This is a genomic window from Klebsiella sp. CN_Kp104 (assembly GCF_040064515.1).
In the GTDB taxonomy this organism is placed as follows: domain Bacteria; phylum Pseudomonadota; class Gammaproteobacteria; order Enterobacterales; family Enterobacteriaceae; genus Klebsiella; species Klebsiella aerogenes.
The window spans coordinates 679,685-737,355 of the sequence record NZ_JBEAII010000002.1 but is presented as its reverse complement, the minus strand read 5'-3'; the positions used below and the strand labels follow the sequence as shown (position 1 = coordinate 737,355).

Below are 57,671 nucleotides of genomic sequence, written 5' to 3'. Positions count from 1 at the left end.
CATGAAATATATTCTGGCATTAAAAGATCAGCCAGAAGCAGCGCAACTGGCCGTGCGAGTAGGCATTGCGGTGGGGAAAAGCGATGGCAACTTCGATCCGGACGAACAGGCGGCTGCCAGAGAGATTATCGCCGCGCTCGGTTTTAGCGCCGAAGAGTTTGGTCTTTAACCCCCTGTATCTGAAGGTATTTCATGGTCTCCACTCATTTGGGTTTTCCTGTTGAAACGGTGAGCGTTTTTATTGTGCTCGCCGTCGGCGCTATTATTATCGACCTCGTGATGCATCGTAACGATAGCGTTATATCGCTGAAAAGCGCGGCGCTATGGTCGCTATTCTGGGTTGTGGTGGCAATGGCTTTTGCTGGTTTTCTGTTGGTGCACCACGGCGCGGAAGTGGCTAGTTTGTTTGTCACCGGTTATGCCTTAGAAAAGGTGCTTTCGGTCGACAACCTTTTTGTCATGATGGCGATTTTTTCCTGGTTTGGCATTCCGGAGCGCTATCGTCACCGTGTCCTTTACTGGGGCGTCATTGGGGCAATTATTTTCCGCGGCATTTTTGTCGCCATTGGCACAGGACTGTTAGCGCTGGGGCCTTACGTTGAAATTGTCTTCGCTTTAATTGTTCTCTGGACTGCGGTCATGATGTTAAAGAGCGGAGAAGAAAGCGATGAAATTGAAGATTACTCGCAGCATCTCGCTTATCGTCTGGTAAAACGTCTGTTTCCTATCTGGCCAAAGTTAGTGGGCCATGCTTTTTTACTTACCAGTAAAGAGGTCGAGCGTGAACGGGCGAAACCGGAGAATAAAGATATCGTAATGAGTGCCGGTAAGCGTCTGGCGTTATATGCAACGCCGCTGATGTTATGCGTGGCGGTCGTGGAACTCTCTGATGTGATGTTCGCGTTTGATTCCGTGCCGGCCATTATTGCAATAAGCCAGGAGCCGCTGATTGTCTACAGCGCGATGATGTTTGCCATCCTTGGTTTACGTACGCTTTATTTCGTACTGGAGGCGCTTAAACATTATTTAGTGCATCTTGAAAAAGCTGTCATCGTATTACTTTTCTTTATTGCCTTTAAGCTTGGTCTGAATGCTACCGATCATATCTGGCATCATGGTTATAGTATTTCGGCTACTGCCAGCCTGTATGTCGTTCTGGTGGTGCTTATTCTTGGGATCGTCGCTAGCTTGCTATTTCAGGAAAAAAACGAGGAACAGGCTGAGGATAATTAACGCCTTGCTCTGTCCTTATTCATGTTCAATTTAAAAAGGATTTAATATGAGCGTATCACTGTCAAAGGGCGGTAACGTTTCTCTTAGTAAAAGCGATCCGTCGATGAAAAATGTGCTGGTTGGACTGGGGTGGGACGTGCGTACTACCGACGGCCAGGATTTTGACCTCGATGCGTCTGCCTTCCTGTTATCAGAGACGGGAAAGGTGCGCAGCGATAGCGACTTCATCTTCTACAACAACTTAAAATCGGCAGACGGTTCGGTTACCCACACCGGCGACAACCGCACCGGCGAAGGCGATGGCGATGATGAATCGCTAATCATCAAACTGGATATGATCCCGGCCAACGTCGCCAAAATCGTCTTCGTGGTTACCATTCACGATGCACAAATGCGTCGCCAGAGTTTTGGTCAGGTGTCAGGCGCTTTTATTCGCCTGGTTAACAACGATTCACAACTTGAAGTGGCTCGCTACGATTTGACGGAAGACGCTTCCAGCGAGACGGCAATGCTATTTGGTGAACTTTATCGCCATAACGGCGAGTGGAAATTCCGCGCCGTTGGGCAGGGATACACTGGCGGATTATCCAGCGTCTGCGCCCAGTATGGCATCAATGCATCTTAAAAACCGAGCAGTCCGACTGTCTGTCGGGCCATACAGTAGTTTATAACAGGAGGTTTAAAATGGCTGTTTCCCTCGTTAAAGGCGGTAACGTATCACTCACTAAAGAAGCGCCGTCGATGAATATTGCGATGGTGGGATTAGGTTGGGATGCGCGAGTCACGGATGGGCAAGATTTCGATCTCGATGCATCGGTCTTTATGGTTGGTGAAGATGGCAAGGTGCTATCGGATGCGAATTTTATCTTCTTCAATAATAAGAAGAGTCCTTGCGGCGGCGTAGAACACCAGGGTGACAACCGCACGGGTGAAGGTGATGGCGATGACGAGCAGGTCAAAATCACGCTTTCTCAGGTTGCCGCTGAGGTCAAGAAGCTGGTTTTCGCCGTCACCATTTATGACGCCGAAACACGGAAACAAAACTTTGGCATGGTGCAAAACAGCTATATGCGGGTGTATAACCACGATAATGGCCAGGAAATTGCGCGCTTTGATCTGTCCGAAGATGCATCAACGGAAACGGCGATGATTTTTGGCGAGCTGTATCGTCACGGTGCGGAATGGAAATTTAAAGCGGTCGGTCAGGGATTTGCTGGCGGTCTTGCCGCGCTGGCTTCAGCACACGGCGTTAGCGTTTAATTATCGACAAGTAGAACACCTCCCGCTGATGCGGGAGGTGGGTATTATCAGGCAGCAACCACGCTGTCGATAGCCGCTTTGGCATCGGACTGCGCTTTGGCCGCAACTTCTGGACCATAAGCAATACCCTCTGCAAACACGAAGTTCACGTCGGTGATGCCGATAAAGCCAAGGAAGGTGGTCAGATACGGCGTAACCAGATCGGTCGGCGTATCTTTATGAATACCGCCGCGGCTGGTCAGTACTACCGCACGTTTACCGGTGACCAGGCCTTCCGGACCTTTCTCGGTGTAACGGAAGGTGACGCCTGCGCGGGCAACCAGGTCGAAATAGTTTTTCAGCTGAGTCGGGATGTTGAAGTTGTACATCGGCGCGGCGATAACAATCACATCGTTAGCTTTCAGTTCAGCGATCAGTTCATCGGACAGCGCCAGCGCTTCCTGTTGACGTGCGGTCAACTGTGCATCACTCGGACGCAGCGCGCCAACCAGTTCACCATCCAGTACCGGAATCGGGTTTGCCGCCAGATCGCGCACGGTAATGACGTCGCCTGCGTGTTTTTCACGCCATTGTTCAACAAAATAGTCGGACAGTTGGCCGGATTGCGAGTACCCTGCAAGAATACTGGACTTCAGAACTAATACTTTGCTCATGGGTGTTTCCTTTTAATGTGATTGACGGGTCAATGCCCTGGTGCTTGATGACACTGTATTCACAATCATGCCGCAGAGATAGCGCAATATATCGAATCCTATGTTCAATTTTTTTGAACAAGGCATGCGTTCAACAGATGTGGTAATCTACAGCAATATTTCATGAGAGATTTTTCCGGCAGAGCGCTGCCCGATAACGTTATGACAGAACAACAAAAATTCACTTTCTCGCAGCTCTATGAACGGCTCGATGGCCTGATGCTGCGCGATAAATCGCGCTATAGCCGCCGCCTGCATGGCGCAAAGAAGGTTAAAAATCCTGATGCCCAGCAGGCCATTCTGCACGAGATGGCGCGGGAGATAGAGCAGGCAGCAGGGAAAGTCCTGCTACGCGAAGCCGCGCGTCCGGCAATCACCTATCCGGAAAACCTGCCGGTTAGCCAGAAAAAACAAGAGATTCTCGAAGCGGTGCGCGATCACCAGGTGGTGATCGTCGCCGGTGAGACCGGTTCTGGTAAAACCACTCAGCTACCCAAAATCTGCATGGAGCTGGGGCGCGGCCTGAAAGGGCTGATTGGCCACACCCAGCCGCGTCGACTGGCGGCGCGCACCGTCGCTAACCGTATTGCCGAAGAGCTGCAGAGCGAGCCGGGTGGCTGTATCGGTTATAAAGTCCGCTTCAGCGACCACGTCAGCGAAAACACCATGGTTAAGCTGATGACCGACGGTATCCTGCTGGCGGAAATCCAGCAGGATCGCCTGCTGATGCAGTATGACACCATCATTATTGATGAGGCGCACGAGCGCAGTCTGAACATTGATTTTCTGCTGGGCTATCTGAAAGAGCTCCTGCCGCGCCGCCCGGACCTGAAAATTATCATTACCTCGGCGACCATCGACCCGGAACGTTTCTCAAAGCATTTCAATAATGCGCCGATTATCGAAGTCTCCGGGCGGACTTACCCGGTGGAAGTGCGCTATCGGCCGATAGTGGAAGAGGCGGACGATAGCGAACGCGATCAGCTACAGGCGATTTTTGATGCGGTTGACGAACTGGGGCGCGAAGGGCCCGGCGATATCCTGATCTTTATGAGCGGCGAGCGGGAAATCCGCGATACCGCCGATGCGCTGAATAAGCTGGATCTGCGCCATACCGAAGTGCTGCCGCTGTACGCCCGCCTGTCCAACAGCGAGCAGAACCGGGTCTTCCAGTCCCATAGCGGGCGGCGTATTGTCCTGGCAACCAACGTTGCCGAAACCTCGTTGACGGTTCCGGGCATCAAATACGTTATCGATCCGGGTACCGCTCGCATCAGTCGCTACAGCTACCGTACAAAAGTGCAGCGCCTGCCTATCGAGCCGGTATCACAGGCCTCCGCTAATCAGCGTAAAGGCCGTTGCGGACGTGTGTCTGAAGGCATCTGTATTCGTCTTTACTCGGAAGACGATTTCCTGTCGCGGCCGGAATTTACCGACCCGGAAATTCTGCGTACCAACCTGGCCTCGGTCATTCTGCAAATGACCGCTCTGGGGCTGGGCGATATCGCCGCGTTTCCGTTTGTCGAAGCGCCGGATAAGCGCAACATCCAGGATGGCGTTCGTCTGCTGGAAGAGCTCGGCGCTATCACCACCGATGAGCAGGCAACGGCCTATAAGCTGACCCCGCTGGGCCGCCAGCTCAGCCAGCTACCGGTGGATCCGCGTCTGGCGCGGATGGTGCTGGAAGCGCAGAAACATGGCTGCGTGCGTGAAGCGATGATCATCACTTCCGCGCTGTCGATTCAGGATCCGCGCGAGCGCCCCATGGACAAGCAGCAGGCATCCGATGAAAAGCATCGTCGCTTCCACGATAAAGAGTCTGATTTCCTTGCGTTTGTCAATTTGTGGAACTATCTCGGCGAACAACAAAAGGCGCTCTCCTCGAATCAGTTCCGCCGCCAGTGCCGGGTGGATTTCCTCAACTATTTACGCGTGCGTGAATGGCAGGATATTTACACCCAACTGCGCCAGGTAGTGAAAGAACTCGGCCTGCCGATCAACAGCGAGCCAGCGGAGTACCGTGAAATTCATACCGCGCTGCTGACCGGTTTATTGTCGCATATCGGGATGAAGGACTCCGATAAACAGGAGTATACCGGCGCCCGTAATGCCCGGTTCTCTATCTTCCCCGGCTCTGGTCTATTCAAGAAGCCGCCGAAGTGGACGATGGTTGCGGAACTGGTGGAGACCAGCCGCCTGTGGGGGCGCATTGCCGCCCGCATTGAGCCGGAGTGGGTCGAGCCGGTGGCCCAGCATCTGATTAAACGTTCATATAGTGAACCGCACTGGGAGCGGTCGCAGGGCGCGGTAATGGCGACAGAAAAGGTCACCGTCTACGGTCTGCCAATCGTCGCCGCGCGTAAGGTCAACTATAGCCAGATTGACCCGGCGCTGTGTCGTGAGCTGTTCATCCGCCACGCGCTGGTAGAGGGCGACTGGCAGACGCGGCATGCCTTCTTCCGCGATAACCTCAAGCTGCGCGCTGAAATCGAAGAGCTGGAGCATAAGTCGCGCCGTCGCGACATCCTGGTGGATGACGAGACGATGTTCGAGTTTTACGACCAGCGCATTAGCCACGATGTCATCTCCGCTCGCCACTTTGATAAGTGGTGGAAGCAGGCCAGCCGTGAAACGCCAGACTTGCTCAATTTTGAAAAGAGCATGCTGATTAAAGAGGGGGCGGAGCAGGTCAGTAAACTGGACTACCCGAATTTCTGGCATCAGGGCAATCTTAAACTGCGTCTTAGCTATCAGTTTGAACCCGGTGCGGATGCCGATGGCGTAACGGTTCATATTCCGCTGCCGCTGCTCAACCAGGTAGAGGAAGCCGGGTTTGAATGGCAGATCCCTGGCCTGCGTCGCGAGCTGGTCATCGCATTAATCAAATCGTTGCCGAAACCCGTTCGGCGTAATTTCGTCCCGGCGCCTAATTACGCCGAGGCGTTTTTAGGCCGCGCGACGCCGCTGGCGTTGCCGCTACTGGATTCGCTGGAGCGTGAGCTGCGTAAAATGACCGGCGTGACCATCGACCGCGAATCCTGGCAGTGGGATCAGGTGCCCGATCACCTGAAAATCACTTTCCGGGTGGTGGATGACAAAAATAAGAAACTGCTGGAAGGACGCTCTCTGCAGGTCTTAAAAGACGCGCTTAAAGGTAAAGTTCAGGAGACGTTATCGGCGGTGGCCGACGATGGTATTGAACAGAGCGGGCTGCATATCTGGAGTTTCGGCACCCTGGCGGAGAGTTACGAACAGAAGCGCGGTAATTATAAGGTGAAAGCCTGGCCGGCGCTGGTGGACGAGCGTGACAGCGTCGCCATCAAACTGTTTGATAATCCACAGGAACAGCAGCAGGCGATGTGGCGTGGTCTGCGCCGTTTACTGTTGCTCAATATTCCGTCGCCGATTAAGTATCTGCACGAGAAACTGCCCAACAAAGCCAAACTGGGACTCTATTTCAACCCTTATGGCAAGGTGCTGGATTTGATTGACGACTGCATCTCCTGTGGTGTTGACAAGCTTATTGATGAAGCCGGCGGCCCGGTGTGGACCGAAGAGGGCTTTAGTAAACTGCACGATAAAGTGCGCGCCGAACTGAACGACACGGTGGTCGATATCGCGAAGCAGGTCGAGCAGATCCTGACGGCGGTATTTAACATCAATAAGCGTCTGAAAGGGCGGGTAGATATGACGATGGCCCTGGGGCTGTCGGATATTAAAGCGCAGATGGCGGGTCTGGTTTATCGCGGCTTTGTTACCGGCAACGGTTTCCGCCGCCTCGGCGATACGCTGCGTTATCTGCAGGCAATTGAAAAACGTCTTGAGAAGCTGGCAATCGACCCGCATCGTGACCGCGCGCAGATGCTAAAAGTCGAGAGCGTGCAACAGGCGTGGCAGCAGTGGTTGAATAAGCTGCCGCCGAATCGCCGCGATGACGACGACGTACAGGAGATCCGCTGGATGATCGAAGAGCTGCGCGTCAGCTTCTTTGCTCAGCAGTTGGGTACCCCGTATCCCATCTCGGACAAACGCGTGTTGCAGGCGATGGAGCAAATTACGCCGTAGCCTGGCGGGTTGTCCCCGGTGGCATCAAAAGAAGCCCGGTAGGTAATAATCTGCCGGGCTTCTTTATGTATTCTTAAAAAGAGACCGTGGGCTGGTCATACTAGATAGTTAAAGTATGTTATGCAGGGAGCAACGATATTTTCAATATTAACAAGGAACTCCAGGGATGATGTTAATTTCACAACGATACAAACGCGTTATGCAATTTGTTTTTTGCGCAACACTCATTTGTTTAACGATGGGTTGTGCTACAAGAGCGCTTAATAATCATATTCAAAGCAAAGAATCGGGGCGAACGGAGTATAACTCAGACAAAATTGTCGGCCTCGCATTAGGGAAAGACAGTTCTCATCAACAGGGATGGGTCTTTATTGGCGAACATTTTGATTATCTGCTGACCAGTGGCGGAGAAGGGATCGTTGCGATGTTGAAATCAAAAGATATTGATCGCCAACTGATAGAAATTAGAAATGTTGGTCAATTTTATATTAGCAAAGATCATTTAAACTTCAGCGGAAATATTCACCTTAATTATAATAAGCGTGATATAAACGCAAAGACACAGCAGGTCCTTGAGGATAATGGTTTTACGTGTTATGGGGATAATCCAAGTCATGGTCCCTGTTATGCCTACATGGGCAATCTGAAAGGAAGTATTCATAAAAAAAATAAAGTACAAAACAATGCCGATATCTTGTTCTTTCATAAACCATTTACCGTCACCTTTTACGCAGATAACGGGCTTTCCGGCGCACGCGCTTTGTATCCTGTAACGATTGCCATTGATGTGGTGACTTCACCTCTACAGTTATTAGGCACCGCTATTGGGCTGGGTATCTATGTTTTCGGTAGCCAACCCAGTTACCATTAGCGCTATCACCAAATCTATGACCTGGAATGGCGCGATATGCGTTATTCCAGGGTTGTGAGTTATATCAGTAGTTTACCCACGCCAGAGTAAAGCCGTCCCAGCCTTTAGTGCCCACGGTCTGCAGCGCCGTTGCCGTCAACCGTGGCTCGGCGCCCATCATCTCAATGAATTGACGCACGCCCTGAACGCGCTCGTCGGCGCTCTGTGGGTTGACCACTTCGCCGTCGCGTACCACGTTATCGCCAATAATTAAGGTTCCTGGGCGGGAATAACGTAGCGCCCAGCGCAGATAATGGGGATTATTCGGCTTATCGGCATCGATGAAGATCAGGTCGAAAGCGGGACATTCGCCAAGCGCCTCCAGTGACTGTAGCGCCGGCCCCTCTCGCAGCGTGACCCGCTGGTCAACGCCCGCCAGCTGCAGATTCTCCCGCGCCACCTGGGCATGATGCGCGTCGGCCTCCAGCGTGAGTAGTTGGCCGTCGGCAGGAAGCTCACGCGCCATCCAGATGGTGCTATAGCCGCCGAGAGTACCGATCTCCAGTATCCGCTTAGCCTGGGTAAGCCTTACCAGCAGGGCGAGAAACTGCCCCTGATTGGCGGCGACATCGTGTGCCGGCAGCCCGGCTCGATGGTTGTTTTCCAGTACCCGATCGAGCACAGGATCGCCGGGGATTAAGGCCTCAATCAAATAATTGTCTACTGCCGACCACTGTTGTTGCATATGACGCTTCCCCATTTAGCTCCCTGATGAGTCAGACCAGCCGCCTCCCAGCGCCCGGTACAAATCAATCTGCGCCAGCAGCAGGTTATTTTTCACCTGCACCACGCTCAACTGAGTGGAGAATAACGTACGTTGCGCATCCAACACGTCCAGATAGGAAGAGTAGCCGTTACGATAGCGGTTCTGCGCGATACGCAACGTCTCTGCGGCGACCGCTTCCTGCTCCTGGAGCTCGCTTAACTGTTCGCCGTAGCGGCTGATGGCATCCAGGCTATCGTTCACCTCTTTGAACGCGCCGCGTACGGTTTTCTCATATCCGTATAGCGCCTGATTGCGCTGGGCCATCGAGACATCAACCTGCGCATTTAGCGCCTGACGGTTGAGTAACGGCGCCAGAATACTGCCGCCAAGGCTCCATAACCGCAGCGGGTTGTCGAGCAGATCCGGCAGCGTTCTGTCCTGCAGGCTGCCAGTGGCGGTCAGGTTGATGGAAGGCAGCAACTGCGCCTGCGACGACGCGAGGGTGGCATCAGCGGCCACCAGTTGGCGTTGAGCCTGCACAATGTCCGGACGGCGGCTCATTAGCGTCGAGGGTAACTGTGAGGGCAGGCGTAGCGGGCTAAGTTGTGCGAACTCGTTACGTTTTACCGCACCGGGATTGTCGCCCAAGAGAACGCTCAGGGCGTTCTCTTGTTGCGCGATTTGATGCTGCAATGGCGGGATCTGCGCCCGCGTCGAGCGCAGTTCGGAATCCGCCTGCATGAGCTCCAGGCGCGAGGTATAGCCGGTTTCATACTGCCGTTTAGCCAGATTCCACGCATCTTCTCGCGATTTCAGCGTTTGGCGGGTGACCCGCAACTGCTCGTCTAATGACAACAAGGTGACGTAGCCGACGGCGACCGATGTCGCCACGGTCAGATTAGCGGCGGCGGCAGCGGCTTTCTGCGCTTCAAGGCTGGCTTCGGCTGCGCTGGCGGCGCTGCGGTTGGCCCCCCAAATATCGACGTCATAGCTGGCGGTCAGGCCCCCTTTGTACAGCGTGCTGTGGATGGGCAGACCGGTCGCGGCGGACTGTGCGCGAGCGCGGGTACCGGTCAGGCTGGCATCAAGCGAGGGGAATAAGCTGCTATCAGCAGCGTAGGCACGCGCCTGAAACTCGTTAACCCGCTCACGGGCGATCAGGACGTCGCTGTTGTAGCGCAACGCCCGATCGACATACTGATTAAGCGCGCTATCGTGAAAATTGCGCCACCACACGCCTTCCACCGGGCTGGAGGGACCCACATCGGCACGCCAGGCGGCGGGGATCGCCAGCGTAGGCTCCGCACGTGGGACATCGGCAGACTGACAACCGACCAGCGCCAGCGCCACGGCAAGGGTTAACGGGCGGATCATGGTTTATTCTCCGCGCGGGTATCAATCGTCACCTGCACCGACATCCCCGGACGCAGACGATAGCTGTTTTTCTGCCCCTCATCGACCGCGATACGGACAGGGATCCGCTGGGCGATTTTGACAAAGTTGCCGGTCGCGTTATCCGGCGAGATCGCGCTGAATTCGACGCCGGTCGCTGGCGAAATACTTTGTACTTTGCCGTGGAAGGTTTCGCTGTTCAACGCATCGACCGAGAAGGTGACCGGCTGGCCGACGCGCACCTCGGCGAGCTGCGTCTCTTTCAGGTTGGCGATAACCCAGTGCTGAGGCGGTACCAGCGAGGTCAAATGCGTACCCGCGCTGACATAGGCGCCGAGGCGTACGGAGATTTGCCCCAGTTGCCCGGCCGTCGGGGCGATAATCCGCGTATTCTGCAGGTCGATTTCGGCAAGCTCCAGCGCCGCTTTGGCGCTGGCCACATCGGCCTCCAGCGAATCGCGATTGACGATAGTGGACTGCAGATCCTGGCGCGACATCTCCAGGGTGGCTTTCGCCTGTTCGATATCGGCTGCGCCTTGAGCCGCGCTGGCCCGCGCAGAGTCGCGTTCGCGAATGGATAACGAACCGTCCGCGGTGAGTTCCTGTACGCGTTTTAAATCGGCTTGGTTTTTCTGATTCTGCGCGCGGGCGTTTTGCAAGGCGGCCTCGTTTTTGACGATCGTCGCTTCGGCGCTTTTCCGCTGCTGCTGGTTGTTTTTCAGCGCCGCCTGTTTCATCGCCAACGTTGCTTGCGCCTGGTGCACCCGCTGTTTATAGATGCGATCGTCAATCTGGAACAGCACCTGTCCCGGCTGAACGGTATCGAAATCTTTGACGTTCACCGCGGTGATATACCCGTTAACCTGCGGGCTGATAAACGTCGTCTGACCACGCACGTAAGCGTTATCGGTAAACTGACTATGCCGGGTGAAAGGGGGCAACTGCCAGGCGTAAAGAATAACCAATACGCCGACGATGCCGATCGCCGCGGCGGTAAAAATAGACACCACGCGGATGTTGTTTCGGGTATTGGCCTGTTGCCTGGCCGCGTCCTGCTGACTCATAACCACTCCAGAGTAAAAATTATCTTATTATTTGTTGCCGGTTGCGCGTTTTAACGCGATACGGGCGGTGATTCGCAATCTGATTAAGCGCCAGAAAATCCACACCAGCGTGGCGGCAGAGATCGCCGCCGTCAGGAGATAAGTGTCATTGTAGGCGAGAATATTGGCCTGTAGCGTCGAGGCGTTTTGCAGCAGCGTGTTAGCCTGCACGTTCAATAGCGTGATGTCGCCAATCTGGCTTTGGTACATCTGGCTATACTGCTGCAGTCGCTCGGCGATCAACGGGTTCAACGTGGTTATCTGATCGGCCAACTGGCTGGAATGAAATTTTTCGCGCCAGGTCTGAAAAGTACCGAGGATAGCTGAGCCGAGCAGGCCGCCGATATTTTGGCTCATGCCAAACAGAACCGAGAAGCTGACCAGATTCCGCTGGTCGGCAATCACACCGCCAATTCCCGCCAGCATGGCCGGCGCCAGGAAGAAGGCGCTGCCGAAGCCTAGTAAAAACTGGCTGAACATCAACTGTTCCGGACGGGTCAGGGCAGTGGACTGACTATCAAGCAAGGAGGCAATCATAATCAACGCCAGCGCGGTCGCGGTGGGCCAGTAGAGGCGCTGTGGGTTAAGCGTCAGGCAACTGGCGACGATACCGCAGACGATACCGGCGAAAATCGACCATGCCAGGTTGGTCATCTGCTCGTTTTGCAAGCCGACGTACTGCAGCCAACCGATGACCCCGGTATTCTGTTCCGCCAGCACGATGCGAATCAGCAACATAATCAGTCCCAGACGAAGGATACTGCCGCTGGAAAGCCATTTGGTGTTAAGCAGCGGGTTAGTACGATTATGCTCGAAGGCGATAGCCGAAACGATCAGCACCACCGCTCCCGCCAGCGACCAGCCAAGCCACGGCGCCTCAAACCACCAGTCCAGACGGCCCAGCGACAGGACCGCGCAGACTAAAGCCATACCGGGAGCCAGCAGGAAGAAGGTAATAAAGTCCTTCTTCTCAAACACCTTTTTGCGGTCGCTTGGCGGCAGTTTCAGCGCGATGACGCAGGCCAGCGACACCAGCGCCAGGCCGAGCTCAAAGAAGTAGAGCCCGCGCCATTCGTCAATCTGCAGCAGTTCGGTCGAGAACAGACGCGCCAGCGGGATTGCCAGCGACGATCCGGTGATACCGATGGTCAACGCCTTCAGGCGGTGGCGCGCCGGCCAGGCCTGCACCTGATAGTAAATTCCCAGTGAACTCAACGCCGCTGCCACCATGCCGTGCGCCGCGCGCACCATCATTGCCGAGCTGAGGTCGTTGACGAACAGGTGGAAGAAAGTGACCAGTACATACAGTACCAGGAAGCCTTCGGTAAAGGCGCGCAGGCCAAACTGTTGGCGAAATTTCACCAGCAGCAGGTTGATGGAAACGTTAGTCATAACGTAGACCGCCGGCAGCCATGCGATTTCCGTCGACCAGGCGGCAAAAGTGCCCTGCAGCAGCTGCAGGTTGGCGGTAACGACGGCGTTACCCAGCGCGCCGGTCAGGCACACCAGCAGCCCGACGATGCCATAAGCGACGCGTTTCGGCGTACTGTGGATCGGCGTCGACGGCGAACCGAGCATCGCCGGTTTTTCATGCGGCGCCCAGTCGTGGGGCACATAAGGATTAGCTTCGCGACGAGGCATTATTTCTTTTCCACCTCGTGCAGCAGCTTTTCCAGTACCCGGTGGGTTTGCTCACGCTCTTGCGGAGTAATGGCGGTGAGGATCTCCTCGCGCAGGTCGTCGGCGACCGCTTTCACCTGATGGAAAAGCGCCATCCCTTTGGCGGTGGCAACCAACAGACGCTTACGTTTATCGCTGTCAGGCTTAACGCGCTCCACCAGTTCAAGTTCGACCAGGCGGTTAATGAGCGGGACGATGGTGGCGCTTTCGACACCGAGTTCCTGCGCCAGTTCGCTTTGCGAGAGGGGCTGCTCGTTGCGGGCAATAGCTGACACCGCCACCCATGACGCCTGGCTCATGCCTAGATTTTTTAACCGCCGGTTAACCGCCAGCCGCCAGTGATGCGCGGTTAAGTATAAGAGATGAGAAAAGTTAAGCTGTCGGTTATCCATGTTCCGCCTGCAAATTCATTAGAGCTCTAATGATTTTAGGCGCGGCGATTTACCGATTTCAAGTCACGAAGATAAAAATAGGTTAACGCAATGTGCGTTTTTTGTGGAAAAGGCAGGCTGGCACGTGGAGAAAAAAATAAAAAACCCGGGCGAACCCGGGTTGAAGATTTGGATTACCCGGCCATTAGCCCGGATAGATGCCGCGGTCTTTACGCGCCAGCAGGATGCGCTCACAGGCGACGATGTAGGCCGCGGTACGCAGAGAACACGCTTTCTCGGCGGCTTTATCGCAGACGTGAACAATAGCATCGGTCATGATGCGGTCCATCTTGGCATTGATCTCTTCTTCGCTCCAGAAGAAGCTCGCCATATCCTGAACCCATTCGAAGTAGCTGACGGTCACGCCGCCGGCGTTACAGATAACGTCCGGAACCACGATCACCCCGCGGTCGGCCAGCACGTCGTCGGCGTCCGGATAGGTCGGGCCGTTGGCGCCTTCGAGGATCAGCTTACAGCTGATTTTTTCCGCGCGTTCACGGGTGATTTGGCCTTCCAGCGCCGCCGGGATCAGGATATCCATCTCGGTGGTCCAGAAGTCTTCTTTGGCGATTTCACGCGCGCCCGGGAAGCCGGCAATCTTCTTGTTCTCGGCCTGCCATGCGGTCAGCGCCTGCATGTCGATGCCGCCTTCGTTGAACAGGGTCGCGGTGTGGTCCTGGATCACGACAATGCGCGCGCCAACGTCTGCAAACAGACGAGCGGCTTCGCTGCCGACGTTACCAAAACCTTGCAGCGCCACTTTCGCGCCTTCGATTTCGATCCCGTTGCGACGAGCCACTTCACGACCGGTGACGAAGACGCCGCGGCCGGTGGCTTTTTCACGGCCCAGCGAACCGCCGAGATGAATCGGCTTACCGGTAACCACGCCGGTAATAGTGGTGCCGTGGTTCATGGAGTAGGTGTCCATCATCCACGCCATCACTTTACCGTTGGTGCCCACGTCTGGCGCCGGGATATCTTTCTGTGGCCCAATGATAATGCCGATTTCGCTGGTATAGCGACGAGTCAGACGTTCCAGCTCGCCTTCAGACAGTGAGAACGGGTCGACGCGGATGCCGCCTTTGGCTCCGCCGTAAGGAATATTGACCGCGGCGCACTTAATGGTCATCCAGGCAGAAAGCGCCATTACCTCGTTAAGATCGACATCCGGATGGTAGCGAACACCACCTTTACCCGGTCCACGCGATAGATTGTGCTGGACACGATAGCCTTCGAAATGGCGGATGGTGCCATCATCCATCTGCACTGGAATATCAACGATCAGCGCGCGTTTCGGGTGACGCAGAGTTTCCACCCAGTAGGCGAGGTCGCCCAGATACGGCGCGACGCGGTCGATCTGGCGCAGGTAAGTGGTCCATGGAGATGTACTACTTTCAGATGCGTAAGATAACTTTTCCATAAGAGTCCTGTATCTCAATGTTATTTGTGTCGTGTAAAACCGTGGAATAGGTACAGCAGTAAAATCTGTGTGATGAATGTTATCACCAATTTTATAAACCAGTATTTGACGGCTATTCCGAATTTTACATTTTTGTTAGTTTTTTGGGGTTGCATTTGAATAAATAAGCACGACCAGGTGCCTGCATGTCATGCATGGATATGCATATTTTATGCAGATAAGTGAATATAGAAATAATTTTTTCATATTTTTCATTATCTTGATGATCCTCTAAAAGTGAATAAAATGATTCATGGTTGTATTGACTTTGTTGCGCGTCAGGGCCCAGCATTAGCTCACGCAATACACAAGGTATTAACCGTGAATTAACATATATCCATACAAATAAAATGGCTTATTTCAGTTGTGGTGAAAATATTTGTCATCGCAGCGGGACGTGTGCGCCCTGAAAACGGCTAAAGGGAAATTGTTAAATTCGACTATTCACGATTGGCCAATTTATGCCGCCGATCCTCGTTCCGGAGAATTGTTATGTCAGGCAGTATCACTCGCGAAGATTTTGATGCTTATATGGTTCCGTGTTTCGCTCCCGCGCCGTTTATCCCGGTGAAAGCGGCGGGCTCCCGCGTCTGGGACCAGCAGGGTAAAGAGTACATTGACGTGGCTGGCGGCATTGCGGTTAACGCGCTGGGTCACGCTAACCCGGCCCTGGCCGCGGCGCTGAAAGCGCAGCTGGATAAGCTGTGGCACATCGGCAACGGCTATACCAACGAACCGGTGCTGCAGCTGGCGAAAACCCTGGTGGAGTCGACCTTCGCCGATAAAATTTTCTTCTGTAACTCCGGTGCTGAAGCCAACGAAGCCGCGCTTAAGCTGGCGCGCAAGTATGCGCACGACAAATTCGGCGCCGACAAGAGCGAAATTATCGCCTTCAAAAACTCTTTCCATGGCCGCACCCTGTTTACCGTAACCGTAGGGGGGCAGCCGAAATACTCCAGCGACTATGCGCCATTACCGCAGGACATCACCCATCTGCCGTATAACGATATCGACGCGGTGAAAGCGGCGTTCTCTTCCCGCACCTGCGCGGTCATCGTCGAGCCGATTATCGGCGAAGGCGGCGTCATGCCGGCGGATCCGCAATTCCTGCAGGCGCTGCGGGACCTGTGCGATGAGCATGAAGCAACGCTGATTTTTGATGAAGTGCAGACCGGCGCCGGGCGTACCGGCCAACTGTATGCTTACCAGCACTACAACGTGGTTCCGGATATTCTCACCAGCGCGAAAGGGCTGGGCGGCGGCTTCCCAATTGGCGCGATGCTGGCAAAAGAGGCCTGGGCGCAGGTGTTCCAGCCGGGTACCCACGGCACGACTTTCGGCGGCAACCCGCTGGCGGCGACCGTCGCCAATAGCGTGCTGGCGCAAATAGATAGTGCGCTGCTGGCGGGCGTGGGCGAACGCCATACCCTTATCGTCGATAAACTCAATGCGCTGAACGCCAAATATGATCTCTTTAGCGCCGTGCGTGGGATGGGGCTGCTGATTGGCGCCGAACTGGCAAGCCATCTGCGCGGCAAAGCCAAAGCGCTGACCAATCTGGCGGCGGAAGAGGGACTGATCGCGCTGATAGCCGGGCCGGACGTACTGCGTTTCGCCCCGGCGCTCAATATTCCCCTGGCGGATATTGATGAAGCCTTCGTGCGCCTTGAGCGCGCCGTCGCCCGCTTAACCAGCTAATCCGGGAGACGGCCTATGATGTTATTTCGTCCCGTACGGGAAAACGACCTCGATGATATTGTCCGCCTGGCCTCCCGGGCGGGCGTGGGAATGACCTCGCTGCCGAATGATGCCGTGCGCCTCGCCGCACGGATCAAACGCAGCGTGGAGACCTTTGCCGGCAAGCTGACGCGCGGCGAGCAGGGGTTTCTGTTTGTCCTCGAAGACACCGACCTGGCTCGGGTCGTCGGCGTCAGCGCTATTGAGGTCGCGGTGGGGCTCGACGAACCTTTCTACAATTTTCGTATTCAGAAAACGGTACGGGCATCCAAAGAGCTTGGGGTTTACAAGCATCAGGATTTGCTCAATTTAAGCTACGACCATACCGGCCATAGCGAACTTTGTACCCTGTTTCTTGACCCGGAGTACCAGAAGAACCGCAATGGCCTGCTGCTCTCCAAAGCGCGGTTTGTCTTTATTGCCGCGTTCCGCGAGTGGTTTTCACCGCATCTGTTCGCCGAGCTGCGCGGGCGCAGCGACGAGCAGGGTAATTCGCCGTTCTGGGATGCGTTGGGGCACCACTTTTTCGACATTCCTTTCGCCGATGCCGACCGCCTCACCGGTACAGGAATGAAAACTTTTATCGCCGAACTGATGCCGGCTTACCCGATTTACATCTCGCTGCTGCCGGATGATGCCCGCGAAGTGATAGGCCAGGTTCATGCTAACACCGCGCCGGCGCGGGCTATTCTCGAAAAAGAGGGGTTTAGCTGGCGCGGGTCCGTCGACATCTTCGATGCCGGCCCGGTACTGGAAGCAGAAACCGATAATATTCGCGCCATCAGAGAGAGCTACTCGCTGCCGGCGCTGCAACTCATGACGCCGCAGGCGACGCCAACCATCGTCGCCAACGGACAGTTTGATAATTTCCGCGCGGTCCTCATTGCGCAAGAGACGCCGGGAGCGCTCGATCAGCAGGCGCTGGACGCCCTGCAGGTCAATGCCACCGACCGGGTTCACGCGGTGACACTCAATCCAGAGGAAAACAGATCATGGCGGTAAACGCACAGTTTATAGCAGGTAAGTGGCAGCAGGGCGCAGGCGCGCCGTTAACCAAGCTGGCGCCGGAAGACCAGTCTATTTTATGGCAGGCGAGTAGCGCCGGCGCGGCCGACGTGCAGGCCGCCTGTACTGCCGCGCGCGAGGCGTTTTATGGCTGGTCGCGTCGTCCATTAAGCGAACGCATTGCCGTGGTTCAGCGGTTCGCTGCGCTGCTGGAAGAGAATAAAGAGGCGCTGGCGACGTTAATTTCCCGTGAAACCAGCAAGCCGCTGTGGGAAACCCTTACTGAAGTACAAGCGATGATCGGCAAAGCCGGGATTTCCATTGATGCCTACGCCGAACGTACCGGTTATCGCGAGTCCGCTATGCCGGACGGCAAAGCGCTGCTGCGCCATAAGCCGCACGGCGTGATGGCGGTGTTTGGCCCTTACAACTTCCCGGGGCATCTGCCGAATGGCCATATTATCCCGGCGCTGATCGCCGGTAACACCGTGGTATTTAAACCGAGCGAATTGACGCCCGCGACCGCGGAACTCACCGTTCAGCTATGGCAGCAGGCTGGGATCCCTGATGGGGTGCTAAACCTGGTGCAGGGGGCGAAAGATACCGGCCAGGCCCTGCTGGAAAACCGCGATATCGACGGGGTGCTGTTTACCGGGAGCGCCGCCGCTGGCTTCCATTTCCACCGCTACCTCGGCGGCCAGCCGGAGAAAATGTTGGCGCTGGAAATGGGCGGCAATAATTCGCTTATCGTGGCCGACGTTACCGATAGCGTTGCGGCGCTGAACGTGATTATTCAATCGGCCTTTATCTCCGCTGGGCAGCGCTGCACCTGCGCGCGTCGTTTACTGGTACCGCGCGGCAAACAGGGCGATGCGCTACTTGAACAACTGATTGCTGCCAGCCGGCAGATCCGCGCCGGTAAATGGGACGCCGAACCGCAGCCGTTTATGGGCGGGGTGATATCGCAAACCGCCGCGCAGGGCATGCTGGCGGCGCAGGCGAAGCTGGAAGCGCTGGGCGGCAAAGTGCTGCTGCGCATGAGCCAGCCTGATCCGCGCTCAACCGTGCTGACGCCGGGAATTATCGATGTTACCGGGATCGCGGTGCCGGATGAAGAGTACTTCGGCCCGCTGCTGACCGTGATTCGTTATGACCAGTTCGATGAGGCGATCGCGATCGCCAATAACACCCGCTACGGTCTGGCGGTGGGGCTGATTTCCGCCGACCCGGCGCTGTTCGACAAGCTGGCCGATGAAGCGCGCGCCGGGATTGTTAACTGGAACAAACCGCTCACCGGAGCCTCCAGCAAAGCGCCATTCGGCGGTGTCGGCGCCTCCGGCAACCATCGCGCTTCGGCGTGGTATGCCGCCGATTATTGCGCCTGGCCGATGGCTTCTCTGGTCAGCGAAACGCTGACGCTTCCGGCGACGACGTCGCCAGGTCTGCCATTCTGATAACCGTTTTTGTGAGGACACTATGTCTGGATTTGAAGCGAATTTTGACGGCCTGGTGGGGCCAACGCACCACTACGCCGGGTTGTCGGTAGGCAACGAAGCGTCACAAAACAACCGCGACGGTTTATCTAACCCGAAGAAGGCGGCGCTGCAGGGACTTTATAAGATGAAGACCCTGGCCGATCGTGGCTTTGTGCAGGGCATTCTGCCGCCGCAGCCGCGGCCAAATATGACGATGCTGCGCAGTATTGGTTTTCAGGGCAGCGACGAGCAGGTGATCCAGCGTGCGGCTAAAGAGGCCCCGCAGCTATTGTCGGCCTTTAGCTCCGCTTCCTCAATGTGGACCGCCAACGCCGCCACCGTGTCGCCGTCGGCGGATAGCGCTGATGGAAAAGTGCACTTTACGGTCGCCAACCTGAACAATAAGCTGCACCGCATGCAGGAAGCGCCGATCACCTCGGCTATCCTCAGGGCCACCTTCGCCGATGAGCGTTACTTCGCGCATCACGCGGCGCTGCCGCAGCATGGCGATTTAGGTGATGAAGGGGCGGCGAACCATAACCGTTTCTGTGGGGATTATGATCGCCAGGGCGTGCAGTTTTTTGTCTACGGTAAGCGAGCCAGCGGCGGCATTGCGCCAGCTAAATACCCCGCACGCCAGACGCTGGAGGCCAGCGAAGCGGTGGCGCGTCTGCATCAGCTCGACCCGCAGTACACCGTATTCGCTCAGCAAAATCCGCAGGCTATCGACCATGGCGTATTCCACAATGATGTTATCGCCGTCAGCAACCGCCACGTGCTGTTCCATCATCAGCACGCCTTCCTGCAGCAGCGGGAGGTACTGGCAACGCTGAAGGAGAGCAACGCCAGGCTGAATATTCCATTCACCAGCGTTGAAGTGCCGGACGAGCAGGTTAGCCTCGATGACGCGGTGGCCTCTTATCTGTTCAACAGCCAGTTACTGAGCAAAGCCGATGGCAAAATGCTGATCGTGGTGCCGGAAGAGTGCCGTCAGCGTGAAAACGTCTGGCGTTATCTCTCCGCTCTTGCCGCCGATAGCGCATCGCCTATCGATGAAGTGGCGGCATTCGATCTACGTGAAAGCATGCGCAACGGCGGCGGCCCGGCCTGTTTACGTCTGCGGGTGGTGCTTAACGATGCCGAGCGTGCGGCGGTCAACACTCACAGCCTGATGAATGACGAACGCTATCAGCAGCTGACGGCGTGGGTTGAAAAGCATTATCGCGATCGCCTGCATGCCAGCGATCTCGCCGACCCGCAGCTGCTGCGCGAGGTTTATCAGGCGCTGGATGAGCTGACGCAGATTTTACATCTGGGCGCGATTTATGACTTCCAGCGATAAGGGGCCGGGAATGGAACAAAACGTCAACGATTTACTGCATTGTAAACTGCAGACATGGACCTTTCCGCCGACTATCGAAGCCAGTTGGTTAGGCGATGGCATTCTGCAACTGCTGCCAAAAACGTCATGGCGACAGGCGACGGTGCTTTCTGCCGGGGTGCACGGTAACGAAACCGCGCCGATTGAAATGTTGCTGCAGATCCTGCAGGGATTAAGCCTGGGCGAGCAGCCGCTGACCCACGCGCTGCTGGTGGTGTTCGGCAATCTGCCCGCCATTCGCGCCGGCCGTCGCTATCTGCATAACGATCTCAACCGGCTGTTTGGCGGCCGCCATCTGGCGGCGATGCCAGGTAACGAGTCGCGTCGCGCTTTTGAACTGGAGATGGCCGTACAGGCCTTCTTCCGTAGCGCCGATGCCCACGGCAAGGTGCCGCGCACGCATCTCGATCTGCATACCGCCATTCGCGGGTCAAAATATCGGCAGTTCGCGCTGCTCCCCGCTCATGATGGCGACTACAGCGCGGATTTTTATCAGCTGTTGCAGGCCAGCGGTATGGACGCCATCGTGCGCCATACCGAACCGGGCGGCACCTTTACCCACTTCACCAGCGAGAAGTTCGGCGCGCAAAGCGCCACGCTGGAACTGGGGAAAGTGATGCCATTCGGTGAAAATGATTTGCGCTTGTTTGCCGCCACCGAACTGGCGATCGGCGCGCTGATCGCCGACGGCATCATGCCGCCGCGGAGCAAAGCGCCGGTCGAATACTTTGTGGTACAGCAGAGCATCATCAAGAGCGAGAACGGTTTTACCCTTAATCTCGACCCGAAAATTGAAAACTTTACCGCGCTGCCGGCAGGCTATGAAATCGCCCGTCAGGCACAGAAAACCTGGGTGGTCAATGCCGACGCCCCCTACATCCTGTTTCCGAATGCGGGCGTCGCCGCCGGTCAACGCGCCGGGCTGTTGCTGACCGCTACCGCGCCAAGCCTTTCCATGCCTGCTTGAAGGAATCAACATGACTGAACATCAACGTGAGGGGCAGGTTCATCCTGCCACCGACGGGGAGTGCCCGTCGCAGCTCAAACGCGGCCTTGGCGCCCGGCACATTCAGATGATTGCGCTGGGCGGCGCTATCGGCACCGGACTGTTTATGGGGGCGGGCAGAAACATCGCCGTCGCCGGAACATCCATTCTGCTTATCTATCTACTGGTAGGTTTCTTTACCTATATGGTGATGCGGGCGATGGGGGAGCTGTTGCTGACCCGCCTGGATTACCGTTCGTTTGCGGATTTCGTCGGCGACTATCTTGGCCCGCAGGCCAGTTTCTATCTGGGCTGGACCTACTGGCTTAGCTGGGTGGTGACCTGTATCGCCGACGTGGTGGTTTGCGGCAGCTATATGCAGTACTGGTTTCCGGAGATGTCGGCGTGGATGCCCGCGTTGAGTACGCTTGGGATCCTGTTCTTGTTTAATTTGTTGTCGGTAAAAATGTTCGGCGAAGCCGAATTCTGGTTTGCGCTGATTAAGGTCATCACCATTATTGCGCTGATTTTAACCGGCGCGTGGATGATTGCTATCGGCTGGACTTCGCCGGACGGCGTGAAGGCTTCGTTAGGCCATATCACCGACCCGACGGCCTTTATGCCGCACGGGGTGACCGGTTTCTTCGCCGGTTTCCAGATAGCGATCTTCTCCTTCACCGGTATTGAGCTGCTCGGCACCATGACGGCGGAAACACGCGATCCTGAGCGCATCCTGCCGAAGGCGATTAACGCGCTGCCGCTGCGCATCATTATTTTCTATCTGCTGTCGATGGTGGTGATTATTGCCGTGGCTTCATGGCCGGGCGTCTCGCCGGATGCCAGTCCGTTCGTGACCCTGTTCGCCAAGGCCGGGCTACCTGCCGCCGCCGCGGTGATAAACTTTGTCGCCTTGACGTCGGCAATGTCGTCGGCGAACAGCGGCGTTTATTCCAGTACCCGCATGCTGTACGGCCTGTCGGTGGAGAAACATGCGCACTGGCAGTTCCGTATACTATCGCGTAATACCCGCATTCCGGTACGCAGCCTGCTGTTCTCCTGCTTCTGCATGCTAAGCGGTACGTTACTGCTGTTCCTGGTGCCAAACGTGATGACGTTGTTCACCATCGTTTCAACGCTGGCGGCGATCATGGTGGTTTTCAGCTGGGGTATGATCCTCGTGGCGTACCTGGTGTATCGCCATAAACGCCCGGACCTGCACGCGCGGTCGAAATTCAAAATGCCGGCGGGAGTGGTGATGTGCTGGCTGAGCCTGCTGTTTTTCGCCTTCTCAATCTTCATTATGATTTTCGACCCGGATACGCTGCTGGCGCTGATGGCCTCGCCGCTGTGGTTTATTGCGCTATGGTGCTTCTGGAAAGTGAAACAGAAGCGCGAAGGGCAACTGGCATTGGATAACGCCAGCGCCTGATGATACCCGGCAGCTGAAACGTGGCTGCCGGATTTTCCTTTTCGCCGTAGCGCGGTTTATGATGTCGCCCGACACTTCATTGTTGGATCAGGACAGAAGAAGGAAAGGGTATGACAGAGCATTTCCCGGCGCTTTCACACGACACGTTAGCGGCGGCCAATCTCATCGGCGACTGGTTGGCGCAGGATGATTTGCCGCAGAATGCGCAGCTGCAGATTGCGGTGTTGGCCGGTAACGCGGTGATCCCGACCATTGACGCCGCCTGTCGGCTCGCGGCTCAGAGGCAGATTCCACTATTGATAAGCGGCGGTATTGGTCATTCGACGACCTTTCTTTACGACGCCGTACAAAAGCATCCGCACTATCAGGCGTTGCGGGTAGAGGGGCGTCCGGAATCGCATATCCTGGCGGATATCGCCGAACGTTTCTGGCAAATACCGCGCGATCGCATTGTGGTGGAAGACCGTTCAACCAACTGCGGCGAAAACGCGTGGTTTACCCGCCGGTTATTGGAAGAGCGTGGGCTGGATCATACCTCTGGCGTGGTGATTCAGGATCCGACGATGCAGCGTCGGACGATGGCGACCTTTGCCCGCGTCTGGCAGGAGGCACCGGCGCAGCCGCAGTGGTGGAGCTATCCCGGTTGTTCGCCGCGGCTTGAAAACAGCGCTGCTGGCCTGAGATTCAGCGGAGACGATAGTGGATTGTGGCCGGTGGGGCGTTATCTGGCGCTGCTGCTTGGCGAGCTGCCGCGTCTGCTGGATAACGCGCAGGGTTATGGCCCCAACGGTAAAGGGTTTATTACCCACGTCGATTTCCCACGCGATGTTAGCGTGGCGTGGCAATGCTTGCGTGAAGATACGCTATTGAACGAGGCGCTGAACGCCAGATCGCTGAGGTAGGGAGAAAGGCGGATAGCCGCAGCTATCCGCTGGTTCTGAGTTTACTTCGCGAATTTATCCAGTACGCGGACAAGTTGGGTAACAAAGCCGTACTCGTTATCGTACCAGGCTACGGTTTTCACGAGCTGTACGCCGCCGGCTTCCATGATCTCCAGTTGAGTCGCATCATAGATTGAGCCGAAATGGCTGCCAATAATGTCGGAGGAGACAATTTCCTCTTCAGTGTAGCCAAAAGATTCATTGTTCGCCGCCGCATTTTTCATGGCCTGATTAACCTCTTCAGCGGTGACTTTCTTCGCCAATACGGAAACCAGTTCCGTCACTGAGCCGGTTTTAGTCGGCACGCGCTGGGCGTGACCTTTCAGTTTCCCGCTGAGTTCCGGAATCACCAGACCAATGGCTTTTGCCGCGCCGGTGGTGTGCGGAATAATGTTTTCCGCTGCCGCTCGCGAGGCACGCAGGTCTTTGCCACGCGGCCCGTCCACCAGCGATTGCGTACCGGTATAAGCGTGAATAGTGGTCATGGTGCCCACGGTAATGCCGAAAGCATCGTTGAGCACTTTAGCCATTGGCGCCAGACAGTTGGTGGTGCAGGATGCAACCGAAATGATGGTGTCATCCGGGCTCATGGTGTCGTCGTTGACGTGATAAACGATGGTTTTCATCTCGCCGGCAGGGGCGGAAATCAGCACTTTCTTCGCGCCGGCGGTCAGGTGTGCCTGCGATTTTTCCGCCGACGTATAGAAACCGGTACATTCAACAATCACCTCAGCGCCTGCGGCTTTCCACGGAATATGCTGAGCCTCTTTTTCCGCATAAACGGTGATTTTTTTACCATTAACGATCAGCGCATCTTCTGTAAAATCAACGCTCCATGGGAAAGGACCGTAGTTAGAGTCATGTTTAAGCAGGTAGGCTAAGACTTTCGGTGAGGTGAGATCGTTGATGGCCACGACCTCCAGCGGGCTATTTACTTCTAACAGGCGGCGAAGTACTAAACGTCCTATACGACCAAATCCATTAATTCCAAGTTTGCTCATGGATATTCTCCTGGTGGTGAAGTTGATACGTTAAAACTTCTTCAGGCAGAGCGGGGAGAGTAAACTATTTACTTTCAGCGGCTTAGCAGTTCACATGCGGTGTTTCTATTGCTAAGTTACCTGCCTGAAGCGTCTTCAGTAACTGTCACGTGGAGCCAGATGGTGCGAAGGAAGTATAACGCCGGGTCGGAGGTGGTTCCAATGTTCTTACCGCGACAGCACAACAAAAAGAGTGCCTACCATTGTTCGCTATTTCATGCGGTGTTGAGTGGTAAATATGATCTACATCACAATAACAGAAATTAGAAAAAGCACAGAAGGATATAGCTACATCGAGGTTGTATTGATAACTATAGCGGTGGTTCAGCACAATATCGATAATGAGAATGAATATCATTCATTGACATCTGGTCATATTAATGTAACCTTGCATTAGGAATAATACAGGGATGAATAGAAAATGGATTGCGGCCTGAGGAATAATTATCAACCCATAGCTTAAAAATTTAAAAATCATGCCGAAATTCCATCCTGCTGGCATGAAATGCGGGGAGGAAAATCTGCAGGGTAAATCATAATGCGGGTGTTTAAAGATATTATCCTTGCCGGGAGCATTCTCTTTTCTGTCTTATATTCTGTTTTCTCGTTGTGCGATGTTTTGTTGATGATGCAGATATTTTATTGGCACCCAGAGCACTACTGTCTGTGTTTGCCATTGGATGTATATATTTTGTGAGCAATGCTTATTTTTGGCTATTGAATTACATAAGGAATATGAAAGATGAAAGAGCTAACAAATAAACAGTTGGGTATGGTCTCCGGTGCAGGGGGGGATATTGGGCGGGAAATTGCTCAGGGAATCGGCGCTGGAGCTGGCACATTTGTAGGCGGAACTCCTGGTGCTATAACCGGTGGGATCGCAGGGGGACAGGTTTATGACTGGGCTGCAACAAAAACACCGGACCCAGCGATGTCCCCATCTGGTCTGGGCGGAACGCTCAAACAAAAACCCGCTAACCTTCCATCCGAAGCGTGGAATGCAGCAGCAGGCAGAGAATGCTACTGGAATCCGAATAACCTCAATGATATTTGTTACTGACAGATGCTGATTGGGGTACGGGTATAAACCAGTCTAAAAGCCAATAAGGATAGCTGTTAGCGTATGGAAGAGCATATTATCAGCTCTTCCATCTCTTAACCTTTAAAAGTAGCCATAATTAAAGTTTGTCAGTCGAGTGGGAGTCGTCCACGCCTTTTGGCGCCGATGGAATAAAAAATGAACGTTGACGGATATAACCGCGAGTACAATATTGCAAGAAACAAAGCCGTAACCGGCTGTTTTGCCATGTTTGCGCTATTTTTTAGCATCACATGTTTGCCGCTTTTTTTCGAGGGCAGCAAAGACCTTATGATAACGGGATATCTCTATCCACTACTTTTCGGACTAGAGTTCCTGGCAATTGCCCCCCTTTATTATCTCTATTTCTACAAACGCGAGGGTATGGGGAGAGGAAATTTTCATTTCGGCATTTTTATTATACTTTTCCTGTGTATTCTGTTGATCCAATTTCTGTTGCCTTTTGTCACTGCAGGCTATCAGACTGAAAACTGGTCAGCTTCACAGATGCGACTGGATGCGCATGTATTCTGGCTAAATGCCATTGTGATGATTCTATTGGTTCCTGTTTATGAAGAGATGGTCTTCCGCGGCTGTCTTTTCAGTGTGTTTAAATACTGGCTCGGGAATAACAATTATGCGGCGGCTGTCGCTGTGTCTGTTGTATTTTCAGCCTGTCATTTACAGTACATAGACTGGCGATCGTTCCTGATATTATTTCTGGTTTCGCTGATGCTGGTTATCGGGAGAATAAAAACCGGCGGAATACTGATGCCAATTATTCTTCATGCGCTGATGAACGCGGTCGTAATTGGTATTCAGTATGTGTCATTCCTCCAGTATTCCGGAGAGGCTTAGCCATAGCGGGAATGAAATATGTTTCGTAAGGAAGCGCTCGAAAACAGGGATAAAACATGGTGTGGCAAAGCAGTATTACTACCGGGAATCTCCTCTCGGCTGGTTATAATTACCAGCGCGCTTTTTTTCGTCTGCTTCATTGTTTTAATTAGCACCGGCACTTATACACGACGTATTAGCGTGCAAGGTGAAGTTACCACCTGGCCGAGACCGGTTAATGTCTATTCCGGTGTCCAGGGATTTGTCGCGACACAGTTCGTCCGGGAAGGGGACCCTGTAAAAAAGGGTGATCCTGTTTATCAAATTGATGTCAGTAAAAGTACACGTAGAGGCGTGGTCAATGAGACTCAACGACAGGATATCGAAAACCAATTGAAGCGCATCGCCGAGATTATCGCTCGCCTTAGAGAGAGTAAGGAAACCACTTTGCGGATGCTTGAGCAACAGAAAATACAGTATAGCGCCTCTTTTGAACGCTCGGCAGGCATTGTCAGGCGTGCTGAGGAGGGAATAAAATTAATGAAAAATAATATGGATAATTACCGACGGTACCAGCAGCAGGGGTTGATTAATAAGGACCAGTTAACCAGTCTGGTGGCCTTGTACTACCAGCAGCATAATAGTTTGCTCAGCCTGAGCGCGCAGCATGAACAAAATGCTCTACAGTTAACCAATCTGGAAAGTCAAATTCAGACGCAGGCGGCGGAATTTGACAATCGGGTTTATCAGATGGAACTGCAGCGTTATGAGCTACAGAAAGAGCGGATTAATACTGATGCGGGAGGCGATATTATCATTCGTGCCTCATCAGACGGCAAAATTGATTCATTAAGCGTCACCCCAGGTCAGATGGTCAGCGAAGGCGACAGTCTGCTGCAGATAATTCCAGAAAAAATACAACGCTATTATTTGGTTCTTTGGGTACCCAATGAAGCCGTTCCATATATTTCAGTCGGTGATAGGGTGAATATCCGCTACGAAGCCTTTCCGGCTGAAAAGTTTGGTCAGTTCTCGGCGAAAGTCACACTCATTTCCCGGACGCCAGCCTCCTACCGTGAAATGCAGACCTATACGACCGCCCCGATTAACTCTACGGCAGGTGCGGCTGCTTACTACAAAGTTGTGATTAGTCCAGAAAAGCAGGCTGTCAGCTACGCCGGCAAGCGTCTGCCTCTGGAAAATGGCATGAAGGCACAGAGCACGTTATTTCTGGAAAAACGTAAAATCTATCAGTGGATGCTCTCGCCATTCTACGATATGAAGCGCAGCGTTACGGGGCCGATTCATGAACCGTAACCACTTCATATCATCCATCGAGGAGAAATTGGATCTGAAATTTCGGCGGCGAGTCCCGGTCGTTCATCAGACAGAAACGTCAGAATGTGGACTGGCCTGTCTGGCGATGATATGCGGACATTATGGTCGTAATATCGACATGATCGCCCTACGTCGCCAAATAAATCTGTCTGCCCGTGGAGCCTCGCTTGCCAGTGTTCAGCAAACCGGGATTGAGTTAGGGATGGAAAGCCGGGCATTGTCACTGGATCTCCATGAACTTAATGCTCTCAGAATGCCCTGTATCCTGCACTGGAATTTTAATCATTTCGTGGTGCTCGTTAGCGTACGTAAGAATCGGTTCGTGCTTCATGACCCTGCGAGGGGGCGAAGAACTGTCGGGAGCGATGAAATGTCACAGTGCTTCACCGGCGTGGCGCTGGAGGTCTGGCCCGGCAGTACATTTGTGCAGGAAACTATGAAGAGCCGAATCGGAATTCGGGCGTTAATCAGCAGCGTGCAGGGTATCCGGGGCGTACTGAGCAAAATTTTCTGTCTGTCGCTGATTATTGAAGCTATCGGCCTGGTGATGCCTGTCGGTACGCAATTGGTGATGGATCATGCTATTCCTGCGAATGACCGGGGACTGCTCATGCTTATCTGTGGAGTCCTGATGTTTTTTATTTTGGGGCGTACTTTGGTTAGCGTGATCCGCGCATGGTCATCCCTTGCGATGGAGTCATTGATAAATGTGCAATGGCAGTCGGGGCTATTCCGTCATCTGCTCCAGTTGCCGTTGACCTATTTTGAGCGACGAAAGATGGGCGATATTCACTCCCGCTTCAGCTCGTTGGATGCGCTTCGCGCCACGTTTACAACCTGTGTGGTGGGGGCAATGATGGACAGCATCATGGTTGCCGGTCTCTTGTTGATGCTTATCCTGTACGGTGGAAAATTGACGGTTTTTGTACTGGGCTTTACAGCGGTATATGTCTTCATTCGTATATTGACCTATAGCCGGTACCGCCAGCTGTCGGAAGAAGCGTTAATCGCCGGAGCCCGTGCTGGTTCATATTTTATGGAAACACTCTACGGAATAGCTACGGTTAAAATGCAGGGAATGGCAGAACGGCGTGGGAGCCACTGGCTGAACCTGAAGATTGATGCCATCAATACCGGTATCAGACTCAGCCGACTTGATATGTTCTTCGGCGGCATTAACACGTTTGTGGCGACGTGCGATCAGGTGACTATTCTGTGGCTGGGCATCAGTCTGGTTATGGAGAACCAAATGACTATCGGCATGTTTGTGGCATTTGGCGCATTCCGCGCGCAGTTTTCTGACCGGGTAGGATCGCTGGTCAACTTCTTATTACAGCTGCGTATGATGAGCCTGCACAACGAAAGGATTTCGGATATCGCTTTGAATGAAAAGGAAGAAAGAAAACCGGATTTAGGATTAAAGGCAACCATGTCTCCGGCTAGTCTGGAGATTAAAGCGCTAAGCTTCCGTTACGACAGCCAGTCAGCACCCGTCTTTAGCGGCCTTAGTTTCAGGATCCGAGCCGGCGAGAGTGTGGCCATTACCGGGCCCTCAGGTTCGGGGAAAACCACGCTGCTCAAAGTACTGTGCGGCTTGTCTGAACCGATATCAGGGACTGTCTTAATGAATGGTACGGATATCAGGCAACTGGGGATAAATAACTATCATCGCTTGATCGCCTGCGTAATGCAGGATGACCGGCTGTTTTCTGGCTCAATTCGGGAGAATATCTGCGGATTCACTGAAAATATTGATGATGCCTGGATGAGAGAATGTGCCCGGACAAGCCGTATTCATGACGTGATATTGGCTCTGCCAATGGGGTATGAGACGTTAATCGGAGAACTGGGGGAGGGGCTATCTGGGGGTCAGAAACAGAGGATTTTTATTGCCCGGGCGCTTTATCGCCGTCCGGATATATTATTCATGGATGAAGCCACCAGCGCACTGGACGCAGAGTGTGAAAAAGACGTCAGTCTGGCAATGAAAAAGTTGAATATAACCCGAATAATTATTGCTCACCGTGAAACGACCCTGCAAACCGCGGACAGGATCATCACCCTCGGCGAATCCAATTAACAGCCAATATCCTAATCCACTGCGGCCATTTGGTTTGCGATGCGGTTGAATAATGAACACAAAGCGGAATGGCAGGAGTGGCAGGGCCTGCAGTGAGTTATCCACAAACTATGCGATCTGATACCGACTCGTTTTGTGGATAACCTCAAATCTTTCGGGATACTTAATTCACTCTGCGTTATAAGTTTGCGCTATACATCACGATAATCAATGTCTTCACTCGGTACCCTTAATATAAGAATACTTAAACAAGGGGAATAGCATACCAATGAAAAAGAGCATTGCACTGACGATGGTGGCGCTGGCCTGCCTGGCGGCTAACGTCCAGGCAGCAGAGAAACTTGCTGGTAATGAAATACTTGCCGTACAGAAAGGCGGGGTGCCGGATAAAGTCTATACCCAACATCAGCCGAAATTACGTATAGCAACCTATAATATCGGCAAGAATGAAGCGTCTGATAATGTGGCCGATTTTACGGCACTTAATTCAGCGATTAAAAAAATTAACGCCGATATTATTGCCGTCCCGGAAGTCGATAACAAAACTCAGCGCAGCCAGAAAATCGATCAGCTTAAGACGATTGCCGATGCTAACAATATGCATTATGCCTTTGGTAAAGCGTTGGATTTCGACGGTGGCGAATACGGACTGGGGCTGCTGTCAAAATATAAAATCCTGCATTCTCAGGTGGTGAAGCTGCCGTCAGGCAATGCGGAACAGCGCGTGGCGCTACTGGCGCAGGTTGATGTACCGGGTTTTGATTCCGCGCCGATTATTATGGTGACCCATCTCGACTGGCAAAAAGATCCCACCATGCGTACCGAACAGGCTCGCTATCTTCTCGATTTGAGTATTGGCGATGCGGCGTCTGATTTTAAAGATATCGCCTCTTCAATTAAGATCCTGGCCGGCGATTTCAATTCAACCCGTGAAGAACAGCCGGTGAAAGAGATCGGTTATTTCTTTAACGAAGTGTCGAAGCAGGGGACGGATACGCGTAGCTGGCCTGCCGTTAACCCGGCCATTGATATCGACCACATTTTCACCTTCAAAGGGCAAAAGTGGGATGTGAAGAAGCTGGAGATCCCGCATAACTCGCCGGAATTTAACTGGTCAGCGGCCAGTGACCATCTGCCGGTCATTGCTGAACTGCAACTCACCGAGCAGTAACATTGCCCAGGGCTCTTTGCAAAAGAGCCCTGATGCTATTCAATTCGCGCTAACGCAGTTTTTTAAGCCTCGGTAAAGGTTAATGAAAATTTAAGGGAAGGCGGTTATGTTAACAACATCACACTTCCATTAAGGTTTATTCATGCGCGATAAATATTCTGGCCTGCAGATAGGAATTCACTGGCTGGTCTTTTTACTGGTTGTCGTCGCCTACGCGGCGATGGAACTGCGCGGTTTCTTCCCGCGCAGCGACCGTCCGGTGATAAACATGATCCATGTCTCCTGCGGCATTTCCATTTTTGTCTTGATGATTACACGACTGCTGGTGCGCATGAAGTCTCCGGCGCCGCCGATTGTTCCTAAACCCTCGCCGATGATGACCGGTTTCGCCCATCTTGGCCATCTGGTGATATATCTGCTGTTTATCGCGCTGCCGGCGATTGGCATGGTAATGATGTATTACCGCGGTAACCCGTGGTTTGCTTTCGGCCTGACGATGCCCTTTGCGGCGCAAAGCAACTTCGCTTTGGTCGACAGCCTTAAGGGGCTGCACGGCTTACTTGCCAATATCGGCTATTTCGTGATTGGCCTGCACGAGCTGGCGGCGCTGCTGCATCACTATTTATGGAAAGATAATACGCTGCTGCGCATGATGCCGCGCAAGCGCTGAGTATCACGCCCGGCACTCCTGAACCCGCCCACCGGCGGGTTTTTTGTTTCCGTAACTTGCCAATAAATGATTCATGAAATGTTACTTATGCTGCAAATTTGTATCAATAATGTAAATAAAAATGTCTAATTGAAATGAAAGGTTCTATAAGAATCTGAGTGCGGTGGATTGAATCCAGCCGGGAGGCCGTCGAAACGACACCCAGCCACGTTCAGCGGTATCCGCAGCGTCATTGGCTAAAACGCCTGCATTTTCAATACCGATGAGCAAAAGGAAAACCTGACATGACCGATAATATACCGGCCACTTCCCCTCCTGTCGCCGATGCGGGGGGCGCTGAACGCTTGAGCCCGCGCGAACAGGTGGTGATCAATAAATTGTTCCGTCGCTTAATTCCTTTTCTGTTTCTGCTTTTTATCTTTTCATTTCTTGATCGTATCAATATCGGCTTTGCCGGGCTCACCATGAGCCAGGATTTGGGACTGAGTAGCACCATGTTCGGCCTCGCGACGACGTTGTTCTATGCGATGTACGTCATCTTTGGTATTCCCAGTAACATCATGCTGGGGATCGTTGGCGCGCGCCGCTGGATTGCGAGCATTATGGTGGTGTGGGGAATCGCATCGACAGCGACCATGTTCGCGACTGGGCCAAACAGCCTGTATCTGCTGCGCATGCTGGTGGGGATTGCCGAAGCCGGTTTTCTTCCGGGGCTTCTGCTCTACTTAACCTACTGGTTTCCGGCCTACTACCGGGCGCGCGCCAATGCGCTGTTTATGATTGCTATGCCGGTGACGATGGCGTTGGGCTCGCTGGTCTCCGGCTATATTCTCAGTATGGATGGCATGCTGACGCTTAAAGGTTGGCAGTGGTTATTCCTGCTGGAAGGATTCCCATCGGTGTTGTTAGGTGCGGTAGTCTGGTTCTATCTTGACGACAGTCCGCAAAAGGCCAAATGGCTCACCGATGAAGACAAACATTGCCTTAGCGAGATGATGGAGAAGGACAAACTACGACTGGTGCAACCGAACGGTAGCGCCAGCCTGAGCGCCCTGCAGCAGGGGAAAGGCAGCCTCTGGCGCGACGTCTTCACCCCGGTGGTGTTGATGTATACGCTGGCCTATTTCTTTCTCTGTAATACCTTAAGCGCGCTCAGCGTCTGGACGCCGCTGATCCTCAAAAGCTTTAACCAGGGCAGCAGCAATATCGCCATCGGCTTGCTTAGCGCCGTACCACATATCTGTACCATTGTGGCGATGATTTGGTGGAGTAAACGTTCTGACCGCTTACAGGAACGTAAACTGCACACGTTATTGCCCTATCTGTTTGCCGCCGCGGGCTGGATGCTGGCGGCGCACGGGGCAAATAGCGTGATGCAACTGTTGGGGGTAATTATGGCCTCGGCAGGGGCCTATGCGGCGATGGTGATTTTCTGGACCACGCCAGATCAGTCCATCAGCCTGCGCTCACGAGCGATCGGCATTGCGGTGATTAACGCGACGGGTAATATGGGATCGGCCATGAGTCCGCTGTTATTCGGCTGGCTGAAAGATTTAACCGGCAGCTTTAACGCCGGATTTTACCTCGTGGCCGGGTTCCTGGTATTGGGGGCGCTGGTGGTATCGCGCATCCCGATGAAGGCCAGCCGTCCACGAGCGACGCCATAAAAAAGATAAAGGAGTAGTGATGAGAGTGAGACGCGCGGTACCCGATGAAGCCCCTGCGTTGTGGAATATCCGTAATCAGGCGATTCGCCATGGCTGTCGTCAAAGCTATGGCGCTGAAGTGATTCACGCCTGGACGCCGGAACAGATGCCCGAAGGGTATCGTCACGCCGTTGCCGATAATCCGTTTTATATCGTGGAAAATAGGCTGGGCCAACCCGTCGCTACCGGCTATCTCGATATTGAGTCCTTAAGCGTGGAAGCGATCTTTACGCTGCCGGAGTGGGGCGGGCAGGGATGCGCGGATTTGATCATGAGGGCGGTTATTGCCGAAGCTCGCCGACGGGGGATCGAAACGATTACGCTTGAGGCGACCCCCAATGCGGCGGGCTTTTATCTACGCCATGGCTTTGTTTCACAAGGCGAAAAGAGTCATTATTCGAAAATGGCCAACGCCGAGCTACGCTGTATAGCCATGAGCCTCACTCTCGATTAACGGTAAACTTGCGCCGCTATGCTATGGTTGTTAGCGGCGTTTCAATTTGCCACTTTAGTTAAATAAATATAGTATACCCCCCTATATGATATGGAGGGCATCTCGTGCCACATTCACCAGAAGACAAGAAGCGTGCGCTTAGCCGCGTACGCCGTATTCGCGGGCAGGTTGAAGCGCTGGAACGTGCGCTGGAGTCCGGCGAACCCTGCATGACTATCCTGCAACAGATTGCCTCCATTCGCGGCGCCGCCAACGGTTTGATGGGCGAGCTGGTGGAGATGCATCTGCAGGATGAACTGGTTATCGGCGATACCACCCCGGACCAACGCGCCGCCCGCATGGCGGAAGTCGGTCACCTGCTACGATCCTATTTAAAGTAAAATCACGACGAGGAATGGACAGTATGAAATCACGTGCAGCAGTTGCCTTTGGCCCCGGCCAGCCGTTAAAAATCGTGGAGATTGACGTCGCGCCGCCAAAGAAAGGCGAAGTCCTGGTCAAAATCACCCACACCGGTGTTTGCCACACCGATGCTTTTACTCTCTCTGGCGACGACCCGGAAGGCGTGTTCCCGGCGGTTTTGGGCCATGAAGGCGGCGGTATCGTCGTTGAAGTCGGCGAGGGCGTGACCAGCCTGAAACCTGGCGATCACGTTATTCCGCTGTATACCGCCGAGTGCGGCGAATGCAAATTCTGCAAGTCTGGCAAAACTAACCTCTGCCAGGCGGTCCGCGCCACCCAAGGGAAAGGTCTGATGCCGGATGGCACCACGCGATTTTCCTTTAACGGCGAGCCGATTTATCACTATATGGGCACCAGCACCTTCAGCGAATACACCGTCTGCGCCGAGATTTCTCTGGCAAAAGTAAACCCGCAGGCGCCGCTGGAAAAAGTATGTCTGTTGGGCTGTGGCGTGACCACCGGTATCGGCGCGGTACATAACACAGCTAAGGTGAAAGAGGGCGACAGCGTCGCTGTCTTCGGGTTGGGCGGTATTGGCCTGGCGGTGATTCAGGGGGCGGTGCAGGCGAAGGCCGGACGCATTCTGGCGGTCGACACTAATCCGGATAAATTTACCCTCGCCAGGGAGATGGGCGCTACCGACTTCATCAACCCGAACGACTACGATAAACCGATTCAGGACGTGATTGTCGAGCTAACCGACGGCGGCGTTGATTTCAGTTTCGAATGTATTGGTAACGTCAACGTCATGCGCGCGGCGCTGGAGTGCTGCCATAAAGGTTGGGGTGAGAGCGTTATCATCGGCGTTGCTGGCGCCGGCCAGGAAATTAAAACCCGTCCGTTCCAGTTGGTCACCGGCCGGGTATGGCGTGGTTCCGCCTTCGGCGGCGTGAAAGGGCGTAGCCAGCTGCCGGGGATGGTTGAAGACGCGATGGCGGGTAAGATTCGCCTCGATCCGTTTATCACCCACCGGTTACCGCTCGACCAGATCAACGAAGCCTTCGATCTGATGCATGAAGGTAAATCGATTCGTACGGTTATTCACTTCGGTGATAACTAAGTATTGCTGATAGCGAAACCCGGGCCATTTATCGCCCGGGTTGACTTCTGGCCGCGTTAATACTTGCGCCAGTGCTCATAGCCGGATTGCCAACGACGTTGCTCTCGCCGTTCTCTTTCACGTTGAATATCTGACTTCTGATCCTCCCAGACTGGGCAATCCGGGCCGCTTGCCACTTCGCAGGGGGCGGAGATATCGTTTAGCGGATTGACCTTTTTCTCTTCCCACAGCTTTGGATCGCGTAAATCCACTTCTGGCGCTTTCAGCGCCTGGGCTGAGGTGGTTGCGGCTAATAAGAGTGCGCCGATCGGCAGGTGATGGAGGGCTCCTTTCATCTTTTATCCTTGTTATGTTGTTATTGATAACCATTCGCAATAATAACATAACGCAATAAAACATTCTAAAACTAGAGCCTGCCGAAGGCACTTATAGTGCTGACGCAGGGATCACATTGAGCTTGAATTCCCCCGGCATAGTGGAAATCGCCTCTACGGTTAAACCGTTTTTATCGGTTCTGCCCTTGAATATTTTGCCGTCTGGCGTGGTGATTTGGTAGGGCAGATACGGAATAGGTTTGCCAGTCAAAGGATGTTTAATTACAAAATCATGGCGATAAAGTTGCTGAGGCTGGTGATGCGTACAACCTTGCAGCAACAGGAGAAAAATCAACGCGGCAGCGCCTTTCATTAAAGACATTATGGCTTCCTCCCTGATTATCGAGCCGGAAATATAAGACGCTATTGTAACAAAGGCGTGCGGATCGGCGCCTAAATGGAATCTGAAAGCGGTGAAGAAAAAAAAGGCCCCTGAACGGGGCCCTGGTTTTATTTTTTATCGGGTAACGCGTAGGCGATGATGTAATCGCCGCGGTCCGGAGACTGACGCGCGCCGCCGGCGTTGATAACGATGTACTGCTTACCGGTTTTCGGTGAAACGTAGGTCATCGGGCCGGATTGGCTGCCCACCGGCAGGCGAGATTTCCAAATCTCTTTGCCGTTGGCGGTATCAAAGGCGCGCAGATAGAAATCCTGGGTGCCGGCGAAGAACAGCAGACCAGACTGGGTAGAAAGCGAAGCTCCCAGCGTTGGCATGCCGATAGGTATCGGCATATGCATGCGGATACCCAGCGGACCGGTATCTTCTACCGTACCTACCGGAACCTGCCAGACCAGCTTACCGCTTTTCAGATCAACCGCCGACATGGTGCCGAACGGCGGCTTCTGGCAGGGGATACCCAGCGGCGACAGGAAACGTTCGCGCATCGCGCCATACGGCGTACCTTCCATCGGCACGATACCCATTTCGATACCGCTGGCATCTTTAGCCACTTTCGCTCGCGGTACCATGTAGTTAGCCAGTCCAAGGCGCATGTCATTGACGAACATCAGGCCGTTATTCGGATCGACCGACACGCTGCCCCAGTTCATTCCGCCAAGCGAGCCCGGATACTGCAAGGAGCGGTCTTCACCCGGCGGTGTAAAGACACCCTGATGGCGCATCTCTTTGAACTGAATACGGCACAGCAGCAGGTCAACCGGGGTGGCGCCCCACATATCCGATTCTTTCAACGTTTCGTTGCCGATCATCGGCATGCCGACGGAGTAGGGTTGCGTCGGCGAGTAGCGTTCACCTTTGACGTTACCGGCCGGGACAGGGCGTTCTTCCACTTTCGCCACCGGTTCGCCCGTCGCGCGGTTAAGCATGAAGATCATGCCCTGCTTACTGGTTTGCACCAGTACCGGCGTCGTACCGCCTTTACCGTCCGGCAGATCGTACAGCAGTGGTTGCGAAGGCAGGTCGAAATCCCACAGATCGTGATGGGTGGTCTGGAAATGCCAGCGCACTTTACCGGTGGCGGCATCGACCGCAACGATTGATGAGCTGTATTTATCATCCAGCGCCGTACGTTCGCCGCCGAAGAAATCTGGCGTGGCGTTACCGGTTGGCAGATATATGAGATTCAGTTTGGCATCGTAAGACATCGCGGACCAGACGTTCGGCGTCCCGCGCGTGTAGGTTTGTCCTTCCGGCGGTACGCCGGTCAGCTGCGGGTTACCCGGATCCCAGGCCCAGGCCAGTTTACCGGTATGCACGTCAAAAGCGCGAACTACACCCGGCGGTTCACCGGTGGAGTAGTTATCCGCGATGCGACCACCAACGACAACAAGGTTACCGGCTACCAGCGGGGTAGAGGTCTGCTGATAATAACCAGGTTTGATTTCCCCCATGCCGACGCTGAGATCGACGGTACCGTGTTCACCAAATGCTTCACAGGCTTTACCGGTATCGGCATCGATTGCGATCAGGCGCGCATCGGTAGTCGGCAGGAACAGGCGGCGGGCACAGGCGGCAGGCTGAGTCCCGGCCACGGCATTAGCCTGTGCCTGGCTATCTTCGTAGTAGCCTAAACCGCGGCAACGTTGCCAGTTCGGCGCCGTCGCTTTTGAGTCATAGCGCCATTTTTCTTTGCCGCTATCGACATCCAGCGCCAGGACTTTGCTATATGGCGTACATACATACAAAGTATCGCCAATCTGTAGCGGCGTATTCTGGTCTTCCGCACCGGAACCGTTACTCTGCGGAATATCGCCGGTATGGGCAATCCAGGCAACCTGTAGCTGGTTGATATTGTTTTTATTGATCTGATCCAACGCGGCGAAACGGTCGCCGTGAGTGGTATTACCCCAATGCTGCCAGTTCTTTTGTTCTTCACCTGGCTGTACCGGTTTTACCGGCACGGGTTCGCTGGCGCTGACCAGCGGCTGGGATTTAAACATCCAACCAAAACTGACCAGCAGTACCACGGCCAGCACGCCCGCGAGGGTGAAGGCCGCGCCTTTTTTTGCCGGTGCGCTGGAAAGGAAAGGCCAAACAATGGCGCACAGAAAAGCCAGAACGCCAAGCGCAAACAGGCGTGAGAACAGCGGCCAGTAGGTCCAGCCAGCGTCGCTGATAGCCCAAACAATGGAAGCCGCGAAGGCGACGGCATAAAGAACGATGCCGCCGCGCCGATTGCGGAAAATAAGCAGGGAGGCGATAACCATCACCAGTCCCATAATGGCGAAATACCAGGTGCCGCCGACGCTTGCCAGTTTGGCGCCTAAAATGCCGATTGCCAGACCGATGATTAACATCAGTCCGGCGAGTAGCCACTGCAGGATCCGGGGGAATCCGCGCGGCACGTTGCCCGTAGCCATGTTGTCTCCTTATACCACCCCTTGCCAGGCGTGTACCAAATGAATCAAGTGCAAATTGAAATTGCTTTTGAGTGAAGCTGTTTAAAGCTTCATAAATGTGATTTCAAAAGATGAATTCATTTCACATGAACCAAATGGTGAAATCATGGCTATGATAAATCTGTTAATGAAATGAGCGCAAATGTTAATGAATGATTTCGCACTAATTGATTAGCGCGATGTATATATTAAGTGGCAGAAGAATGAACGTAGCGGTGCCGTTACCTCAATGTGCTGATTCGGGGTAACGGCCACTGAGAGTCAGCCAGGCATGGATTTGCGTATCGCGCTCAGTAGAGTTTGCGCCCCCTGCGACAGGCTGGCGTCCACCCGGGTAAGAATACCGATCGGCTCGCCGGCGCCTTCGGTGGCGATAGGTAATGAGGTTAACAAACCGCGACGCAGGTCGTCTTTCACCGCGCCGGAAGGGACGAACCAGACATAGTCGTAATCGACGGTGAGCTGGCGTGAAAGCGAGGCCGACAGCGTTTCAATACAGCCGGGGGGAATTTTACAACCCTGGCTTTGCAGTAGCGTTTCCGCGTTCTGCCGCGGAATTGTCCCTTTCGGTGAGACCACCACCGGCCATTCCATCACCCGGCTGAGCGTTACCGTCTCCTGCAGCAGCGGGTGGCCGGGGCGGACGACCAGCTTTAGCGATTCAAGAAACAGCAGTTCATAGTTGAGGCCGCTCATCAGTTCCGGATCAGACATGCGCCCAATACCAATATCGACATCGCCGGATTTTAGCCCCGCCAGCAGCATGGTGTTATTCATGGTGGCGACCTGTAAGGTGATGTCTTTTTGCTGTTTATGAAATTGACCAATCACCGTAGGTAAAATACCGAGCGCCGCGGTTGGCAGGGCGCCAATCCGCACCACATCGCTATTCATGCCTTCTTTACGATTGAGAGCCTGGCCTGCGGTATTGAGGGCATCCAGCACCTTAACCGCGTGGGTAAGAAACTGTTCGCCAACCAGCGTCAACTGCGCGCCAAGCCGCCCGCGCTCAAAGAGACGGGTACCGGTCAACTGCTCCAGCTCGTTGAGCGTTTTTGATAGCGCAGGTTGGCTAAGATTCAGGGTTTCTGCCGCCCGCCCCAGGGTTCCCTGTTGTGCGACGGCGACGAAAGTATGTAAATGGCGCAAGCGAATGCGCTGACTGAAGAGACCATTTTTTTCCATAATCGATGTTAAAAACAGAGCTGTCTCGGTAGCAAGCGAAGTTGTTTAATTTTGATAACTAGTTAGCAAAATATTATTAACATTTGATCTTATTGTCTTACAAGTCATTTCTGTCAGGCGCGATAAAAAGCCCCGCAATCGGCGGGGCTGGAAAAAAGGGATGTTTTGGTGGGAAATTAAATATCGAAGAACACGGTCTCTTTATCGCCCTGTAAATAAATATCAAAGCGATAGACGACTTCATCTCCACGCACTTCACGTTGCGCGATAAGCGTCTGGCGGCGAACTTCCCATTCAATCAGATTCAATACCGGATCCTGTTCATTCGCCGCCTGCTCATCAGCAAAATACATCCGCGTATTCAGGCCGATGTTGATACCCCGCGCTACCACCCACAGATTGAGGTGCGGCGCCATCATGCGTCCGTCACGGCCGACGACCGCGCCGGGTTTGATGGTTTGAAAGCGCCAGACGCCGGATGCAAAGTCTGAACAGGTGCGCCCCCAACCGCGGAAGTTCGGGTCCAGAGTCTTACTCTGCTGACGGTCGTCGGGATGGTTATAACGCCCGTCGGCGTTAGCCTGCCAGAGTTCCAGCAGCACGTCGCGTACCGGCGTTCCGGAACCATCGAAAACCCGGCCTTCAATCGTAATACGTTGGCCTTTGGTTTCCGCGCTCACTAAGTTGGGGCCGAAGTTTTTTTCGAAAATATGAAACCCTGCAGCGTCCGGTGCCAGACCAATATGCACATAAGGCCCGGCAGTCTGCGAGGCGGTTTCAGCTAAATAGTCTTTCATTGGGCGGCCCCCTGAGTACGATTTTCGAACAGCGTGGCGCGATGGCCGCGCAGCACAAGGTCAAAACGATAGGCCAGGCTGTCGAGCGGCACGGCGGCGTGGGTATCCAGCTCGGCAATCAGGGTACGTACCGCATCATCGTTATTGATGGTTCTGACAATCGGACACTGTTTAATAAGCGGATCGCCTTCAAAGTACATTTGGGTAATCAGCCGCTGCGCCCAGGCATCGCCGGAGAGCGAAAAGTGAATATGCGCCGGGCGCCAGTCGCTAACCTGATTACGCCACGGATAGGGGCCGGGTTTGATTGTGCGAAAACAGTAATAACCGTTTTCATCGGTCAGCACCCGTCCACAGCCGCCGAAGTTGGGGTCAATCGGCGCCAGATACTGGTCTTTCTTATGGCGGTAGCGGCCGCCGGCATTGGCCTGCCACACTTCCACCAGCGTATTTTTCATTGGTCGGCCAAAGCCGTCGCGCACGTAACCGTGAACAATAATTCGCTCGCCAATCGGCAGGCCGTCTTTGGCGTAGTTGAGGATGAGATCGTTATCCAGCGGGCCAAGGTCGTCGCTGCTGAACACCGGACCGGTAATTTCAGAAAGTGAATTTTGCAGGGAGATGAGGGCATTACGCGGCGAGCGCAGCACACTAGTTTTATATCCCGGTGCCAGCGCCGGCGGATGGCTATTGTAATCGCGATGTACAACCTCGCGCGGTGACCATTTATTATTCATAGGGTACTCCATCAATCGGAAGAGAGGCATGTTGTTGTAATGTCGCCAGAAACAGTCTCTGTAAATGTTTTGTTAATTTAAAGTGAAATTAAATCTAATCTTTCATAACCCTTGGTTATGATTTGTGCAGGCGAAACGCGGTAGCAGGTTATCCGCATCACAGTTTGTAAATTCTTCCCGCCACTCTTAACGCGCTTTCCTACACTCCAGGAAGTATTCACTGGAGGTAAGACATCATGGCGAACACCATCACGGCTGATGAGATTCGGGAGAACTTTTCACAGGCTATGTCGGCAATGTACCAGCAGGAAGTTCCGCAATATGGAACCCTCCTGGAGTTGGTGGCGGATGTGAATCTGGCGGTCCTGGAACATAACCCGAAATTACATGAACAATTGGCTAATGCCGACGAGCTGGCACGGCTGAACGTTGAGCGCCACGGCGCGATCCGCGTGGGAACGGCGGAAGAACTGGCGACCCTGCGTCGCATGTTTGCCATTATGGGGATGTATCCCGTTAGCTATTACGATCTGTCGCAGGCTGGGGTACCGGTTCACTCCACCGCATTTCGCCCGGTCGATGACGCGGCGCTGGCGCGTAACCCGTTTCGCGTTTTCACCTCATTGCTGCGCCTTGAACTGATCGGCAACGAGGCGCTGCGCCAGCGAGCGGCGGATATTCTCGCCCGTCGCGATATCTTTACGCCTCGCTGCCGTGAACTCATTGCGTTATACGAAGATCGAGGAGAATTCACGGCTGCAGAAGCGCGTGAATTCGTCACCGAAGCGTTGGAAACTTTCCGTTGGCACCGTCATGCCACCGTTGACGAGCAAACCTATCACGCGCTGCATAATGAGCACCGGTTGATTGCCGATGTGGTCTGTTTCCCCGGTTGCCACATTAACCATCTGACGCCGCGCACTCTTGATATCGATCGGGTTCAGGCGCTAATGCCGCAATGCGGTATCGAACCGAAAGCGCTCATTGAGGGGCCGCCGCGCCGCGAGGTGCCGATTTTACTGCGGCAAACCAGTTTTAAAGCGCTGGAAGAACCGGTGATGTTTGCTGGTGAACATAAAGGCACACACAGCGCGCGCTTTGGCGAAATTGAGCAACGCGGCGTCGCGTTGACGCCGAAAGGACGAGCGCTGTATGACCGCTTACTGAATGAGGCCGGGGTCGGTAAAGACAACCTTAACCACCAGCGCCATTTGCAGGAGGTCTTTAGCGAATTTCCTGACAGCGAATTTCTGCTGCGTCAGCAGGGGCTGGCGTGGTTTCGCTATCGCCTGACGCCTGCGGGGGAAGCGCATCGCCATGCTTTTGGCCCTGGCGACGATCCGCAACCGCTGATCGAGCGTGGTTGGGTAGTCGCGCAGCCGATTGTTTATGAAGATTTTTTACCGGTGAGCGCGGCGGGGATCTTCCAATCGAATCTGGGCAACGAAACGCAGGCCCGCAGTCACGGTAACGCCAGCCGTGAAGCTTTTGAAGCGGCGTTAGGCTGTGAGGTCCTCGATGAGTTCGAGTTATACCAACAGGCGGAGGAGCGGAGTAAACGCCGTTGCGGTCTGCTCTAAAATCGGTACTCTGCATGGCATAACTTGCAAAAGGACGTTGTTATGCAGAATTCATCTACGCCGCTGGTGAAAACGCGGCAGGGCACGTTATCCGGCATCCGTGAACAGGGGATCCATATCTGGCGCGGTATTCCTTACGCGCAGCCGCCGGTTGGCGAGCTGCGTTGGCGTTCGCCGCAGCCTCCAGAGCGCTGGCAGGGCGTGCGTCAGGCCGATACCTTTTCCGCCGCCAGCTGGCAGGATATCGAATATTGTCGTGAACTGGGCGGCGGCGATCCTGGCCGTTTTTCCGAAGACTGTCTCTATCTCAACGTGTGGGCGCCCGCCGCCCGTTCGCAGCCGCTCCCGGTGATGGTCTGGCTTCACGGCGGCGGCTACACCATCGGCGCCGGCAGTCTGCCGCCCTACGACGGTAGCGCGTTGGCCAGCCGCGAGGTGGTGGTGGTCACCGTGAACTATCGTCTTGGACACCTCGGCTTTTTCGCCCATCCAGCGTTGGAAGGCGAAGAGGGCGAGCGGTTGTATAATTTTGCACTGCTCGATCAGATAGCCGCGCTGCGCTGGGTGCAGGATAATATCCACGCCTTCGGCGGCGATGCCGCCAATGTCACCTTGTTCGGCGAATCCGCGGGGGCGCGCAGCGTCCTGTCGTTAATGGCGTCGCCGAAAGCGAAGGGATTGTTCCATAAAGCGATCGTGCAAAGCGGTTATACCTTACCGGATTTACCGCGGGAAAAGGCGCTGGCCAAGGGAAAGCTGCTGGCGGAACATTTTTCTCTTGCCGATGCCAGCGCGGAACAGCTGCGGGCAATCCCCGCCGATGCCTTTTGGGCGCTAACTGCGCCGCTGAATATCGGCCCGGCGCCGATTGTCGGCGATGCGGTGCTGCCGGAGCCCATGCTCGACACGTTCTTTAAGGGACGTCAGCATGCGATGCCGGTGATGATTGGCTCCAATAGCGATGAGGCCAGCGTGATGGCGGTATTTGGCGTCGATATTGCCGGTCAGATTCAAAAACTGCGTCGCGAACGCCGTTTTGGCCTTGGGCTGATTAAACTACTGTATCCCGGCGTTAAAGGCGATGAGGCGTTAGGGCGGGAAGTGTGTCGCGATATGGCGTTCACGACTTTGGGGTATGTTGTCATGCAGGCGCAGCAGCGTCTCGGGCAACCGTGCTGGCGCTACTGGTTTGACTATGTGGCCGAAGCGGAACATGAAACTTATCTCCATGGCGCCTGGCATGGCAACGAAGTGGTTTACGTTTTTGACAACCTGACCCGCGCCGAGCCGGTATGTCAGTACGCCAGTGAGGCGGATCAAGCCTTCGCCGCGCAGGTCGCCGACTACTGGGCTAATTTTGCCCGTCAGGCGGGCAATCAGTGCAGTGAGTTAACCGGCCCGGTGCGCTGGCCTGCCTGCCAGCGCGGACGGGACCGTTTATTGCGTATCGGCCTCAACAAGCGCGCGGGCTTTAAAGTCGAGAACCGCTTTATGCGCGCGCGGCTGGCGCTGTTTCGTCGGGTGATGAAGCATCATGTGACGCTGGATTAACCAGCGCGGCGCGAAAGCGCGCCAGCCCGTCGGCCTTGCTTTGCGAGCGGTGAACAACCAGCCGGTAGCTGGCGCCGGTCTTGACGCTAAGCGAGAAGGGGCGACATAGTCGCCCGGTTCGCAGATCCCCGGCAACCAGTGTTTCGTCCGCCATGGCCACGCCGAGCCCCTGCATCGCGGCGGTGATCGCCAGATCCATGGTGTCGAAATATTGGTTTTTATGCATTTTTAGCGCAGTTTCATGCGGGAAGTGCGCAAGCCACAGCAGCCAGTCGGTTTTATCGCGCGTCGGATGGAGAAATGTGACGCCTGATAGCTGGGGATCGCATGGCGTATCGGGACTGGCCACCGGCGTGAGGGCTTCTTCAAACAGCAGATCGCCGGCGCTCTGATGGGTGCCAAAGATAATCGCCGCGTCGTAGGGCTCAGTCTTAAAGTTGACGCTATGCTCGGTGGTGGTGGTCAACGCCACCTGCAATTCCGGATAACGTCGTTCTATCTCCAGCAGTTTCGGCACCAGCCAGCGGATCGCACAGGTAGGCGCTTTCAGGCGCACGACAGTTTGCTGCTGGCGCGCCTGCTCGGCTACCGTTAACAGGCGGCCGAATGCCGACTGCAGCTCAGGATAAAGCGCGCTGCCTTGCGGAGATAGCCGCAGCCCGCGGGCGTGGCGTTCAAATAGCGGGAAGCCAAACCAGCTCTCCAGCGCGGCGATCTGTCGGCTGACCGCCCCCTGCGTCAGGCACAGCTCCTGCGCGGCATGGGTTAAGTTGAGATGCCTCGCGGTTATCAGAAACGTTTCTATGGTATGAAAAGGCAGGGCGCTACGCGACATGTTGGCTCCAGCTATGCATTTTGATCATGGGCAGTATGCCACGCATCGTTGCGAAATTGGGACGATGCGTCCCGTTTTTGCCATCTAATCGTCATCCGCTGCTTACACTATTATTAATCTCGTTGATACAACGTTTCTCACCGAGTAGTTGATGTGTATAAAAGGAGCCACCATGTCTAAACCTTACGTTCGTCTGGATAAAAATGATGCGGCAGTATTACTGGTTGACCATCAGACCGGCTTGCTCTCACTGGTTCGTGATATCGAGCCGGATAAATTCAAGAACAACGTCCTTGCCCTCAGCGATCTGGCTAAATACTTTAAACTACCGACTATTCTGACCACCAGTTTTGAGAATGGCCCTAACGGCCCGCTGGTGCCGGAACTAAAAGAACAGTTCCCCGACGCCCCTTATATCGCTCGTCCCGGCAATATTAACGCCTGGGATAACGAAGATTTCGTTAACGCGGTAAAAGCCACCGGTAAGAAACAGCTGATTATTGCCGGTGTCGTCACTGAAGTGTGCGTGGCCTTCCCGGCGCTGTCGGCGATTGAAGAGGGATTCGACGTCTTTGTGGTGACCGATGCGTCCGGTACCTTTAACCCGATCACCCGTGATGCGTCGTGGGATCGTATGTCGCAAGCGGGCGTGCAGTTAATGTCGTGGTTTGGCGTGGCCTGTGAGCTGCACCGCGACTGGCGCAATGATATTGAAGGATTGGGCACCCTGTTCTCTAACCACATTCCGGATTACCGTAACCTGATGACCAGCTTTAACCTGCTGAGCAAGAAATAAACAGCTGGCGGCCAGTTTTCAGGCCTGGCCGCCGTTTCAATCAGACGGGATTATTCACTTATCGAGGCGGCATGGTGCGACTTTGCACTTTGATGTTTCAATAGCCGCGATGCCAGTACGCCCGACATCATCGACCCATTCACATTCAGCGCGGTACGCGCCATATCGACTATTGGCTCGATGGCGATAAAAATGCCGACCAGCGCCACGGGGAAGTTGAGTGTAGAAAGGACAATCAACGCCGCAAATGTCCCACCGCCGCCGACGCCTGCGACGCCAATTGAGCCCAGCGCGATAGCCGGAAGTAAGCTGGCTAAAAACGAGAAGGACAGTGGGTCGATACCCAGCGTTGGCGCAATCATGGCCACCATGATAGCCGGATAGATCCCGGCGCAGCCGTTTTGCCCCATACTGGAACCAAAAGAGGCGGCAATATTGGCGATGGTATTCGGCACGCCGAATTTTTCCTGTGCGGTAATGGCTAATGGAATCGAAGCCGCGCTGCTGCGGGAAACAAAAGCGAAGGTGAGCACCGGCCACACCGTTTTAAAGTAGCGCAGAGGATGATGACCGCTAACGATCAGCAGAATCGCATGCACAATAAACATGATAGCGACCGCCAGATAACAGGCGGCAATAAAGCCAAGCAGGCTGGTGAATTGCGCTAGCTGATAGGTCGAAAAGACTTTTGCCATCAATGCGAGGACGCCATATGGCGTCAGCGCTATCACGATACGCACCATCTTCATCACCCAAATTTGAATCGCGTTAATCCCGCTACTTAGTTTTTGACCTTCCTCCGGCGCCTCTTTTTTCACCTTCAATAACGCGACTCCGGCCAGCAGGGTAAATATAACGATGCCGATAACCGATACGCTGCGCGCGCCGGTCAAGTCGAGAAAAATATTTGTCGGGATCAGCGAAGTGACCAGTTGGGGTAGCGAAACGGCTGCGGTTTTGCTGACGTCTTCTGCGGTCAGCGTCGATTGCATATGGCTAAAAGCGCTGGCGTCAAGACCGAGTAAATCAGCGGTAAACAGTCCGACCCAGCCTGCCACCATCACCAGGCATAGCATGCAGGTAACAATGGTTAAGGACATTCGGCCAATACCGGCGCTATTTTCGAGTTTATTAATCGCTGACAGAATTGAAATGAAAATCAGCGGAACCGCGACAAGTTTCAGCAAATTAACATAGCCGTTGCCGACGATACTGTACCAATCAATGACCGTTTTTCGCGGTTCGTTAGCAATGAAATGGAGTGATAATCCGAGAAGGGCGCCGAGAAAGATGGCGATAAAAACGCTTTTTGATAACGAGTGGCTTTTTTGCTCGAGTTTAAAAAGTCCCCATGATGCGATTAAAAATAACGCGATATACGCTGGCGTAATAAACATAAGATGTGCCTCTTGCCCCATTCAGCACCTGAAATGCCGGAAAGAGATATATTCTAAATTTCTCTAAGACGGTGAGTAGCCTTAGAACCGCTGGGGATTATAAAGAATTGAATAGCATAAGGCATACAAAAATTGTGGTTTATGCCCTGAGTGTTAGCCCTGTCATATTTCAGCAGGAGCCCTGGGAGCCATGATCGAAATGCATAGCTCTTATGATAACAATTCGCTTGTCGCTTGAAGGCGCTTTAGTTTGAATGGATATGCAAATAAAACGAGAAAGGATTAATCATGGCTCTTAGTGCTTCGGTCACCACCCGCTCGAAATTGCCGGATGTCGGCACCACGATTTTTACCGTTATCGGTCAGCTCTCCGCGCAGCATAACGCGATTAATCTTTCTCAGGGCGCGCCTAACTTTGCCTGCGACCCACAGCTGGTGGCCGGCGTGACGCAGGCGATGACCGCCGGACATAACCAATACGCGCCGATGACCGGCCTGCGGGCCTTAAAGGAGCGTATTGCTGATAAAATCGCCACGTTGTACGGCACGCAATATGATGTCGATAGTGAAGTGTTGGTCACCGCCAGCGCCAGCCAGGGGATCTATTCCGCCATTGGCGGGCTGGTACATGCTGGCGACGAGGTGATTTACTTTGAGCCATCGTTTGATAGCTATGCGCCGATCGTGCGTCTGCAAGGCGCGACCCCGGTGGCGATTAAGCTAACCGTGCCGGATTTCGCTATTAACTGGGACGAGGTACGCGCCGCGATTACCCCGCGGACGCGGATGATCATCATTAATACGCCACATAACCCAAGCGGCCAGGTATTATCCGCCGATGACCTTAATCAACTGGCGATGCTGATCCGCAATACCGATATTGTGGTTTTGTCCGACGAAGTCTACGAGCACGTAGTCTTCGACGGCGAAAAGCATCACGGCATGGCGACCCATCCGCAGCTGGCGGAACGCAGCGTGATTATCTCTTCCTTCGGCAAGACCTACCATGTGACCGGCTGGCGCGTTGGCTACTGCGTGGCGCCAGCAGCGCTAATGGATGAGATCTGCAAGGTACATCAGTTCCTCATGTTTTCTGCCGATACACCGATGCAGTACGCTTTTGCAGAGCATATGCAGAACCCGGCTTCATGGCTGTCGCTGGCCGCTTTTTATCAGCAAAAGCGTGATTTGCTCCAGCAACTGCTGCAAGACTCGCCGTTCCGCTTATTGCCGAGCGCTGGCTCTTTCTTCATGCTGGCGGACTATCGCCATTTCAGCGATGAGCATGACAGCGAGATGGTTAAGCGGCTGATTACCGAATACGGCGTCGCCACGATTCCGCTATCGGCATTTTATACCGATGGTACTGATAACAAACTGATTCGGCTCTCTTTTGCCAAAGATGAAGCCACATTGCGGGCTGGCGCGCAGGCGCTGTGCCGCGTTAAGCCGCGTTAAGGAGCCAGACGATGAAAATAAAAGCCCTAACTCTAGCTTTGGGAATGCTGTGTACCGTATCAAGCTTTGCCGCCAGCGAGTTGCGCTACGGCGTGGAAGCGGAATATCCGCCGTTCGAAAGCCGCAACCCGGCAGGAGAGCTGCAGGGTTTTGATATTGATCTCGGCAACGCGATTTGTCAGGCCGCGCAGTTGAAATGCAGCTGGGTCGAAACCTCCTTTGATGCGCTCATTCCGGGACTGGTGGCGAAGAAATTTGATGCGATTAACTCGGCGATGAACATTACCGAGCAACGTCGCAAGAGTATTGATTTCACCCAGCCGATCTACCGTATTCCTTCACAGCTGGTGGGCAAGGCCGACAGCGGTATGCAGGCGACGCCGGAAGGGCTGAAGGGCAAAACCATCGGCGTGCTACAGGGCTCGATTCAGGAGACCTTTGCCAAAGAACACTGGGAAAAACACGGCGTCACGGTAGTTTCCTACAAAGACCAGAACATGGCATGGGCCGATCTGCTTAACGGCCGTATCGACGCCTCGCTGGTGATGTCCGCGGCCGGGCAGGCCGGGTTCCTCAGTAAGCCGCAGGGTAAAGGATTCGGTTTTATCGGTAAGCCGGTGGCTGATGATACGATTCTGGGCAGCGGTATTGGCTACGGCTTGCGCAAGGGCGATGAGGCGACCAAAAAACAGCTCGACGCGGCAATTGATAAAGTGCGCGCTGACGGCACTATCACCCGTCTGGCGGCGAAGTACTTCCCCGGTATCGATGTCAGTGTGAAATAATCTTTATTTGCGGCTCTTTGCTGCGCAAAGAGCCGCCCGCATTACATCAGCACCACCGGTTTGATGACTTTACCGGAAGCTGAATCTGCGAAAGCCTGATTAATCTCTTCGAGCGGATAGAACTCGATAAGCTTATCAATGGGGAATTTCCCTTGTTTATAAAACTGTACCAGCTGTGGGATAAACAGCTGCGGTACGGCGTCGCCTTCAATTACCCCTATCAATGATTTACCTTCCGCCATCAGATCGTTTTGCACATTAAAGGTGATATCGCCGGTAAAGCCGACGACCGCCACCGTGCCTAACGGCTTAATCGCGTGGATCGCCTGCAGAACGATGGCGGCGACGCCGGTCGTTTCGATGGCGTAGTGCGCCCCTTTACCGGTCAGTTGGCGAATAACCGCAACGCTATCTTCCTGTTTGCCATTGATCACGTGGGTTGCGCCGAGTTCACGTGCCAGCTCAAGGCGGTTCGCGTGAATATCGACGGCGATGATTTGGCTACAGCCGGTGAGCTTTGCAGCCATAATGGCGCTTAAACCAACCGCGCCGCAGCCGAATACCACTAACGATTCCCCGGCCACCGGTTTTAGTCGATTTAACACTGTGCCGCTCCCGGTTTGAATTCCGCAACCCAGCGGACCAAGAAGCGAAAGTTCGACATCACGGTCGACAACAATAGCATTCGTCGCTTTGGTGACCACATACTGACTAAACGAAGATTGGCCGAAGAAGACGGATAATTCTTGATCATCCAGACGATAAGGGGTGGTGCCATCGTCTAAGCGTCCACCAAAGTTTAAGTCATTGAAACTTTCGCACGCGGAAGGATGGTTGGTGAGGCAGTTTTCACAGTGATGGCAGGCGGCGTAGCTCAGTACCACATGATCGCCAATTTCGACCCCACGAACGGCATCACCGACGTTAACCACGATACCTGCGCCTTCGTGGCCCAGGATGGCGGGCATCGGCAGGATCCCGGCGTTATCGCGGATCACCGCGTCGGTATGACAGACGCCTGTAGCGACAATTTTTACCATCACTTCGTCTTTTTTAGGTGCGCTAACCTGAATATCTTTAATGCTAAATGGCTGTTGATAACCCAACGTCACGGCGGCTTTGACTTTCATTAGATACTCCTGACATTTTTCCCTGGAGAGTAGAGATTACACCTGGCGTGATGAAAATTTATCCTGTTCGTGCTGAAAATAAACAAAGCGGGGGTAAAAACGCTGAGGTCTCGGGTCAGTGCGTCTTCGCCAAAACAGCTCAGCGATAGCGATCGCTGGGTGGTTATTCAGTCTGTTCCGGTGGACATCTTTTTTTTCATGCTTTTCGCCTGCCAACAATTGGATTATCAATCATTTTTGTCTAGAGTGAGCGGAATTCACGACGCAGATGTTTGCAACGTTGCGTATCCGTCGAACTCTCAAAAAGGACGCTTTTCCAGGCATGAACCGCAGACGTTTTCTTAAATCATCCATGGCTGTTGCCGCCGTATGCGGAACGTCAGGAGTCGCCTCGTTATTCACTAAAGCGGCGTTCGCCGCGGATTCTGCTATCGCCGATGGCCAGACGCGCCGCTTTGACTTTTCCGTCCTGCAGGCGATGGCTCATGACTTAGCCCGTCAGCCGTGGGGCGGCCCGCCGCGTGACCTGCCGCCGACGCTGGCGAATCTGACCCCTCAGGCCTATAACAGCATTCAGTATGATGCGGCGCATTCGCTGTGGAATAACGTTGAAGAGCGTAAGCTGGATATCCAGTTTTTCCATGTTGGTATGGGCTTCCGCCGCCGGGTGCGCATGTTCTCGCTGGACGCGCAGTCTCAGCAGGCGCGGGAGATACATTTCCGTCCGGAGTTGTTCCAGTATAACGACGCCGGTGTTGACACCAAACAGCTGGAAGGGCAGACCGATCTTGGTTTCGCCGGTTTCCGCGTGTTTAAGGCGCCGGAACTGGCGCGCCGCGATATCGTCGCCTTCCTGGGCGCCAGCTACTTCCGCGCGGTCGACAGCACTTACCAGTACGGCCTGTCGGCGCGTGGTCTGGCCGTCGACACCTTTACCGATACGCCGGAAGAGTTCCCGGATTTCACGTCATTCTGGTTTGAAACCGTCAAACCTGGCGCGACGGTGTTCACCGTTTACGCGCTGCTCGATAGCCCAAGCGTCACCGGCGCTTATAAGTTCACCGTGAATTGCCAGCAAACGCAGGTGATCATGGATGTCGAAAATCATCTCTATGCGCGCAAAGACATTAAGCAGTTGGGCATTGCGCCGATGACCAGCATGTTCAGCTGCGGTAATAACGAACGCCGGATGTGCGATACCATCCATCCGCAAATCCACGATTCTGACCGCCTGTCGATGTGGCGCGGCAACGGCGAGTGGATTTGCCGTCCGCTGAATAATCCGCAAAAGCTGCAGTTCAACGCGTTCCAGGATAAAAACCCGAAGGGATTTGGCCTGCTGCAGCTGGATCGCGATTTCAGTCATTATCAGGATGTGATGGGCTGGTATAACAAGCGCCCGAGCCTGTGGGTGGAGCCACGTAATCAGTGGGGAAAAGGGGCCGTTAGCCTGATGGAAATCCCGACCACCGGCGAAACGTTGGACAATATCGTCTGCTTCTGGCAGCCGGAAAAACCGGTAAAAGCGGGTGATGAACTGGACTTTAGCTACCGCTTGTACTGGAGCGCGCAGCCGCCGGTACGCTCTCCGCTGGCGCGAGTGCTGGCGACACGCACCGGAATGGGCGGCTTCCCGGAAGGATGGGCGCCAGGTGAACACTACCCGGACAAATGGGCGCGCCGCTTTGCTATCGATTTTGTTGGCGGCGACTTGAAAGCCGCGGCGCCGAAAGGCATTGAGCCGGTGATTACGCTCTCCAGCGGCGAGGCTAAGCAGGTAGAGATCCTCTACGTCGAGCCGTTTGACGGCTATCGTATTCTCTTTGACTGGTATCCGACTTCAGATTCCACCGATCCGGTGGAGATGCGCATGTTCCTGCGCTGCCGTGGCGACGCTATCAGCGAAACCTGGCTGTATCAGTACTTCCCGCCTGCGGCGGATCGGCGTAACTACGTTGATGACCGGATTATGAAATAATCCAGGTTGTTGAAATCCGCCCGCGGGCGCTACCGCGGGCGTTGTTGTTTATCAGTGAGATATCGTCATGACTGCCGAAAACAGCCCCATCATCGAAACTATCCCGGTCAACGAACAGCTGGAGCTGCGTGCGGTTGACGAACGTTACGTCAGCGAACTCCATCAATTGGTGCTCAAAAACCGTGACTGGCTGCAGCATGCTTTAAGCTGGCCTGCGGAGGTGTTGAGTGAAGATGAAACCCGGCGCCACGTGCAGGGAAACGTGATGCTGCACCAGCGGGGTTATGCAAAAATGTTCCTGCTGTTTTTACAGGGGCAGATGATCGGCGTCCTGTCATTTAACCAGATTGAACCGTTGAACAAGACGGCCTATATCGGTTACTGGATCGATCAAAGCCATCAGGGGCAGGGACTGTTGTCGCAGGCGTTACAGGCGTTTATCCATCATTATGCGCAGATGGGCGCCGTTCGCCGTTTCGTTATTAAATGCCGGGTCGCCAACCAGCGCAGTAATCAGGTGGCGCTGCGTAATGGTTTCCAACTGGAAGGTTGTCTGAAGCAGGCCGAGTTTTTAAATGGCGCATATGACGATCAGAATATCTACGCGCGGATTATTGACCCGCAATAGGCTGCTATAGCGAACCCAGCAGCGGCGTACGGGTGATATGCTCGTCGCCGCTCACGATTTTGCGCCCGCGAAGATGAATTCTGTCACCCTCCAGCGCTTCGATACAGGCGTTACCGCAGATTTCTACCTGATGTTCGATAATCACATCACCTCGAATCGTCGCATGTCCTTCGATAAGGACCTCGTCATCCAGCAGAATGGGCCCGCCGAGAAGATGGGCGTGCCCGCCGACCATGACACGATGTTTTAACAGGCAGTTGCCCTCGACCACGGCGTTTTCGCCCACTTGTGAACTGTAGCGCAGGGTCGGGATCTGATCCTCGCCGCGCCCGGCGACCAGCCGCGCGCGATCGTAGACCCGAGCGTTGTCACAGATCCATACATCGTTATTTTCATTACCTTCAATACGTGCGTGATCGAACACTTCGGCACGGTGTTCAACAAAAGCGTGCTCAACCACGGCATCGCCGTAGATTTGCGCCTGGTGAACAATCCGAGAGGCGCTGACCGTGGCGCGCTGATATATTTGCAGCACTTTGTCGATATCAGAAGTGAGTCCCTGAGCGGCAATCACCAGACAGTGGGGGAGAATACGCGCCTGGTCGGCGATTCGGCAGACGCCACGGATTTGCGATTGTTTTATAGTGACGTTGTCACTTATCCTGGCGCCGTGACTTACCTCAACATTATCAAGCCAGGCGTTGTCGCTAATTGTCGCCCCGTGGCTTATCACGCAGGTGCCGGTCAGACGGGCGTTGTCGTCAACGCGCGCGCCAGCGAAGACGACGCTATTGGCATCATATATCCAGCAGTCGCCGCCCTGGCTTAACGCGGCTTCATCATCAAGCCAGCCGCCTTCGCTACCGGCCTTAACGTCCGAGAAATCAATCAGCGCCACGATTTGCCGCAGAGTTACGCTATGTTTAACTCCGTCTTCTTCAAAGTGATACAGGCGGACGTGGTCGCTCAGACGATATTTCTTCATCAGCATTTCTCTTTACCGTTGGTTAACATAAACATAGCAAAAATCTCCGTAGCGCGTTTTATAAGGTTCCTTTAAAATGCAACTTAAAATTAAATTGAAACTTTAAATAAAATGAATAAACACGTAACGGGCGGCCAGGTGCTGAATCTACCGGCTGGCTATTTTGGTATGGTGCTGGGGATAATCGGCATGGGCTTCGCCTGGCGTTATGCCAGTACCATCTGGCCGGTGAGCAGTATTATTGGCGATGCGCTGGTGGTGCTGGCGACAACTATCTGGGCGCTATTAATGATAGCGTTTATTGCGCGGGCTATTCGTTTCCCGTGGAGCGTGCGGCAGGAGATCCGTCATCCGGTGGCCAGCAGTTTTGTCAGCCTGATCCCGGCGACAACGCTATTGGTGTCGATCGCTTTTGCAGGCTGGTATCGCCCGTTGTCGCTGGCGTTATTTGCTGCGGGGGTTACGCTGCAGCTTTGCTATGCGGCCTGGCAGAGCGCCGGGTTGTGGCGGGGTAAACATCCGGGAGAGGCGACGACGCCCGGTTTATATCTGCCGACCGTCGCCAACAATTTTATCAGCGCCATGGCCTGCGGCGCGCTGGGATTTAATGATGCCGGACTGGCGTTTCTCGGCGCTGGCGTCTTTTCCTGGCTCAGCCTGGAGCCGGTTATCCTGCAGCGGCTGCGCAGCAACGGCGAGCTACCGGCGGCGTTGCGGACGTCGCTGGGCATCCAGCTGGCGCCGGCGCTGGTGGCCTGTAGCGCGTGGCTCAGCGTTAATGGCGGCGAAGGCGATACGTTTGCCAAAATGCTATTTGGTTACGGGCTGTTGCAGTTGCTATTTATGCTGCGCCTGATGCCGTGGTATCTGCAGCAGCCGTTTAATGCGTCATTCTGGAGCTTCTCGTTCGGGATTTCCGCACTGGCGACCACCGGCCTGCATCTGGGTCACGGCCAGCCGCACGGATTTTTCCATACTCTGGCGATCCCCTTATTTATTTTTAGTAACCTGATTATCGGCCTGCTGCTGCTGCGTACCCTTCTTCTGCTGGTGCGGGGTAAACTGTTAATTCGCGTAGACCGTGCCACTTTATTGCCAAACAAGGATTAATCATGACGACTCGTGACGAAAACTACTTTACTGAAAAATATGGCCTGACACGCACCCACTCAGAAGTGGTGTATGCCGCCTCCCAGATGCAGCCGGGACAGACGCTCGACCTTGGTTGCGGCAATGGACGAAACAGTCTGTATCTGGCGGCAAAAGGTTACAACGTCACCGCGTGGGATAAAAATCCCATGAGTATCGATAATCTGGAGAACATTCGTCAGGCCGAAGGGCTGGAGAACCTGCAGACTGCGATAAAAGATCTGAATACGCTGAGCTTTGATGGCGAGTATGATTTTATTCTTTCTACCGTGGTGATGATGTTCCTGGAAGCCAAAACCATCCCTGGTCTTATCGGCAACATGCAGCGCTGCACTAAGCCTGGCGGCTATAACCTGATTGTTGCCGCAATGGATACCGAAGATTACCCTTGTACCGTGGGCTTCCCGTTCGCCTTCAAACCTGAAGAACTGCGTGACTATTATGCTGGCTGGCAGTTCCTCAAGTACAACGAAGACGTCGGCGAACTGCACCGCACCGACGCCAGCGGAAACCGCATCAAGCTACGCTTCGCCACGATGCTGGCGCGTAAACCGGCTTAATCCGCCGCCAGCAGGCAGAGTTGCAGGGCGGTTAGATAGGAGGCCTCAAAGGCGCGCAGCGGCAAAAATTCGAATTTCGAATGGAAATTGTGCGCGCCGGTGAAGAAGTTCGGCGTCAGCAGACCCTTTGCCGAGAGCGCTGCGCCGTCGGTACCACCGCGCATCGGCGTGGGTTTTGGCGTTATACCGAGGCTTTCCATCGCGGTGAACATCAGGTCAATAGCCCGGCGGTCTTCGCCAATGGCGTTACTGATATTGCTGTAAGTATCGCTGATAGTGAATTCAACCCTGGCAGTAGGGTACTGGGCGGCGATTTTCTCTGCCGCTTCGCCAATCTGTTGTTTACGGCGGTTAAAGCTGTCCAGATCGAAATCGCGAATGTTGGCCTGCAACCTTGTGCTGTTCTGATCGCCATGAATACCGTTAAACCATACGTAGCCTTCGCGCCCGGCGGTGTGCTCCGGCGTCTGCTGGCGGTCGAAATAGCTCATGAAGTCGGTAGCCATTAACAGCGGGTTGACCAATACGCCTTTGGCGGACATCGGGTGTGCGGTTACGCCGGTAAACCGTATCTCCGCAGAGGCGGCGTTAAAGTTTTCATAAACGATCTCGCCGAGTTCGCAGCAGTCGATGGTCCAGGCAAAATCGACGGCAAAACGCGATAAATCCAGCGCTTTTGCCCCGCGAAGGCCAACTTCTTCGTCCGGGACGAACGCCACGACGATATCACCATGCTTATGTTCGGCGGTCAGGTTTTCCAGCAGCGTCATAACAACGGTCACCGCTGCTTTGTTATCGGCACCCAGTACGCTGGTGCCGTCGCTGAAAATAATCTCTTCATCACGATAGGCCAGAATTTCCGGATGCTCGTCAACCCGCAGCCAGATTTGCTGTTCCGGGTTAAGGCAGAGATCTTCGCCAGTAAATCGCAGGATTTGTGGATGAATATCCGGCGACAGTCCGACATCAACGGTATCAATATGCGTGATAAAGCCGATCCGCGGCGCACCGGGGACGGTGCCTTTTTTAACCGCCGTCACGGTCGCATGCTCGTCGACAACGATATCGTCAAGGCCAAACTGACGTAGCTCGTCGGCTAACGCC

The 57,671-nt window shown here is 54.2% G+C and carries 51 protein-coding genes (2 of these 51 running past the window's edge); 32 read left to right on the top strand and 19 right to left on the bottom strand.

Annotation, left to right across the window (positions count from 1 at the left end; all coding sequences use genetic code 11):
• The 4 genes in view from ABLU80_RS05510 to ABLU80_RS05495 are tightly spaced (at most 59 nt apart) and all read left to right on the top strand, a layout consistent with a single transcriptional unit that may run on beyond the window.
• A protein-coding gene (locus ABLU80_RS05510) for a tellurite resistance TerB family protein (RefSeq protein ID WP_047080899.1) crosses the window boundary here: on the top strand, positions 1–169 show its end. The gene continues 287 nt to the left of window position 1, outside the view; only the last 169 of its 456 coding nucleotides appear in the window; the start codon falls outside the window, past its left edge; it ends in the stop codon at positions 167–169.
• A gap of 23 nt (positions 170–192) precedes the next feature.
• Entirely contained in the window at positions 193–1,233 is a 1,041-nt protein-coding gene (locus ABLU80_RS05505) for a TerC/Alx family metal homeostasis membrane protein (RefSeq protein ID WP_275515535.1), read from the top strand.
• Between the two features lie 46 nt (positions 1,234–1,279).
• Entirely contained in the window at positions 1,280–1,858 is a 579-nt protein-coding gene (locus ABLU80_RS05500; protein ID WP_348849800.1) for a TerD family protein, read from the top strand.
• A gap of 59 nt (positions 1,859–1,917) precedes the next feature.
• Positions 1,918–2,493 (top strand): TerD family protein, encoded by a 576-nt coding sequence (locus ABLU80_RS05495; protein ID WP_047080896.1) that lies wholly within the window; start codon positions 1,918–1,920, stop codon positions 2,491–2,493.
• Between the two features lie 47 nt (positions 2,494–2,540).
• On the opposite strand, the gene azoR is transcribed toward ABLU80_RS05495, so the two are convergent.
• A complete protein-coding gene (gene azoR, locus ABLU80_RS05490) occupies positions 2,541–3,146 on the bottom strand; it encodes an FMN-dependent NADH-azoreductase (protein WP_015366346.1) in 606 nt (201 codons plus the stop codon).
• A 201-nt stretch (positions 3,147–3,347) separates the two neighbouring features.
• Here azoR and hrpA point away from each other — a divergent pair, with 201 nt between their 5' ends.
• Entirely contained in the window at positions 3,348–7,250 is a 3,903-nt protein-coding gene (gene hrpA, locus ABLU80_RS05485) for an ATP-dependent RNA helicase HrpA (protein WP_348849799.1), read from the top strand.
• A 166-nt stretch (positions 7,251–7,416) separates the two neighbouring features.
• The gene (locus ABLU80_RS05480; protein ID WP_213795949.1) at positions 7,417–8,121 is read left to right on the top strand and encodes a hypothetical protein; all 705 of its coding nucleotides are present in this window, start codon (positions 7,417–7,419) and stop codon (positions 8,119–8,121) included.
• Between the two features lie 64 nt (positions 8,122–8,185).
• Here ABLU80_RS05480 and ABLU80_RS05475 read toward each other — a convergent pair whose 3' ends face one another.
• The 6 genes from ABLU80_RS05475 to ABLU80_RS05450 form a co-directional block, all read right to left on the bottom strand.
• Entirely contained in the window at positions 8,186–8,860 is a 675-nt protein-coding gene (locus tag ABLU80_RS05475; RefSeq protein ID WP_213795948.1) for an O-methyltransferase, read from the bottom strand.
• Complete coding sequence (locus tag ABLU80_RS05470) at positions 8,861–10,240, bottom strand: efflux transporter outer membrane subunit (protein WP_213795947.1); 1,380 nt, start codon at positions 10,238–10,240, stop codon at positions 8,861–8,863.
• On the bottom strand, positions 10,237–11,322 hold the full coding sequence (locus ABLU80_RS05465) for an HlyD family secretion protein (RefSeq protein WP_213795946.1): 1,086 nt from the start codon (positions 11,320–11,322) through the stop codon (positions 10,237–10,239). The genes ABLU80_RS05470 and ABLU80_RS05465 overlap by 4 nt, the downstream gene beginning before the upstream one ends.
• A gap of 27 nt (positions 11,323–11,349) precedes the next feature.
• Entirely contained in the window at positions 11,350–13,002 is a 1,653-nt protein-coding gene (locus ABLU80_RS05460) for an MFS transporter (RefSeq protein ID WP_348849798.1), read from the bottom strand.
• The gene (locus ABLU80_RS05455; RefSeq protein ID WP_063446339.1) at positions 13,002–13,433 is read right to left on the bottom strand and encodes a MarR family transcriptional regulator; all 432 of its coding nucleotides are present in this window, start codon (positions 13,431–13,433) and stop codon (positions 13,002–13,004) included. The genes ABLU80_RS05460 and ABLU80_RS05455 overlap by 1 nt, the downstream gene beginning before the upstream one ends.
• A gap of 184 nt (positions 13,434–13,617) precedes the next feature.
• Complete coding sequence (locus ABLU80_RS05450; protein WP_015366353.1) at positions 13,618–14,892, bottom strand: Glu/Leu/Phe/Val dehydrogenase; 1,275 nt, start codon at positions 14,890–14,892, stop codon at positions 13,618–13,620.
• A gap of 531 nt (positions 14,893–15,423) precedes the next feature.
• On the opposite strand from ABLU80_RS05450, the gene ABLU80_RS05445 reads away from it, so the two are divergent.
• The 7 genes from ABLU80_RS05445 to ABLU80_RS05415 all read left to right on the top strand — a co-directional run bounded on the left by ABLU80_RS05445 (position 15,424) and on the right by ABLU80_RS05415 (position 23,845).
• A complete protein-coding gene (locus ABLU80_RS05445; RefSeq protein WP_320944945.1) occupies positions 15,424–16,629 on the top strand; it encodes a bifunctional succinylornithine transaminase/acetylornithine transaminase in 1,206 nt (401 codons plus the stop codon).
• 18 nt (positions 16,630–16,647) lie between these two features.
• On the top strand, positions 16,648–17,670 hold the full coding sequence (astA, locus tag ABLU80_RS05440; protein ID WP_026612290.1) for an arginine N-succinyltransferase: 1,023 nt from the start codon (positions 16,648–16,650) through the stop codon (positions 17,668–17,670).
• Positions 17,661–19,127 (top strand): succinylglutamate-semialdehyde dehydrogenase, encoded by a 1,467-nt coding sequence (gene astD / locus ABLU80_RS05435; protein ID WP_348849797.1) that lies wholly within the window; start codon positions 17,661–17,663, stop codon positions 19,125–19,127. The genes astA and astD overlap by 10 nt, the downstream gene beginning before the upstream one ends.
• Before the next feature lie 22 nt (positions 19,128–19,149).
• Positions 19,150–20,490, top strand: a complete 1,341-nt coding sequence (gene astB / locus ABLU80_RS05430) for an N-succinylarginine dihydrolase (RefSeq protein ID WP_045388175.1) — start codon at positions 19,150–19,152, stop codon at positions 20,488–20,490.
• A 10-nt stretch (positions 20,491–20,500) separates the two neighbouring features.
• Positions 20,501–21,496 (top strand): succinylglutamate desuccinylase, encoded by a 996-nt coding sequence (gene astE, locus ABLU80_RS05425; protein WP_015366358.1) that lies wholly within the window; start codon positions 20,501–20,503, stop codon positions 21,494–21,496.
• 10 nt (positions 21,497–21,506) lie between these two features.
• Complete coding sequence (locus ABLU80_RS05420; protein ID WP_032708204.1) at positions 21,507–22,943, top strand: amino acid permease; 1,437 nt, start codon at positions 21,507–21,509, stop codon at positions 22,941–22,943.
• Between the two features lie 110 nt (positions 22,944–23,053).
• On the top strand, positions 23,054–23,845 hold the full coding sequence (locus ABLU80_RS05415; RefSeq protein WP_348849796.1) for a YdcF family protein: 792 nt from the start codon (positions 23,054–23,056) through the stop codon (positions 23,843–23,845).
• 41 nt (positions 23,846–23,886) lie between these two features.
• Here the strand turns inward: ABLU80_RS05415 and gap are convergent, their stop codons facing one another.
• On the bottom strand, positions 23,887–24,885 hold the full coding sequence (gap, locus tag ABLU80_RS05410; protein WP_015366361.1) for a type I glyceraldehyde-3-phosphate dehydrogenase: 999 nt from the start codon (positions 24,883–24,885) through the stop codon (positions 23,887–23,889).
• Positions 24,886–25,666: 781 nt separating this feature from the next.
• Here gap and ABLU80_RS05405 point away from each other — a divergent pair.
• The 10 genes from ABLU80_RS05405 to ABLU80_RS05360 all read left to right on the top strand — a co-directional run bounded on the left by ABLU80_RS05405 (position 25,667) and on the right by ABLU80_RS05360 (position 35,780).
• Positions 25,667–25,984 carry a colicin V family bacteriocin gene (locus ABLU80_RS05405; RefSeq protein ID WP_015705590.1) on the top strand — a complete coding sequence of 106 codons (318 nt, stop codon included), beginning with the start codon at positions 25,667–25,669 and terminating at the stop codon, positions 25,982–25,984.
• A gap of 177 nt (positions 25,985–26,161) precedes the next feature.
• On the top strand, positions 26,162–26,860 hold the full coding sequence (locus tag ABLU80_RS05400) for a CPBP family intramembrane glutamic endopeptidase (protein ID WP_015366363.1): 699 nt from the start codon (positions 26,162–26,164) through the stop codon (positions 26,858–26,860).
• 18 nt (positions 26,861–26,878) lie between these two features.
• Positions 26,879–28,156, top strand: coding sequence for an HlyD family secretion protein (locus tag ABLU80_RS05395; RefSeq protein WP_015705589.1), 1,278 nt, complete (start codon positions 26,879–26,881; stop codon positions 28,154–28,156).
• Positions 28,146–30,257: a peptidase domain-containing ABC transporter gene (locus tag ABLU80_RS05390; RefSeq protein WP_015705588.1), complete on the top strand. Its 2,112-nt coding sequence runs from the start codon at positions 28,146–28,148 to the stop codon at positions 30,255–30,257. Before ABLU80_RS05395 ends, ABLU80_RS05390 begins: the two co-directional genes overlap by 11 nt.
• A gap of 268 nt (positions 30,258–30,525) precedes the next feature.
• Entirely contained in the window at positions 30,526–31,428 is a 903-nt protein-coding gene (locus ABLU80_RS05385) for an endonuclease/exonuclease/phosphatase family protein (RefSeq protein ID WP_032708195.1), read from the top strand.
• Between the two features lie 142 nt (positions 31,429–31,570).
• The gene (cybB, locus tag ABLU80_RS05380) at positions 31,571–32,098 is read left to right on the top strand and encodes a cytochrome b561 (RefSeq protein WP_348849795.1); all 528 of its coding nucleotides are present in this window, start codon (positions 31,571–31,573) and stop codon (positions 32,096–32,098) included.
• Positions 32,099–32,382: 284 nt separating this feature from the next.
• Positions 32,383–33,765, top strand: coding sequence for a 4-hydroxyphenylacetate permease (hpaX, locus tag ABLU80_RS05375; protein ID WP_047080886.1), 1,383 nt, complete (start codon positions 32,383–32,385; stop codon positions 33,763–33,765).
• A 19-nt stretch (positions 33,766–33,784) separates the two neighbouring features.
• Entirely contained in the window at positions 33,785–34,258 is a 474-nt protein-coding gene (locus tag ABLU80_RS05370) for a GNAT family N-acetyltransferase (protein WP_047080885.1), read from the top strand.
• Positions 34,259–34,362: 104 nt separating this feature from the next.
• The gene (locus tag ABLU80_RS05365; RefSeq protein ID WP_047080884.1) at positions 34,363–34,638 is read left to right on the top strand and encodes a metal/formaldehyde-sensitive transcriptional repressor; all 276 of its coding nucleotides are present in this window, start codon (positions 34,363–34,365) and stop codon (positions 34,636–34,638) included.
• 23 nt (positions 34,639–34,661) lie between these two features.
• A complete protein-coding gene (locus ABLU80_RS05360; RefSeq protein WP_032714616.1) occupies positions 34,662–35,780 on the top strand; it encodes an S-(hydroxymethyl)glutathione dehydrogenase/class III alcohol dehydrogenase in 1,119 nt (372 codons plus the stop codon).
• Positions 35,781–35,836: 56 nt separating this feature from the next.
• Here ABLU80_RS05360 and ABLU80_RS05355 read toward each other — a convergent pair whose 3' ends face one another.
• The 6 genes from ABLU80_RS05355 to pcaH all read right to left on the bottom strand — a co-directional run bounded on the left by ABLU80_RS05355 (position 35,837) and on the right by pcaH (position 41,735).
• Entirely contained in the window at positions 35,837–36,115 is a 279-nt protein-coding gene (locus ABLU80_RS05355) for a hypothetical protein (RefSeq protein WP_042897222.1), read from the bottom strand.
• Between the two features lie 91 nt (positions 36,116–36,206).
• A complete protein-coding gene (locus ABLU80_RS05350; RefSeq protein WP_020078653.1) occupies positions 36,207–36,476 on the bottom strand; it encodes a hypothetical protein in 270 nt (89 codons plus the stop codon).
• A 128-nt stretch (positions 36,477–36,604) separates the two neighbouring features.
• Complete coding sequence (locus ABLU80_RS05345) at positions 36,605–38,977, bottom strand: glucose/quinate/shikimate family membrane-bound PQQ-dependent dehydrogenase (protein WP_059476285.1); 2,373 nt, start codon at positions 38,975–38,977, stop codon at positions 36,605–36,607.
• A gap of 300 nt (positions 38,978–39,277) precedes the next feature.
• Positions 39,278–40,201, bottom strand: coding sequence for a LysR substrate-binding domain-containing protein (locus ABLU80_RS05340; RefSeq protein ID WP_015366376.1), 924 nt, complete (start codon positions 40,199–40,201; stop codon positions 39,278–39,280).
• A 176-nt stretch (positions 40,202–40,377) separates the two neighbouring features.
• Positions 40,378–40,998, bottom strand: a complete 621-nt coding sequence (gene pcaG / locus ABLU80_RS05335; protein ID WP_015366377.1) for a protocatechuate 3,4-dioxygenase subunit alpha — start codon at positions 40,996–40,998, stop codon at positions 40,378–40,380.
• Positions 40,995–41,735: a protocatechuate 3,4-dioxygenase subunit beta gene (gene pcaH, locus ABLU80_RS05330; protein WP_020078656.1), complete on the bottom strand. Its 741-nt coding sequence runs from the start codon at positions 41,733–41,735 to the stop codon at positions 40,995–40,997. The genes pcaG and pcaH overlap by 4 nt, the downstream gene beginning before the upstream one ends.
• A 236-nt stretch (positions 41,736–41,971) precedes the next feature.
• Here pcaH and ABLU80_RS05325 point away from each other — a divergent pair, with 236 nt between their 5' ends.
• Complete coding sequence (locus tag ABLU80_RS05325; protein WP_020078657.1) at positions 41,972–43,315, top strand: VOC family protein; 1,344 nt, start codon at positions 41,972–41,974, stop codon at positions 43,313–43,315.
• 42 nt (positions 43,316–43,357) lie between these two features.
• A complete protein-coding gene (locus ABLU80_RS05320) occupies positions 43,358–44,866 on the top strand; it encodes a carboxylesterase/lipase family protein (RefSeq protein WP_063446328.1) in 1,509 nt (502 codons plus the stop codon).
• Here the strand turns inward: ABLU80_RS05320 and ABLU80_RS05315 are convergent.
• Positions 44,805–45,701 carry a LysR family transcriptional regulator gene (locus ABLU80_RS05315; protein WP_063446327.1) on the bottom strand — a complete coding sequence of 299 codons (897 nt, stop codon included), beginning with the start codon at positions 45,699–45,701 and terminating at the stop codon, positions 44,805–44,807. The two genes, ABLU80_RS05320 and ABLU80_RS05315, sit on opposite strands and share 62 nt — an antisense overlap.
• A 172-nt stretch (positions 45,702–45,873) precedes the next feature.
• Here ABLU80_RS05315 and ycaC point away from each other — a divergent pair, with 172 nt between their 5' ends.
• Entirely contained in the window at positions 45,874–46,497 is a 624-nt protein-coding gene (ycaC, locus tag ABLU80_RS05310) for an isochorismate family cysteine hydrolase YcaC (protein WP_348849794.1), read from the top strand.
• A gap of 50 nt (positions 46,498–46,547) precedes the next feature.
• Here ycaC and ABLU80_RS05305 read toward each other — a convergent pair whose 3' ends face one another.
• Complete coding sequence (locus ABLU80_RS05305) at positions 46,548–47,894, bottom strand: L-cystine transporter (protein ID WP_348849793.1); 1,347 nt, start codon at positions 47,892–47,894, stop codon at positions 46,548–46,550.
• Between the two features lie 288 nt (positions 47,895–48,182).
• On the opposite strand from ABLU80_RS05305, the gene ABLU80_RS05300 reads away from it, so the two are divergent.
• Positions 48,183–49,352: a pyridoxal phosphate-dependent aminotransferase gene (locus ABLU80_RS05300; protein WP_015366383.1), complete on the top strand. Its 1,170-nt coding sequence runs from the start codon at positions 48,183–48,185 to the stop codon at positions 49,350–49,352.
• Between the two features lie 11 nt (positions 49,353–49,363).
• Positions 49,364–50,137 carry an ABC transporter substrate-binding protein gene (locus ABLU80_RS05295; protein WP_015366384.1) on the top strand — a complete coding sequence of 258 codons (774 nt, stop codon included), beginning with the start codon at positions 49,364–49,366 and terminating at the stop codon, positions 50,135–50,137.
• A gap of 41 nt (positions 50,138–50,178) precedes the next feature.
• On the opposite strand, the gene ABLU80_RS05290 is transcribed toward ABLU80_RS05295, so the two are convergent.
• Positions 50,179–51,267, bottom strand: a complete 1,089-nt coding sequence (locus ABLU80_RS05290; RefSeq protein WP_015366385.1) for an NAD(P)-dependent alcohol dehydrogenase — start codon at positions 51,265–51,267, stop codon at positions 50,179–50,181.
• Positions 51,268–51,589: 322 nt separating this feature from the next.
• Here ABLU80_RS05290 and ABLU80_RS05285 point away from each other — a divergent pair, with 322 nt between their 5' ends.
• Both ABLU80_RS05285 and rimL read left to right on the top strand, forming a co-directional pair.
• The gene (locus ABLU80_RS05285; RefSeq protein ID WP_047077585.1) at positions 51,590–53,245 is read left to right on the top strand and encodes a glucan biosynthesis protein; all 1,656 of its coding nucleotides are present in this window, start codon (positions 51,590–51,592) and stop codon (positions 53,243–53,245) included.
• Between the two features lie 67 nt (positions 53,246–53,312).
• Complete coding sequence (rimL, locus tag ABLU80_RS05280) at positions 53,313–53,873, top strand: 50S ribosomal protein L7/L12-serine acetyltransferase (protein WP_086631113.1); 561 nt, start codon at positions 53,313–53,315, stop codon at positions 53,871–53,873.
• A 4-nt stretch (positions 53,874–53,877) separates the two neighbouring features.
• On the opposite strand, the gene ydcK is transcribed toward rimL, so the two are convergent.
• The gene (gene ydcK / locus ABLU80_RS05275; RefSeq protein ID WP_086631170.1) at positions 53,878–54,858 is read right to left on the bottom strand and encodes a YdcK family protein; all 981 of its coding nucleotides are present in this window, start codon (positions 54,856–54,858) and stop codon (positions 53,878–53,880) included.
• A 111-nt stretch (positions 54,859–54,969) separates the two neighbouring features.
• Here ydcK and tehA point away from each other — a divergent pair, with 111 nt between their 5' ends.
• Positions 54,970–55,968, top strand: a complete 999-nt coding sequence (gene tehA, locus ABLU80_RS05270) for a dicarboxylate transporter/tellurite-resistance protein TehA (RefSeq protein ID WP_047054815.1) — start codon at positions 54,970–54,972, stop codon at positions 55,966–55,968.
• Positions 55,969–55,970: 2 nt separating this feature from the next.
• Complete coding sequence (gene tehB / locus ABLU80_RS05265) at positions 55,971–56,567, top strand: tellurite resistance methyltransferase TehB (protein ID WP_348849792.1); 597 nt, start codon at positions 55,971–55,973, stop codon at positions 56,565–56,567.
• Here the strand turns inward: tehB and pepT are convergent.
• Positions 56,564–57,671, bottom strand: the 3' portion of a protein-coding gene (gene pepT / locus ABLU80_RS05260; protein ID WP_015705572.1) for a peptidase T. It continues 122 nt past the right edge of the window; the window shows 1,108 of its 1,230 coding nt (coding positions 123–1,230); its start codon lies beyond the right edge, outside the window; it ends in the stop codon at positions 56,564–56,566. The genes tehB and pepT overlap by 4 nt on opposite strands.

Excerpts from the sequence above, each read along its gene's own strand:
- ABLU80_RS05505 (WP_275515535.1), top strand. The coding sequence starts at position 193 with ATGGTCTCCACTCATTTGGGTTTTCCTGTTGAAACGGTGAGCGTTTTT.
- ABLU80_RS05500 (WP_348849800.1), top strand. The coding sequence starts at position 1,280 with ATGAGCGTATCACTGTCAAAGGGCGGTAACGTTTCTCTTAGTAAAAGC.
- ABLU80_RS05495 (WP_047080896.1), top strand. The coding sequence starts at position 1,918 with ATGGCTGTTTCCCTCGTTAAAGGCGGTAACGTATCACTCACTAAAGAA.
- azoR (WP_015366346.1), bottom strand. The coding sequence starts at position 3,146 with ATGAGCAAAGTATTAGTTCTGAAGTCCAGTATTCTTGCAGGGTACTCG.
- hrpA (WP_348849799.1), top strand. The coding sequence starts at position 3,348 with ATGACAGAACAACAAAAATTCACTTTCTCGCAGCTCTATGAACGGCTC.
- ABLU80_RS05480 (WP_213795949.1), top strand. The coding sequence starts at position 7,417 with ATGATGTTAATTTCACAACGATACAAACGCGTTATGCAATTTGTTTTT.
- ABLU80_RS05475 (WP_213795948.1), bottom strand. The coding sequence starts at position 8,860 with ATGGGGAAGCGTCATATGCAACAACAGTGGTCGGCAGTAGACAATTAT.
- ABLU80_RS05470 (WP_213795947.1), bottom strand. The coding sequence starts at position 10,240 with ATGATCCGCCCGTTAACCCTTGCCGTGGCGCTGGCGCTGGTCGGTTGT.
- ABLU80_RS05465 (WP_213795946.1), bottom strand. The coding sequence starts at position 11,322 with ATGAGTCAGCAGGACGCGGCCAGGCAACAGGCCAATACCCGAAACAAC.
- ABLU80_RS05460 (WP_348849798.1), bottom strand. The coding sequence starts at position 13,002 with ATGCCTCGTCGCGAAGCTAATCCTTATGTGCCCCACGACTGGGCGCCG.
- ABLU80_RS05455 (WP_063446339.1), bottom strand. The coding sequence starts at position 13,433 with ATGGATAACCGACAGCTTAACTTTTCTCATCTCTTATACTTAACCGCG.
- ABLU80_RS05450 (WP_015366353.1), bottom strand. The coding sequence starts at position 14,892 with ATGGAAAAGTTATCTTACGCATCTGAAAGTAGTACATCTCCATGGACC.
- ABLU80_RS05445 (WP_320944945.1), top strand. The coding sequence starts at position 15,424 with ATGTCAGGCAGTATCACTCGCGAAGATTTTGATGCTTATATGGTTCCG.
- astA (WP_026612290.1), top strand. The coding sequence starts at position 16,648 with ATGTTATTTCGTCCCGTACGGGAAAACGACCTCGATGATATTGTCCGC.
- astD (WP_348849797.1), top strand. The coding sequence starts at position 17,661 with ATGGCGGTAAACGCACAGTTTATAGCAGGTAAGTGGCAGCAGGGCGCA.
- astB (WP_045388175.1), top strand. The coding sequence starts at position 19,150 with ATGTCTGGATTTGAAGCGAATTTTGACGGCCTGGTGGGGCCAACGCAC.
- astE (WP_015366358.1), top strand. The coding sequence starts at position 20,501 with ATGGAACAAAACGTCAACGATTTACTGCATTGTAAACTGCAGACATGG.
- ABLU80_RS05420 (WP_032708204.1), top strand. The coding sequence starts at position 21,507 with ATGACTGAACATCAACGTGAGGGGCAGGTTCATCCTGCCACCGACGGG.
- ABLU80_RS05415 (WP_348849796.1), top strand. The coding sequence starts at position 23,054 with ATGACAGAGCATTTCCCGGCGCTTTCACACGACACGTTAGCGGCGGCC.
- gap (WP_015366361.1), bottom strand. The coding sequence starts at position 24,885 with ATGAGCAAACTTGGAATTAATGGATTTGGTCGTATAGGACGTTTAGTA.
- ABLU80_RS05405 (WP_015705590.1), top strand. The coding sequence starts at position 25,667 with ATGAAAGAGCTAACAAATAAACAGTTGGGTATGGTCTCCGGTGCAGGG.
- ABLU80_RS05400 (WP_015366363.1), top strand. The coding sequence starts at position 26,162 with ATGAACGTTGACGGATATAACCGCGAGTACAATATTGCAAGAAACAAA.
- ABLU80_RS05395 (WP_015705589.1), top strand. The coding sequence starts at position 26,879 with ATGTTTCGTAAGGAAGCGCTCGAAAACAGGGATAAAACATGGTGTGGC.
- ABLU80_RS05390 (WP_015705588.1), top strand. The coding sequence starts at position 28,146 with ATGAACCGTAACCACTTCATATCATCCATCGAGGAGAAATTGGATCTG.
- ABLU80_RS05385 (WP_032708195.1), top strand. The coding sequence starts at position 30,526 with ATGAAAAAGAGCATTGCACTGACGATGGTGGCGCTGGCCTGCCTGGCG.
- cybB (WP_348849795.1), top strand. The coding sequence starts at position 31,571 with ATGCGCGATAAATATTCTGGCCTGCAGATAGGAATTCACTGGCTGGTC.
- hpaX (WP_047080886.1), top strand. The coding sequence starts at position 32,383 with ATGACCGATAATATACCGGCCACTTCCCCTCCTGTCGCCGATGCGGGG.
- ABLU80_RS05370 (WP_047080885.1), top strand. The coding sequence starts at position 33,785 with ATGAGAGTGAGACGCGCGGTACCCGATGAAGCCCCTGCGTTGTGGAAT.
- ABLU80_RS05360 (WP_032714616.1), top strand. The coding sequence starts at position 34,662 with ATGAAATCACGTGCAGCAGTTGCCTTTGGCCCCGGCCAGCCGTTAAAA.
- ABLU80_RS05355 (WP_042897222.1), bottom strand. The coding sequence starts at position 36,115 with ATGAAAGGAGCCCTCCATCACCTGCCGATCGGCGCACTCTTATTAGCC.
- ABLU80_RS05350 (WP_020078653.1), bottom strand. The coding sequence starts at position 36,476 with ATGTCTTTAATGAAAGGCGCTGCCGCGTTGATTTTTCTCCTGTTGCTG.
- ABLU80_RS05345 (WP_059476285.1), bottom strand. The coding sequence starts at position 38,977 with ATGGCTACGGGCAACGTGCCGCGCGGATTCCCCCGGATCCTGCAGTGG.
- ABLU80_RS05340 (WP_015366376.1), bottom strand. The coding sequence starts at position 40,201 with ATGGAAAAAAATGGTCTCTTCAGTCAGCGCATTCGCTTGCGCCATTTA.
- pcaG (WP_015366377.1), bottom strand. The coding sequence starts at position 40,998 with ATGAAAGACTATTTAGCTGAAACCGCCTCGCAGACTGCCGGGCCTTAT.
- pcaH (WP_020078656.1), bottom strand. The coding sequence starts at position 41,735 with ATGAATAATAAATGGTCACCGCGCGAGGTTGTACATCGCGATTACAAT.
- ABLU80_RS05325 (WP_020078657.1), top strand. The coding sequence starts at position 41,972 with ATGGCGAACACCATCACGGCTGATGAGATTCGGGAGAACTTTTCACAG.
- ABLU80_RS05320 (WP_063446328.1), top strand. The coding sequence starts at position 43,358 with ATGCAGAATTCATCTACGCCGCTGGTGAAAACGCGGCAGGGCACGTTA.
- ABLU80_RS05315 (WP_063446327.1), bottom strand. The coding sequence starts at position 45,701 with ATGTCGCGTAGCGCCCTGCCTTTTCATACCATAGAAACGTTTCTGATA.
- ycaC (WP_348849794.1), top strand. The coding sequence starts at position 45,874 with ATGTCTAAACCTTACGTTCGTCTGGATAAAAATGATGCGGCAGTATTA.
- ABLU80_RS05305 (WP_348849793.1), bottom strand. The coding sequence starts at position 47,894 with ATGTTTATTACGCCAGCGTATATCGCGTTATTTTTAATCGCATCATGG.
- ABLU80_RS05300 (WP_015366383.1), top strand. The coding sequence starts at position 48,183 with ATGGCTCTTAGTGCTTCGGTCACCACCCGCTCGAAATTGCCGGATGTC.
- ABLU80_RS05295 (WP_015366384.1), top strand. The coding sequence starts at position 49,364 with ATGAAAATAAAAGCCCTAACTCTAGCTTTGGGAATGCTGTGTACCGTA.
- ABLU80_RS05290 (WP_015366385.1), bottom strand. The coding sequence starts at position 51,267 with ATGAAAGTCAAAGCCGCCGTGACGTTGGGTTATCAACAGCCATTTAGC.
- ABLU80_RS05285 (WP_047077585.1), top strand. The coding sequence starts at position 51,590 with ATGAACCGCAGACGTTTTCTTAAATCATCCATGGCTGTTGCCGCCGTA.
- rimL (WP_086631113.1), top strand. The coding sequence starts at position 53,313 with ATGACTGCCGAAAACAGCCCCATCATCGAAACTATCCCGGTCAACGAA.
- ydcK (WP_086631170.1), bottom strand. The coding sequence starts at position 54,858 with ATGAAGAAATATCGTCTGAGCGACCACGTCCGCCTGTATCACTTTGAA.
- tehA (WP_047054815.1), top strand. The coding sequence starts at position 54,970 with ATGAATAAACACGTAACGGGCGGCCAGGTGCTGAATCTACCGGCTGGC.
- tehB (WP_348849792.1), top strand. The coding sequence starts at position 55,971 with ATGACGACTCGTGACGAAAACTACTTTACTGAAAAATATGGCCTGACA.